This is a genomic window from Umezawaea endophytica, assembly GCF_025061645.1.
In the GTDB taxonomy this organism is placed as follows: domain Bacteria; phylum Actinomycetota; class Actinomycetes; order Mycobacteriales; family Pseudonocardiaceae; genus Umezawaea; species Umezawaea endophytica.
This window is the reverse complement of the sequence record NZ_JANYMP010000010.1, coordinates 1-57,085: the sequence shown is the minus strand read 5'-3', so window position 1 is coordinate 57,085 and position 57,085 is coordinate 1. Positions and strand designations below refer to the sequence as shown.

Below are 57,085 nucleotides of genomic sequence, written 5' to 3'. Positions count from 1 at the left end.
CGTGTCGCTGACCGTGGGGCTGGTGGCCGCGCTGGTGTCGTCCGCCGTCGGCACGGCGGTCGGCGCGCTCGCGGGCTCGGTCGGCGGCTGGGTGGACCGGCTGCTCATGCGGCTGGTCGACGCGGTCGCGTCCGTGCCGCACCTGCTGCTGGGCATCGTGATCGTCGCGATCCTGCGGCCCAGCCTGACCGCCGTCATCATCTCCATCGGGCTCACGCACTGGCTGACGTCCGCCCGGATCGTGCGGTCGGAGGTGCTCTCGCTGCGGAGCCGCCCGTTCGTGGACGCCGCGATCGTCGGCGGCTCGTCGCGCGGGCGGATCCTCGTGCGGCACCTGCTGCCGAACGTGACGCCGCAGGTGCTGCTGTCCACCACGCTGATGATCCCGCACGCCGTGTGGCACGAGACCGCGCTGTCGTTCCTCGGTCTCGGCCTGCCGCCGCACGAGGCCAGCGTCGGCAACATGATCAACGACGCCCAGCGGTCGCTGCTCACCGGCGGCTGGTGGATGTCCCTCGCGCCCGGTCTGGCGCTGATCGTCGTCACACTGGCCATCTCCGGACTCAGCGGCGTCTGGCGAGACCGGCTCAACCCCCGACGCCGCTCGGAGCTGACGTGGTGACCGAACTGGCCGTCGACCACGTGTCGGTGCGCTTCGACCTGCCCGGCGCCACGGTCGCGGCGGTCGCCGACGTGTCGCTGCGGCTGCGGCCCGGCCAGTGCCTGGCGCTGGTCGGCGAGAGCGGCTGCGGCAAGACCGTGCTGGCCAGCGCGCTGCTCGGGTTCCTGCCGGGCAACGCCCAGGTGTCCGGCAGCGCCACCCTGAGCGACGACCGCGGCCCGACGCTCGACCTGCTCAGCGCGACCGACCAGCAGCTCGCGACGAGCGTGCGGGGGCGGCGGATCGGTCTCATCCCGCAGAGTCCGGCCTCCCACCTCACCCCGGTCCGCACGGCCCGCGCGCAGCTCGAGGAGGTCGTCCGCGCGCACCACCCCGCCGAGCCGGACCCGCGGGGGCGCGCGAACGGCGTGGCCGCCCGTGCCGGCCTGAGCCCTGCGGACCTCGACCACTACCCGCACGAGCTGTCCGGCGGGATGGCCCAGCGCGTCGCCACCGCGCTCGCGCTGGTCGGGGACCCGTGGCTGCTCATCGCCGACGAGCCGACGACCGGCCTGGACCACCACCTCGTGGAGGGGCTGCTGGAGGAGTTCCGCAGGCTCGTCGCCGACGGGCACGCCGTCCTGCTGATCACCCACGACCTGGCGGCCGCGCAGCGCGTCGCCGACCGGATCGCCGTCATGTACGCCGGGAGGCTGATCGAGATCGGGCCGCCGAGCACCGTGCTCGACGCGCCCGGCCACCCGTACACCCGCGGCCTCGGCGACGCGCTGCCGGACCGCGCGTTCACCGCCGTGCCGGGGATGCCGCCGCTGCTCACCGACCTGCCGCCGGGGTGCTCGTTCGCGCCGCGCTGCGACCGGGTCGGGCCCGAGTGCGCCGAACTCCCGACGCTGGCCGCCGACGCCGAGCACGCCGTCGCGTGCCACCGCCCGTGCTGACCGGGCTGCGCGCGGAGGCGGTCGTCGCGGGCTACGACCCCCGCCGCCCGGTGCTCGACCGGGTCGACCTGACCGTGCCGCCGGGGCGGACCGTCGGGCTGGCCGGGCCGAGCGGCAGCGGGAAGTCGACGCTGGCGCGGGTGCTCGGGCTGCTGCACGCGCCCTTCTCGGGAACGGTCCACCTGGACGGCGAGCCCGTGACCGGGTACCGGCACCGGACGCCGCACGCGCAGCGCGTCCGGATCGGGGTGCTGTTCCAGCAGCCGAGGCTGTCCGTCGACCCGCGGCTGACGCTGCGCGCGGCGATCACCGAACCGCTGCTCGCCACCCGCGCGCCCCGGCAGGCCGAGCGCGTGGCCGAGCTGGCCGACCTGGTGATGCTCACGCCGGACCTGCTCTCCCGGCGCGCGCACGAGGTCAGCGACGGCCAGCTCCAGCGCGCCTGCCTGGCGAGGACCCTCGCGCTGAGCCCGGACTACCTGGTCTGCGACGAGATGACGACCATGCTGGACGCGTCCACCACGGCCGCGCTCGTCGGCCTCATCCGCGACTACCAGGGCCGCACCGGCGCGGGCGTGCTGGCCATCTCCCACGACGCGGTCCTGCTGCGCCGCTGGGCGGACGACACGGTCCACCTCACCCCGGACGGGGTCCTAGCCTGACGGCGGTCACCGCGACGGCGGTGTAGGCCATGGTGAAACCGCCGCCCGCGGCGTCGACGGCCTCACCGATGCCCGCGAGGATCTTCGCCAGCGCGTCGGGCGGGAAGCGGGTGTGGGCCCCGGTCGTGGGGAGTTCGTCGAGCCACTCGTCCCTGGTGTACGCGCGTTCCCAGGCGTAGCTCGTCAGCTCGGGTTCGGCGAAGGCTCCCGAGTCGCGCAGCGCTTCGGTCGCCTTGGCGCTCAGGATCGAGTACCCGCCGGGGTCGGTGCTCGCCCAGCGGGCGGCCAGCGAGTCGGGCACCACGCGGCGGTACACCTCGGCGAAGGCCGCGCCCAGCTCCGGCGGCGGTTGGCCCACGTTCCAGAACACGGCCAGCAGGCCGCCGGGGCGCAGCACCTCGGCCGCCTTCGCGGCCCCGGCGACCGGGTCGATCCAGTGCCAGGTCTGGCCGGACACCACGGCGTCGAAGGTGCGGCCCGCCGCGTTCCAGGTCTCGAACGCCGACACGTCCACGTCGAGGTGCCGTCGGGCGAACTCGGCCATCCGGGGGTCCACCTCCACCCCGGACACGGTGCACCCCGCGGCCTGGAACTGGCGGGCCGCGATGCCGGTGCCGGTGCCGACGTCCAGCACGTCGGGGCCGGGCGCGGCGGCCACGACCGCGTGGACGAGAGCCTCGGGGTAACGGGGGCGGGCGCGGTCGTAGCGCTCGGGGTCGATGCCGAACGACTCGGCGACCTCACGGGCCTGGTGGGCCTCTCGGCGATCTTCGGGCGGTAGAGTGGGCATGTGCCCAGTAATAGTGGGCAAGCGCCCACTCGTCAACAGGGCGCAGTGAGGAGCGAAGCACCGTGCCGACCGGGGTGGCCCTGCGCGACGTGCGCGAGCAGCTCTTCGACGCCGCCGACCGCGTCCTGCTCCGGGACGGGCCCGCGGCGCTGACCAGCCGCGCGGTCACGGCGGAGGCGGGGGTCTCGAAGGGGGTCGTGCACCGGCACTTCCCGGACTTCGACGCGTTCCTCGCCGAGTTCGTGCTGGACCGGGTCGACCGGATGGACGCGCGGGCCGCCGCGCTGCGCGAGTCGGCGGGGACGGGCACGGTCGTCGACAACCTGACCGACGCGCTGACCGCCGTGTTCGGCTCGGTGGCCGTGGCGGTCGTCGCCCTGATCACCTTCCGCGACGACCTGCGCGCCCGGTTGCGCGAGACGTGGCCCGTCGGCGTCCCGGTGCTGACCGACGCCGCCTCGATGATCGCCACCTACCTCGCCGCGGAGCGCGACCTGGGCAGGCTCACCGCGGACGCCGTCGTCGAAGGGCTGGCGCCCACGCTGATCGGGACCGGGCACCTGCTGTTCGCCGACCGGACGGGCCCGCCGCCGGATCGCGACGCCGTCCGGCGGATGGTCGACTCGGTGGTCGCGGGCTCCCTCCCCCGCTGACCTCAGCGACCTGATCCCGGCCGCACCACACCGCGTTCGTAGGCGAGCACGACCGCCTGCACGCGGTCCCGGCAGCCGAGCTTCGCCAGCAAGTTGCCGACGTGCGTCTTGACCGTGGACGGGCTCAGCACGAGCGCTGCGGCGATCTCGGTGTTGGACAGCCCGCGGGCGACCAGCAGCCACGCCTCGCGCTCGCGCTCGGTGAGGTCCGGCAGCGGGCCGGTCGGACGCGGCGCGGACGTGCGGGCGAACTCGGCGATCAGTCGCCGCGTCACGCCGGGCGCGACCAGGCCGTCCCCCGCCGCCACGACCCGCACCGCCGCGACCAGCTCGTCGGGTTCGACGTCCTTGAGCACGAACCCGCTCGCCCCCGCTCGCAGCGCGGCGAACACGTACTCGTCCAGGTCGAACGTCGTCACCACCAGCACCGCCACCGGATCGGCGACACCGGGCGCGGCCAACCGCGCGGTGGCGGCGATCCCGTCCACGCGGGGCATCCGCACGTCCATCAGCACCACGTCCGGGCGGGTGCGGCGGGCCACGGCCACCGCCTCCTCACCGTCGGCCGCCTCGCCCACGACCTCGATGTCCGGCTCGGACCCCAGCACCACCCGGAACCCGGCCCGCACCACCGCTTGGTCGTCCACCACGACGACCCGGATCGTCACGACGCCCCGGCCGTCACGTCGCTGCCCCGCGGGAAGCGGGCGTCGACCAGCCACCCGCCGTCGGGGGTGGGGCCGACGGTGAGGTCACCCCCGGTGTGCCGGACCCGTTCGCCCATGCCGAGCACCCCGTGCCCGCCGCCCGGACCCGGCCCCGGACGGCCCGCGCCGTTGCGCACCGCCACCCGCACGTGCGCGGCCCGGTACTCGACGTCCACCACGACCGGCGCGCCCCGGGCGTGCTGCCGGGCGTTGGTCAGCGCCTCCTGGACGAGCCGGTAGGCGGCCACACCGGTCGCGGGCGCCACGGTCCGGTCGTCACCCTCCACGGTCAGCGAGACGTCCATGCCGGTGTCGCGGGCGGAGTCGACGAGGTCGGTCACGCGGGCCAGCACGGGCCTGTCCTCCGCGGCCCGCATGATCCCCACCAGCCCGCGCAACGCGATGAGCGTCCGCCTCCCCTGCTCCCGGATGCCGAGCAGCGCCGCCCGCGCGGCCACCGGATCGCGCTCCACCAGGCGATCCGCCGCGCCCGCCTGCACGACGATCGCGGACAGGTCGTGCGCCGCGATGTCGTGCAGCTCGCGGGCGATCCGGACGCGCTCCTCGGCCGCCGCGGCTTCCGCGCGCAGCTCGCGCTCGACCTCCAGGTGCCGCACCTTGGCCGCCAGCTCGGCGGTGTACGCGCGAGTGGTCCGCACGTACAGCCCGACCAGTCCCGGCACGGCGAAGGACCCGACCGAGGCCAGCACGAGGTCCACCGGGTCACTGCCGTCGTTGGCCCAGAACGTGACCACGGTGTGGACCGTGCCGCCCAGCGCCACCGACGCGATCCCGCCCGCCGCGTGCGCGAAAGCCCCGGCCGACAAGGTGATCAGCGTGGTTCGACGCGGCAGCAGGGTGGCGGCGGTGTACGCGCACACCGGCACGCCGATGCCCGTCGGCAGGAACGCGGCGGGCAGCGCCGTCGCCGCCAGCACCACCGCGGTGGCCAGCGCGAGCGCGGTGCGCGGGGCCCTGCGGCGCAGGGCCAGCGTGGCGACGTCCGCCGTGGAGGCCGCGGTCGCGCAGGCGATCACCCACCCCGGCTGCGGGAACACCCCGTCGTTGAGGAGCAGCGCCAACGGCAGCCTCAGCAGTCCCAGCACGGCGAGCACCGCGGCCACGACCGCGTCGCGGCCGGTCTGGGTGAACCTCACCGCCGAACGTCCTCTCAGGAGTGCGTGACCGCGGGCCGTCGGAGCGGGATCGACCGCCAGTAGGTGATCGTGCGCCACACCCACTCCAGCGGACCATAGCCGAACCGGCGCAGCCACCAGTGGCTCCACAACGCCTGCGCCACCAGGATTCCGGCGCCGAGCAGGGCCGCGGTGGCCCAGTCGGCCGAGCCCTCCAGCCCGAGCGCGCGGCCCAGCGGGACGAACAGCAGCGTGGCCGTGAGGTAGTTCGTCAACGCCATCCGCCCCAGCGGCGCGAGCACCGTCGACAGCGCCGGACCGACCGGGGTCCGCAGCAGCGCCAGGAACACCGCGGCGTACGCGCCCGCCACGGACATCGAGAACAGCAGGCCGAACCACCGGTCGACCAGCTCGCCCAGCCCCGCGACCGCCAGCAGGTACGCGACGCCCGCCGTCACCGCGAACCCGACCGCCGCCACCACGAGCGCCCTCGTGCGGTGTTCCAGCGCCCCGACCCGCGCGAGCGCGAACCCGAGCACGAACAACCCCGGCAGCACCCCGAACCCGCCGACCCCGATCAGCACCCCCACCACCGTGAGTACCACCCCCACCACGAGGTTCACCCGTGCGGGCACGAAGCTCAGCGGCAGCAGCACCAGCAGCCCGGTCACCGCGAACGGCAGCAGCACCTCCCCCGGCTGGAGCAGGTGGTGCAGCGCCCCGAACACCGCCAGCGCCAGCAGCCTCCGCACCATCGGCACCCGCCGCGCCGCCGACCGCAGGAACAACCCGAAGCCCACGCCGAACAGCAGGTAGAAGATCGGGTAGAACTTCCCGAGCACGAACAGCCGCAGCCCGTCCGGCACCGCGGACAGGTCGGTGGTCATGGACATCGTCTGTGGGATGTTGATGAACACGATGCCGCACAGGGCGAACCCGCGCAGCGCGTCCAGCGCCTCGATGCGGGAACGGGTGGGGGTGGGTTCCTCGGTCGCCGCCATGCCGCCCATCGTGACCGCGGCCCACCACCGGGCACCTCCCCCGCGATACCCGAATCCGCCTCCTCCTCAGGTACCGGTCTCAGCGGCAGCGCAGGTCGTCCGGCGGCTCCGCGTCCACGAGGGCGCGCCACTCGGTCGGGGTGAGGTCACGTCCTGCCGTCCGGCACGCCGCGAGCACCATCGCCTCGGCGGACAGCGTGCGGGACACCGCCGACCCGAGGTCGAGGCCGTCGCCCTCGGTCACGGTGACCAGGTGGTCCCCGTCGGCCGAGAACCCGACGCCCACGCGGCGGCCGGGCGGGCCCGCGGCGAGGGACGCGACCGGCGTGCCGGTCTCCAGGTCCACCAGCACGACGGTGCCGTCGGCCCGAACGCGCGCGACGAGCGTGCCGTCGGCGTTCGCCACCGGTGGTCGGACGAAGCCGGGGTCACCCGCGATCACCTGGCGGCGCTCGGTGAGCCGGTCGTCCCAGACCTCCAGCTCGCCGGACGTCCGCTGCACCAGCAGCCTGCCGGGGGCGAACTCCAGGAAGCCGACGTCGGTGGCCGCGAGCCGCCCGACCTCCTGGCCCGTCAACGCTTCCCGGACCACGACCGCGTCACCGGCGACCACGGCGACGAGGTCCGGCCCCGCGGCGGCGACCGCGACGTCGGGCGGTTTGGGCGCGGTCGGCGGCTCGGTGACGGCTTGAACGGTGCCCGTGGCCAGGTCGACCACATCGATCCCGCCGTCCTGCTGCACGGCGACCACGTGGGCACCGTCGGAACTCAGCGCGGCGTCCAGCACCTCGGACGAGCGCTCACCGGCAGACACAGCGCGCACGAAGTCCGGCAGGCCCGCGGGCACGGGCGCCGTCGTGCCCCCGGCCGGTGGCACGACCAGGACCGTCACCCGGCGTCCGTCCCGGTCCCACACCGCCGGACCGTAGCGCCCGGAGAAGGTGAGCGCGGGCAGTCTCCCCACGGCGTCCAGCGGGCCGGCGACCCCGGCGACCCCCGCGCCGTCGAACGCCACGAGCCGCGCGCCGTCCGGGGATACGGCGAGCGTCGGCGGACCGCACCCGGAGCACCCGGCCGACACCGGGACCGGTGCGGCGCGCCCGATCCGGTCGGTCTGGTCGAGGTCCCACAGCACGACCCGGCTGCCGGCAGCCGACACGAGCTTCTGTCCACCGGTGCCGAGGAACCGCAGGCCGTCGGTGTTCACGTGGTCGGCGCCGGTGAGCCGAACGGGGTCCTCGGGCACGGCACCGGCCTCCCGCACCCGTGACACGAAGATCGTGGCGTCCTCCGCGACGGCGAGCCGGGTGGCGTCGGCGTTCAGCGTGATGGCCAGGGGCTCGGCGATCGGGGCCCGCGCGGTCCGCGGCGGGGTGTCGTGGTCGGACGGTCGGTCGGCGCCCCAGACGGGGATCGTGCCGGAACCGTTGGTGTAGGTGAGGAATCCGCCGTCCGCCGACACCGCGTGGCCGTGGTTCGAGACGCCGAAACCGATCCGCGACCCGGCGAGCAGCGACCAGTCGGCCACGCTCCTGCGCTCCCACTCGCCGTGCGCGCCGTCCAGGAGGAGCACGTGGTCGTCCGTGGTGACCACGGTGTCCGCCCGCTCGGACAGGCCCCCGTGGTCCGTCCTCGTCAGGTCCTCGGTGAAGAGGCTGGTGAACCGCCGCTCCACCAGTTCGTCGTCGGACCCGGTGATCACGGTGGTGCGACCGGACGGCGACACCGCCACGGCGTCGACGTGGCCCCCGTCCGGCGGGGACACCGACGCCGGTTCCCGCCCGGCGCGGGCGATCAGCGTGGTGGCGCGGTCGGAGGCGGCGACGAGGTCGCCCCGGTCGCTCACCGAGAGGCTCACCGCCGGTGAGGGCAGGCGGAACACCTCCTCCGGCGCGGGGGCCGCGAGCCGCCACCGGAGGACCCGGCCGTCCTGGAGGCCGACCACGACGGCGGTCCCGTCCCCGCTCCCGGCGAGCCGCACGACCGTCGCGTCGAACGGCAGGTAGCGCACCAGCGGTCCGCTCGCGGTGACCGCGCGGAACAGCGCGGCACGGGTCTGCGGGTTCCGGTCGGTGCGGAAGGCCCGCACCGCCACCAGGTTCGCCACGTCGACGTTCGTGGCGAGCTGCTCGTCGGAGGCGGCGGCGAGTTCGCGGGACAGCGCGATCGTCGCCTGTGCCGTGGCCTCGCCACCCCGGACCACGGCCAGCACACCCGCCACGACCGCGATCACGGCGAGCAGGGCCAGTGCGGCGATCCCGCCCCGGCGGGTGCGCCGGGCGCGGCGCAGCTCCCGCTCGTCCTCGCCGTCCAGCGTGCTCTTCGGGACGTCGTACAGCCTGGCGGCGATGGTGCGGGCAACGTCCCGGAACCGGTCCTCGCGGTCCCGGCGGCGGTCGCCCGGCCGGGCCGCGACGGACCCCCAGTTCGGCACGTCCGGGAACCGACCGGCCAGCACCCTGGGCAGCGCGGTCGTGCGGTCCCAGCGGAAGTCGTGCCCGACCTCGTCCCACTCGATGTCGCCCGCGGTGTGCACAATGATCATCGTGTCCGGCCCGTGGTGCTCCAGCCAGTGCTCGACCTCGCGCCGCACCCACGGCGACGCGGCGGCACCGGGCGAGGCCAGCAGGATGAAGTGGTGCGAGCGGCGCAGCGCGTCCTCGATCGTGCCCCACAGGCTGGCGGACATGAGCAGGTCGGTGCGGTCGCGGAAGATCAGCAGCGAACCGCGCCGGTACCACGGGCGGCCGACCCGTCGGATCAGCCGTTGCAGCTTCGGCGCGGAGTCCTCCTCGTCGGCGCTGTGGCTGTAGGACAGGAAGGCGTCGAAGTTCCGCTCGTCTCCCACCGGCACCCGGATCCGTTCTCGGCGTCTGCTGGTTCCGTCGTCCCGGACCGTGATCGCGTTACGCCGTAACGAAGTCGTGGGACGGCCCGACTCCCGGTAGCAGGGAGGCCGTCGTGGTCCGAGCGTCGATCGTGCTGGTGGTGGGAGCGCTGCTGATCGGCTGCACCACCGGTACCGGCCCCTCCCCCGCGCCCACGGCGGACCGTCCCACGGCGGTGCGGCTGCCGGAGGGCGCGTTCCCCCGGTTCCTCACGGTGTCCGCGGACGGCGTGGTGTGGTGCGTCGAGAACTCCGGCGAGTCGATCGCCCGCCTCGACCGGAACGGCGACCTCGACCACTTCCGCGTCCCCGGTGAGTCCAACGGCCTGGCGGACGTGACCACCGATCCCGGCGGGGCGGCGTGGTTCACCGGTCTGCTGCTGGTCGGCCGGATCTCCCCCGACGGCGACCTCGGCGGCTGGCGCGACGAGAAGGGCGGACCTCGGGTCGGACTGCCCAACGCGCTGACCGCGGGCCCCGACGGAGCGATCTGGTACACCAACGAGAAAACCCCTCCCGCGATCAGCCGGATCACCGCGGCGGGCACGATCACCGACCACGAGATCCCGACCACCGACGGACTCCTGGACCTGCCCGGCATCACCGCCGGCCCGGATCACGCCCTCTGGTTCACCGAGAACTCCACGGCCCCCGGAGCGGCGCAGGCCGTCGGCCGCATGGCGGTCGACGGCGCGTACACGCGGTTTCCCCTGTCCGGCAGTGGTTCCGGGCCCCACCGCATCACGACCGGGCCGGACGGCGCCCTCTGGTTCACCCTGCTCTCCGGCGCGATCGGCCGGATCGCCGTCGACGGCGCGCTCTCGGAGTTCCCGCTGCCCGGCGGCGGCAGGCCGTTCGACATCACCGCCGGGTACGACGGCGCGCTGTGGTTCTCCACCGACCGGCCCGCCATCGGCCGGATCACGACGAACGGCGAGATCACCCTGCACCCGGTCGAGGGCGCGAAGCGCCTCACCGGCATCGGCGCGGCGCCCGACGGCGCGCTCTGGGTCGCCGACGGCGAAGCCGACGCGCTCTGGCGCTACACCCCCGCGAGGTAGCAGGCCTTGACGACACCGGGGATCGGGTCGGTGCCGAACGCGGCGTTGGTGCAGCTCACCGGCCCTGTCACCCACCTCGTGACGAACGCGCCCCTCGCGCCGTAGGCGACGGTCCTGGCAGACGCGGGCGCGCAGGTGCCGTTCTCCGGCGCGCACGCCGTCCAGCCCGGCGGACCGCCCTCCGGGGCCCGGTGGCACGCCTTGACGACGCCGAAGGCCGGGTCGCCGCCGAACGCGGCGTTGGTGCACGCCGTCCGCCCGTCGCGCACCAGCCTGTGCGCGAACAAGCCGCCCGCGCCGTAGGCGACGACCGCGGGCCCGTCGACCGCGCAGGTCCCGTCCTCGGCGGCGCAGAACGTGGAGCCCGCCGGACCGCCCGCCGGGGCGACGTGGCACGACTTGAGCGTCCCGACCAGCGGGTCGCCGCCGAACGCCGCGATCCGGCAGTCGACGCCGTCGGTCGCGACGACGGAGCGGTAGGACGTGCCCGCGCCGTAGTGGACGACGCGGGTCCCGGCGAACGAGCACCGCTCGCCCTCGCCCGCGCACCGGGTGGAGCCTGCCGGCGGACCGGGTGGTGTGAAGAGCGGGATCGCGCTGACGTCGGTGGTGAACTTGAGGTCCCGCCCCGGTTCGGCGGTGAACGTCCGGCCGCCGTCGGTGCTGTAGGACTCGACCCCGGACGGGTAGGGGTCGGCGTCGCCGTACTCCCAGCCGTAGCAGCCGGTGGTCGTCGTGGAGCGCAGCCGCAGCAGGTACTGGTGGCCCGCGACCACGGCGATCCCCGGCCGCGCGGTCAGGGCGTTCGGCGCCCAGGGCACGGCGCCGACGGGGAACTCGTTGCGGCTCAACGTGGTCCCGGTGGCCGTGTCGACGACCTCCAGCACGACGGGCGCGTTCGGGGTGCCGTTCCGGAAGGTGGTGATCGAGGCGGCGCTGAGCGTCCCGGTGCGCGAGGGCGTGAAACCCTGCTGCCGCACCACGGTCCCGGCGACGTCGCAGTGGTGCCGGAACCCGTCGAAGCCGCTGCGCTGGTCCAGGTCGGGTGGACTCCGGTAGGCGCCGGGGCTTCCGGGCAGGGACAGGGTGAAGCGGGGGACGCACTCGATGGTTCGCAGCGTCCCGGCGGCGTCGAACGACAGCGGGCCGAGGAAGAAGTTGGCCAGGGACTCGTTGGGAGCGCGGTCGTTCCAGCGGTCGGACAGGAAGTAGTAGCCGGTCGACCCGTCGGCGGCGACGAGCGGGAACGCCGCCAGCGGCTGCCCGCCGCAGTTGTCGGCGTTGACGATCCTGGCCCGCCACCGCGGTTCCGGGCGTCCGCTCTGGTGCACGCCGTTCGGGTCGTACCAGGCGCCCGACCACGGGCCGAGCATCGAGGTCGCGGTCATCTCCCCGGTGGCGCCGGAGCAGTACGCGCACGACGGGTCCGACATCAGCGCGTGGTAGACGCCGCCGCGCTTGACGACGGTGAACGCCTCCACGTCGCCGAGGCCGAGGCGGACGTGCTGCCCGGTGGTGGAGAGGTAGTCGGGGGTGAGCCGCTCCACCACCATGTCGGCGGTCAGCCCCGCCTCGACCTGCGTGGTGTTGTGGATCAGGTAGCCGGTGCCGTCGTCGTCGACGAACAGCGACTCGTCGACCGCGCCGCCGACCGCGAGCGCCGGATCCGGCGCGGGGGTGAAGATCCCGGTGGGCGTGGGGCTGGTGGCGACCAGGTAGCGCCCGCCCGCGTCGGCCCACATCACGTACCGGCCGGTGGCGGCGTTGTGGATCACGTGCGGCCGGAAGCAGTACCCGCAGGCGCCGGGCGCGGTGACGTAGCCGCGGTCAGTCCAGTGCACCAGGTCCGGCGAGCTGTAGACCTTGAACCCGCAGAAGTCGCCGTTCTCCCGGTAGCGGTACCCGCAGGCGTAGCTGGTGCCGTACAGGTAGAACACGTCGCCGACCTGGAGCAGGGAGCCGTCGTGCGCGTCGAGCGCGTTGCCGTCGACGTCGAACCGGCTGATCTGGCCACCGGACGCGTCGGAGTTGACGATGGTCGACGTCGTGGCGGCCCGCGAGACGGGGCTGACCACGGCGCACAGGAGCAGCACGAGGATGGGCACCAGGCGTTTCACCGATGGCCTCCTCGCCTCAGCATGAAACGTTTCAGAAACGTAGGACCGGACCACCTCCGCCGTCAACGCCGCCATTCGGACCATGAGTCCAGGTCCTCTGGCCGAACTTGGCCAGTTGCCCCGCTGGCCCCTTGCCTACCGGCGAGGACGGAGGTAAAAACCACGTTTAATTCTTGAAACGTTTCACAGCCTCGGGAGACCTCCATGGACCGGTTCCGAAGCACAGCCCGGCTGGCACGCCGGATCACGCTGATCGCCGTGGCGCTCGTCGCGGCGACGGTCCCGGCCCCGGCGTCGGCCGACTCCCGAGGTGGCGCGTTGGCGCCGACCTCGTTGCGCGCCAACGGCCAGGCGGCGGACGTCCTGGTCGGCGGCGCCCCACTGGCGCTGGCCTGGGCGGTCAACGACTCCGGCCGGTCGGAGGCCCAGACGGCGTACGAGATCGCCGTCGACGGTCCGCGCGGCCACTGGAGTTCCGGCCGGGTGCCGTCGTCGAACTCCGTCGACGTCGCCTACACCGGTCCCCCGCTCGTGAGCGACCGCACCTACACGTGGTCCGTGCGCACCTGGAACAGCCGGGGCTCGCGGTCCCCGTGGTCGGCGCCCGCGCGGTTCGACACCGGCCTGCTCGCCCCGTCCGACTGGTCGGCGTGGTGGACGCAGGTCGAGGACGGTTCCCTGGTGCGGGGCGACTTCGACGTGACCAAGCAGGTCGCCAGGGCCCGCCTGTACTTCGGCGCGCAGGGCATCGTCGAACCCCACCTGAACGGCGTCCGCGTCGAGCCGGACCAGGTGCTCGACTCGTCCGTCACGGACTACGCGGCCCGCGTGCTCTACCGCGAGCTGGACGTGACGAGCCTGGTGAGAACGGGCCGCAACACGCTGGCGTTCCTGGCGGACCGCGGCCAGTTCGCGAGCAGGCCGGTGTTCGTCGCCCAGCTCACGACGACCTACACCGACGGCTCGACGGCGACCTTCGGCACCAACCCGGACTGGAAGACCCACGCGGGACCGGTGGTGGGCACCGACTTCTACTACGGCGAGACCTACGACGCCCGCCAGGAGGTCGCGGGCTGGGACGCGGTCGGCCTCGACTCGAGCACCTGGTCGGCGGTCCGCACCGTGGCCCCGGCGTCGCACCGGCAGAGCCTCGCGCAGGGCAAGCCCGTCACCGCGCTGGACACGATCACCTGCTGCGGCTGGTCCCCCGCCGCCGCGACCGACGGCGTCGACGGGTCGTCCGACACGTCCGAGGGCTACCACTCGGCCCTCGACCCGAACCCGGACACCACCAAGTGGGTCCAGGCGGACCTGGGCTCCTCCCAGCGGATCCGCTCCGTGTCGCTGTTCCCCGCGCGGCCGACCAACGACACGGCGGGCGACATCGTCGGGGCCGGGTTCCCGGTGCGCTACCGGGTCCAGGTCGGCGACGACCCGTCGTTCGCCACCTCCACCACGGTCGCCGACCGGACCGGCGCCGACCAGCCCAACCCCGGCACCGGGCACGTCGACCTGCCCGCCGACGTCACCGGCCGGTACGTCCGGGTGACCGCCACGAAGCTCTCCTGCACCGGCGCGGGCTGTTCGCTGCGGCTGGCCGAGATCGGCGTCCACGGCGAGAAGCCCACGATCGTCCACAGCGGACTCACGAGGCTGGAGGCCGACTCCACCCCACCGGTCCGGGTCGTCGGCACGACGGCACCCGTTCGGGAGACCCGTCCCGCACCGGGGGTCCGGGTGTACGACTTCGGCCAGAACCGCACCGGCCAGGTGACGCTGACCGCGTCGCAGCCGGCGGGCACGACGGCTGCGGTGAAGAAGGGCGAGATCCTCGACCCGGACGGCCGCGTCACCACCGCGAACATCAGCTTCGGGCCGGGTGAGCCGCCCCGGCAGACCGACCGCTACACGTTCAAGGGCACCGGTTCCGAGACCTACGCGCCGCACTTCAACTACGCCGGGTTCCGCTACGCCGAGCTGACCGGCCTGCCGGACGACGCCTCGGTGTCCGTGACCGCGCAGGAGATCCACAACGACGTGCCGACCACCGGCTCGTTCAGCACGTCCGACCCGCTGCTGAACCGGATCCAGGGCGCGGTGGCGCAGACCCAGCTCAACAACCTCGTGTCGATGCCGCTCGACTGCCCCACCAGGGAGAAGCACGGCTGGCTCGGTGACGCGGGCGACACCGACCAGGAGGCGATGAGCAACTTCGACATGCAGTCCTTCTACGCCAAGTGGCTCGGTGACGTCGCCACGAGCGCCTACGCCGACGGCAGCATCCCCTCGGTGGCGCCGATCAACGGCGACAACGGGTGGCGGCCCGACCCCGCGTGGGCGACGGCGTACCCGCAGATCATCTGGAACTCCTACACCCAGTACGGGAACAAGGAGGTCCTCACCACCCACTACGCGAAGGTCAAGGCGTGGGTGGACTACCTGGCCACGATCAGCGACGCCGACCACGTGGTCGTCAACGCGCCGATGACGTGGGGCGACGACTGGGTCTCGATCGTCAGCACGCCGCACCAGTACTTCCACACCGGTTTCTACTACCTCGACGCGACGCTGCTGGCGAAGATGGCCGCGGCCACGGGGAACACCGCCGACGCCCAGCGGTACGGCGCGCTCGCGAAGGAGGTCCTGGCGGGCTTCACCAAGCGCTTCCTCGACACGGGCACCGGGGTGTACGCGACCGGCACGCAGCTCTCGTACGCCCTGCCGCTCGCGTTCGACATGGTCCCGCAGGACCGGGTGAAGTCCACTCTGGACAAGCTCGTGGCGGACATCGCGGCTCGGGGCGACCACCTCACGACCGGCTTCGTCGGTACCGAACTGGTGTTCCAGGCCCTCGGCAAGCACGACCGGAGCGACGTCGCGCTGGCCGTCGCGCAGCGCACCGACTACCCCAGCTTCGGCTACATGCTGGAGAACGGGCCGGGAACCATCTGGGAGAAGTGGGACAACTCGTCCGCGCCGGACGGCACCTCGTCGAAGGACCACATCGGGATGGGCGGCGCGGTGGGCCAGTGGTTCTACCAACACCTCGCGGGCATCCAGCCGTCCGACGGCGCCGCGTACAGCTCCTTCACGCTCGCGCCCAGCGTCGTCGGGAACCTGACCCGCGCGTCCGCCGAGCAGAAGACGGTGCGCGGCACCATCAAGAGCTCGTGGGAGCGCACCGGCAGCACGCTCACCTACCGCGCCACGGTTCCCGTCGGCAGCAAGGCGACCATCCGCCTGCCGCTGCTGGGCGGCCGGAAGTCGACGGTCCGCGAGGGCAACCGCACCATCTTCACCGCGGGCCACCCGGTGCAGCGCGTGCCCGGCCTGCGCACCGGGGCCGTCGACGACGAGGCGCTCACCCTGACCGCGGGCTCCGGCGAATACACCTTCACCGTCACCCCGCCGCGCACGCCGTTCACCACCACGTCCGTCACCGCGGGTGGCACGAACCCCATCACCTCCGGTGGCGCGGGCGACGTCCCGGTCGCCGTCCGGGGTCGGTCCACTGTGGACGGCAAGGTCGCCGTGACCGCCGAGGTGCCCGCGGGCTGGACCGCGACCACGGCGAACGTCGCCCTCACCCCGGCCACGTCGTCCACCACCACCGCTGTCCGGGTCACCGTGCCCGCCGGGGCCAAGAGCGGCCTCTACCCGGTCACCGTGACGGCCAAGGCCCCGAACTCCCCGCCGACGCGGACCACCGTCACCCTCGCGGTGTTCGGGTCGTGGCAGGCGGGCGTCACGGCGGCGGGCTCCACCGAGCACGCGCCCAACACCGTCAACGGCGCCGTGCGCACCTACGTGGCGGCGAACGCCGTCGACCGCGACCCGGCGACGTTCTGGAACGACGACACGGCCGACGCCTACCCCGACTCGCTGACCGTCACGGCCCCCGCGCCGACCCCCCTCACCGGTACCGGGCTCGTGTCGCACCAGGACGGTGTCGTCACCGACTTCACCGTCGAGACCTGGGACGGCGCGAACTGGGCAGTGCGGGCGGAGGTCAGGGGCAACACCGAGGTGAACCGCTGGATCCCGTTCGCCTCGCCGGTGACGACCACGCGGGTGCGCGTGACCGTCACCGGCGCCCGCAACGCCCACAGCCGGATCGCGGAGCTGACGCCGTGAGCCCGGATCAGTCCGGGTGCGGCTCGGTCGTCCGGCGGGCGGTGAACAGCAGCATGCCCGCCGGGGTGCGCAGGTCGACCAGTTCCAGCCCGGCGGACGCCAGCCAGGTGACCAGTTCGGTCGTGCGGAAGGCCCGCACGTTGAACGTCCGCTCGTGCCTGCTCTGGAAGTACCGGTAGGCGGGGCGGTCGGCGCGGCGGAACGTGAACGCGGTGAAGAGGCCGCCGGGCCGCAGGCAGCGCCCGGCCTCGCGCAGCACGGAACGCGGGTCGGGCAGCAGTTGCAGCGCGTTCGAGCAGTTGACGGCGCCGAGCGAGCGGTCGGCGAACGGCAGCCGCAGCGCGGTCCCCCGCACCACGCACAGGTCGGGCAGGGAGGCGCGGATCAGGTCGATCATCGGGACGCTGAGGTCGAGGCCGACGACCCTGGCGCCGCCGAGGTGCTCCACCAGCGTGCGGGTCCACCGGCCGGACCCGCACGCGAGGTCGAGCACGAGCCCGTCGGCCGCGTCGAGCGCGGTCCGCAGGTAGTCGTCCTCGCGGTCCGGGGTGAGGTCGCGGTCCCAGTTCTCGCCCATGATCTCCAGGAACGCGTCGCGGGTGGCGCGCTCGTACCTGGTGACGTGCAGGGGGTCCTGGAGGTAGAACGGGCCGAGCCCCGGCTTCATGGTGATCGCGGGCGCGAAGTCGACGTACCCGGCGGCGGACGGGTAGTCGGCGGCGCACGCCGGGCAGCGCAGGCCGTCCGCCCCGGTCGTCAGCGCGCCGTGGCAGAACGGACAGGCGAAGGTTTCGAGCAGGTCAAGCACGGTCGCTCCCGGTCACGGCGTTCTCGGCCCGCGCGCCGAGGTAGGCGAGCAGGGCGGTCGTCTCGGATTCCCACAGGGTCAGGGTCTCGGCGTCGTCGAGCCGCAGCGTCGCCCGCCACGCCCGGTCGACCTCGCGCTCGGCGGCGTCCAGCTCCCAGACCGTCGGCGTCGGCCACACGCGGCCGATCCGCGCGGCGTCCGGCGCGGCCAGGCAGCGCAGCAGGCGCCCCAGGTCCGCGTCGGACAGCCCGAGCGGGTCGACGGCCGCGCGGACGGCGTCGGCGTGCTCGGGGAAGTGCGCCAGGAAGTAGGTGAACGCGAGGACCACGGCGCGGGGCGCGTCGGGCCGGAGCAGCCCGAGCAGGTCCGGCACCGCCTCGTGCACCCGCCGGTCCGCCGGGTCGCCGCGCTCGACGAGGATGCCGAGCAGGATCAGCGCCCTGGCGTGGGCGGGGTTCGCCCCCACCAGCCCGGCGGCTTCGAGCAGCGGGCCGACGAGCGTGTCGAGGGGTGCGGGCACCGGGCCCGCCACGGCGTCCTCGACGGCCCGGTACGCGCGGGCCACCTCGACCGGGTCGTCCGACGCGGTCACGGTCCGGGCGGCGGCGACCACCGGTTCCGCGCCGCGGAACACGGTCGTCCCCCGGTCGGCGGCGGCGGTGGTCATCAACGCCGGGTCGGTGTGCGGGTGGTCGTCGGGACCGGGCAGGCCCGCCGCCGTCGCGGGCGGGCTGACCTCCTGGAAGAACTCCTCGAACCCGCCCGGCGTGATGATCACCAGGAAGTGCGCCTCGGCGGAGACCACCCGGAAGTTGTGGGCCAGGCCCCTCGGCAGGAAGACCGCCTCGCCCGCCGTGGCGATGCCGGGCCTCCCGTCGACGGAGTACTCCAACTCCCCCTCGATGACGAACAGCGTCTCGTCCTCGCGGCCGTGCACGTGCGCGGGCGTGGCGTACCCGCGCAGGGCCCGCTCCTCGACCACGCCGATCGAGCCGTTGCTGTCCGCTCCGGCCATCCTGATCGTGAGCAGGCCACCGAGGTGCCAGCGCGCCCGTTCGGACAGCTCCTCGGTGCCGGAACCCGCCGGGTACAAGGACATTCGGACCCCCTCAGGTCAGAACCGGGAACACGCCGGTCGACGCGCGCCCCGTGGCCAATGCGATGAACTCGGCGGGCGGCGTGAGGTCCGCCAGCACGTCGACCGTGCGCCGCAGGGCGGGCTCCGGGACCTCGGCGGCGCCGGGAACGGCGGCGACGAGGTCGAGCAGGTGCACGGTCGCCTCCAGGACGCGCGTCAGCACGTAGTCGCTGAGCCGCATGGCTCCCGCGATCGTCTTGACCGCACCGGTCCCGGTGGCGCGGGCGGCGGCCAGGGTCGCCGCGGCGGGCTCGCCGAAGTCGGCGACGAGCGTGTCCAGGTCCCGTGCGTCGGACCAGTCGCGCGCGGCCGTGGCGACCTGTTCGGCGCCCTTGCCGCCGAGGGCCCGCAGCGCGAGGAAGTAAGCGGCGGCGTCCGGCAGGTCGGGTTCCGCCTCCACCGGCACGAGCTGGGCCGTCGTCGCCACCCCTCGGACGACGTGCGCGTACAGCTCGCGCACCGTCCAGTCGCCGAGACCCGACGGCGCGGCCCACTGCTCGGGCGTGAGCGCGAGGCCCGCCCCGTGCCAGGTCCGCCACAGCAGGTCGAGCAGGTCTACGTCGTCCGCGCGCCCCACCGAGCGCGCCCCCCGAATGTCCGGCACCCGACCAGGTTACGCGCGATCCACCGAACTTGATCAACCCTGGACCGGGCGTTCGGGTGGTACACCCCGCCTTCGGCGGCCGGACCGGCGCGGAACGGGGCCGACCGGGGGTCCGTGCTCCCCATCCGCGCGGCCCGGCCCCGATTTGAGTAGTAGTACCGAAGTTCCACCACCTCGTGGTCCAAGAAACTCCGGTCATGGAGCGAGAAGAGTGGCGCTACGTCTGGATCACGGCGGTGGGGGCGGCCCTGGGGTTCGGCTGGTGGTCCGCCTTCCAGGCGGCCACGAGCGGGTGCGATGGGACTCTCCCCTTCTGCGACCTCGGCTGGATCCTCGTGCTGCCCCTGGTGCCGGTGGTGAGCTGGCTGCTGCCGTGGCCGGTGCTGCTCTGGCTCGGCGTCGAGAAGCCGGGCGTCGCCGCCGGGATCGGGAGCGTCGTGTTCTCGTTGACCGGCTGGATCGTCCTCATGGTGAGCGGGTTGGTCATACCCGTCCCGCTCCCGCTGTGGCTGACCACGACGCTGCTCGGCGGCCTGTCGTACCTGATCGCCGCGCGGTACACCGCCTGATGGCACGTCCTCGCCATTGCCCGATCCCCGGCCGCCCGCTAGTTTGAACGAATGTTCAGAACGAGCGTTCAACGACGGGCGCCGCTGGACGGGCGCGAGTACGACGTCGCGGTCGTCGGCGGTGGGCTGGCGGGACTGGCGACGGCGCTGCGGCTGCAAGCGCGCGGCCTGTCGACCGTCGTGCTGGAGGCGCACGGCCACGCGGGCGGGTGCGCGGGCTACTACCGCCGTCGCGGGTTCAGCTTCGACGTCGGCGCGACCACCCTGGTCGACTTCGAGCCGGGCGGCGTCGGGGCCGAGCTCTTCGAGACCGTCGGCATGCCACCGCTGGACGGCGAGAGCCTGCCCGGCTACGTCGCCTGGCTGCCCGACCGCACGGTCGTGCTGCACCGCGACCAGCGGGACTGGCACGCCGAGCGGCTGCGGGCGTTCGGCGACACCGAGCGCCACCGCGCGTTCTGGGCGCTGCTCGACCGGCTGGCGGGCACGTTCTGGCAGGCCAGCCGCGCGGGCGTGCGGATGCCGATGCGCACCCTCGGCGACGTCCTGCACAACGCCCGCGCCCTGCGCCCGCTGGACCTGCCGCTGGCCCGGCACGTCGGCGAGACGCTCGGCGGCGCTCTGCGCAGGCACGGCCTGCGGGACGACGACGCGCTGGTCGGCCTGCTGTCGATGCTCGTCGAGGACACCGTGCACAGCACCGTCGACCGGGCCCCGCTGGTGAACGCCGCGCTGGGCATCACCATCAGGGGCGCCGGGCTCACCAGGGCGACGGGCGGGATGCACGGCTTCTGGAAGGCCGTCGTCGCGCACTACCGGTCACTCGGCGGCGACCTGCGCGCCGGGTGGCGGGTCGAGCGGATCACCGGCTCCCGCGACGACTTCGTCGTCCACAGTGGACGGGGGACCGTGCGCGCGGGCCAGGTCGTCAGTGCCCTGCCAGCCTCCACGACGGCGGACCTCAGCGACGTGGCCGGGGTCCGGGCCGCGCTGCACCCGTTCCTGCGCCGCGACGCGGGCGACCTCGGTGGCGCCGTGGTCGTCTGCCTCGGCGTGCCGGAGTCCGAGGTCGCCGACCAGACCCTGACCCACCACCAACTCCTGCGGTCGTACCGGACCGGGCTGGGCGACGGGAACAACATGTTCGTGTCCGTGTCGGCGCCCGGCGACACCGCCAGCGCGCCAGCGGGGTTCCGGACGGTCATGCTGTCGACCCACACCGAACTGGCGGACTGGGAAGGCCTCGACGACGTCGAGCACGCCCGCCGCCGCGACGCGCTCGGCGACCTGCTGGTCGCCGAGGCCCGGCGCGCGTACCCGCGCCTCGCGGAAGCCGCCGTGGTGCGCGAGGTCGGCACGCCCCGCACGTACGAGAGGTTCACCTCCCGGCCGCGCGGCGCGGTCGGCGGTGTCCGCCAGTCCCCCGCCAACAGCAACCAGCACGCTGTTCCGCACGACCTGGGCGTCCCCGGCTTCTGGCTGGTCGGCGACTCGACGTGGCCGGGACTCGGCACCGTGGCCTGCGTGCTGGGCAGTCGAATCGTCGCCGACGGGGTCGCGCGGACCGCCCGCCGGTCGAAGGTGAGGTCGTCGTGAAACCGTCCCTGACCGAGCTGGGCCCGGACCTGCTCGTCACGAACCGGCGCAGGCGGGTGCTGGCGCTGGCCCGACCGCCGGTCGGCGTCGCGCTCTTCGCGCTCACGGCGTGGTGGGCGCACTCGTCGCCGTGGGTGTGGTGGCTGACCCCGGTCGTCATGTTCGGCATCTTCGTCGCGGTGGTGACCGTGACCCACGACGTCGTGCACCGGTCGATCGGCCTCGGCCCGAGGGGCACCGAGTGGGCGCTGTTCCTCTGCGGGCTGGTGCTGCTGGAGAGCGGCCACGCCTACCGCGCGACGCACGTGCAGCACCACCGGATCTTCCCGCACGAGGACGACCCGGAGGGCTACCCGGCGCACCTGTCGTTCCTGGGCGCCGTGTTCTACGGGCCGGTGTTCCTGGTCGGCCTGTGGCGCTGGGCATTCCGCCGGGCGGCGGGCGACCGCGCCCAGCGCGCCTGGCTCGTCGTCGAGGCGAGCGGTCCGGTCCTCACGCTGGCGGCGGGCGTGGCGCTCTGGGAGACGACGCCCGCGGTGCTGGTCTACGCGGCGATGGCGATCGTCGGGAGCTGGGTGTACCCGCTGCTGACGGTGTACCTGCCGCACCACGACTTCGGCGACACCCCGCTCACCCAGACGCGCACCCTGCGCGGCCGGATCATCCCGGCGGTGTTCCTCGAGCTGACCTACCACCTCGAACACCACCTGTACCCGGCGGTTCCCAGCCACCACCTCGCGGAGCTGGGCCGCAGGCTCGACCCGTTACTGGCCAGTGAGGGAGTCCGGCCCCGCAGGGTGCCGTGAGGCCCCTTAAGGTTGGCGGCAATGACCCGCAAAGCCGAGGCGCGCGACCGCATCCTGCGCGCCGTCATCGACACCCTGGCCGCACAGGGCTTCCCCGCCACCACCGCGCGCGCCATCGCCACGACGGGCGGCTTCGCGCCGGGCGTCATCTACTACCACTTCGACGACCTGGACGACCTGTTCCTCGCCGCGATGCGGCACAGCAGCGACCTCCGCATGGCGCGCTACCTCGAACGCACCGACCACCTCGACCAGGCGGCGGAGATGTTGCAGACGCTGCGCGAGCTGTACGAGGAGGACATCGCCACCGGGCACATAGCCGCGGTGCAGCAGCTCGTCGCGGGCGCGGCGCGGTCGAGCGGTCTGGCGGAGGGCGTGCGCGCGGAGATCGACCGGTGGGAGGAGTTCACCGAGCAGCTCATCGGCCGGTTCCTCGACGGCACCCCGCTGGCGCTGTTCATCCCCAAGCGGGAGGTGGCCATGACCATCCTCGCCTTCTACCTCGGCCTGGAGATGCTGGCGCACCTGGACGGCGACCGGTCGAAGGGCGCCGCGATCTTCGACTCGGCCAAGCGCGCGGCGGCCATGATCGACGCGTTCCTCCCTCCAGCCGACCGCGACTGACCGTCCGAAGTGGACATCACCGGCGCAGGCGCCCCACCGGTGAGGACTAACGAATCGGTGATCTCCGACGACCTATCGGGTTGACGCGGGGCGCTCCGCGCTCCCCCGACCCGTTGGAGGACGTCGATGCCCGAGCGAAACCCGACCGCTCCCCCGGTGCCGCTGCCGAGCGAGGCGGTGGACGTGGCGCGCGCGGTGGTGCGGCAGCACTTCGACTCCGAGTCCGAGGCGTTCGACGACATCCTGCTCGACTACGAGGCCGACCCGGACGGCACGGTGCGCGGCGTCCGGTTGGACGCGCCGGTGGGCATCGGGATCGAGCTGGCGGCGATCACCCCGTACGTGCTGACGGCCGCGGGTGTGGTCGCCGGGGTGGTGGTGGAGAAGGCGGCCGACAGCGCGGTCGACTCCGTGCAGCGGTGGCTGAAACAGGCGTGGGCCCGCCGTCGCGGCGGCGAGGACCCGGTGAGCGCGGCCGACCCCGAGGGCGAGCGGGTCGTCACGACGATCACCGTCAACCTCGTCGTCCTGGGCGCCGACGAGCAGACCGCCCGGACGGTGGCCCGGCACGTGGTGGCGGAACTGGCCGAGGGCGGCCACCGGGAGATCGGCCGACCGGAGTGAACGACCCCGCGTTACCCCGCGCGGTGGGGTCGACCCGCGCGCGCTACGCGCTGCTGATCGGGGTGCCGGTCATGGCCGCGGTCTACGCCGGGACCCAGCTCTACTTCCAGGTCGACGACGGGTGGTTCACGGCCGCGCGGGCCTGCCGGTCCGAGGTGGCGGACGCCCAGCGCCTCGACCTCTGCATGGCGCCCGCCGAGCGGCTGCGGATCGGTTGGTCGGCGGGTGTCGGCCTGGTCGCGGTGCTCGTCGGGGCGGTGCTGCTGCGCGTGCTGCCCGCGCGGCTGCACGGCCGGGTCGGTCGGGTCCGCCGTGCGGGTGACCACTGGCAGCGCGCGGCGGCCGACGCGGTGCGGTCCATGGGTGGCCGGGACGTGCCGCTGGTCGAGTTCGCCTCGGCGACCCGCGAGGCGTTCACCGTGCGGGTCCGCGGCCGGACCAGGGTCGTGCTGCCCAACGGGGTGCTGGCGCTCCCGGCGGCCGAGGCGAACGCGCTGCTGCGCCACGAGTGCGCCCACGTGGTCGCCGGTGACGTCGGCCGGGTCTGGCTCACCAGGGGCGTGTGGTGGGCGACCCCGGTGATCCTCGTCCTGCCGCTGGTGGTCGACCTGGCGCTGGGCCTGACGGCACGGGACCCCGGTGCCGACCACTACCTGTGGAGCGCGGCCAACCGCGACTACGTGATCCGGTCCGTGCTGCTGATGGCGTTGGTGTGGTTCGTGTCCCGCGACGTGTTGCGGTCCCGCGAGCACGAAGCGGACCTGCTCTCGACCCGCCAGGGCGGTGACCGCGCCGCGCTCGCCGCGCTCCTGGGGCGCGGACGTGACGCGGCGGTGTCGCGGGTGCGCGGGCTGACGGCCCTGCACCCCACCTCCGCGCGGCGGCTCACCGCGCTGGACGAGGACGGGCGCGGCGGGCACGCCCGCGGCGTCGAGGGCCTCGCCTTCGGGGCGTTGGCGGGCAACGTCCTGCTGGTCGGGGTGTACTTCGTCGCGCCGCTGTTCACCGCGGTCCCCGATCCCGTCCTGGCCGTCCACCTGGCCGACGTGGCGGTCGCGCTGGTGCCTGGCGCGCTGCTCGGCTACGCCTGGGGCACAACGGTCTGGCAGGCGGCCGGGGTGGGCGACGACCGCCCGTGGCGCTCCCGCCTGGTGGCCGCGCTCGGGTTGCCGCTGGGGGCGCTGCTGGGCCTCGCCCTCGCACTGACCGGGGGCGGCGTCCCGTGGGAGGGCGTCTCAGCCGCCTCGTGGTGGCTCATCCTCCCGGTCGCGCTCGTCGGCACGGCGGGCCTGTGCGCGGGCGCGTCCGCCGCGCACGGGCGGCACCGCGGCGGACCGGCACCCCGGTGGACGGGGCCGCTGGTCGCGGTCCTGTTCATCGGCGCCATCACCCCGCTCCAGAGGTACGTGGCGCTCCTCGGCGTCGCGGGCTGGGACGTCGTCCTGGAGTACGTGCTGCTGGTGCCCTCCTGGGTGCTCCTGGCAGGCCAGTTCGCCGTCGCCGCCGGGATCTGGTGGTGGAGCGGGGGTGTCCGACTGCGCCTGCTCGCCGTGACCGCCGCGGCCGTCGCGCTGGTGGCGGGGCCGCGGCTGTGGCTCGTGGGGCCCGCCACCCTCGACACCGTCGTCGCCCAGCAGCGGGTCGACGTGCTGCTGGCCACGGCGGCCGGGCTGGCGGTGGCCCTGCTCCTGGTCCTCGTCCGGGGTCGGGTCGGGCTCGGCCTGGGGATCGCGGCGTCGTGGGTGACGACGGCGGCGGTCGCCGCGGTCCTCCCGTTGAGGTTCGACCACCCTGGGGAAGTCCTGTACCACTACCTCGTGCCGTCGCTGAGCTTCCTGGCGGTGGGCCTGTTCGTGCTGGCGGCGACCACCGTCCTGGTGCGGGACCGCGCCGGGTAGCACCCGCGCGGGCGTCCAGTCGACGTCCAGTGCCTGTTCAACCCGGCTCCCTAACGTTCTCCGGGTACACCGAGAACACCTTCCCGAAGGAGCGGTCGTGGCGAACCCCAAGGACAGGATGATCGCTGTGCTGACGGCCTCGGCGCCCGTGGTCCCCGAGCAGGCCGGAGCGGGTGCGACCCGGACGGCGACCCGGTCCATCCCGACGGGTTCCGCGTCGCGGTGGAAGTCGACCGGCCCCACGGTCTCGCGGGTCGGAGCCGGGGTCGCACGCGGCTCCGGCCCGCGTCCCACCAGCGATGTGAGGAGAGGCAGCACATGAGACGGACGATCGCGGCACTGGCGGTGCTCGCGGCGACGGCGCCCGCGGCGCAGGCGGCGGGCGACACCGCCGACGCGCGAGCGAAGTGCTGGACGACGTCGGCGCGGGTCACCGCGGGCCAGCACCCGTGGACCTACCTCCACACGGTGTCCTGGTGCGGTGACGGGACGACCGTCACCTCCCTGACGCAGCGGGCCGAGGGCACCGCCCTGGACGGCACGTGCACGTGGCAGGGCGCGCAGGAGACCCGGACGCCTCGCGGCGACGGCTCGTGGGAGACCTTCAGCATGGGCGACTTCGCCTGCCGCGCCAAGGAGGTCGAGGTCCGCCACGTGAACCCGTGGGCGGTGGTCGTCGTTCACCCGAACGGCGACCACGAGGTGGACAGCGGCACGGTGGGGATCGAGCCGTAGTGCCACCCGGCCCCGGTCCCCCACCGCCGGATCGGGGCCGACAGCTCAGCGGTGACCGGCCGGTCCACCGCTGCGACCCGAGATGCCGGAGGTCGACCACCGCGGTCGGCCCCTCACCCGAAAGCTCACCGAATCCCGGCCCACCTCTTCACCGGGTAGCGCGGACGCGATCCGTCCGCTGATCGGCGAGCAGGTCGCGGACTTCCTCGACCTCCGGCATCCCGGCGCTGTCGAAGACGGCGAGCGCCTCACCCCACGCCGTCCGAACCCCGGTGCCCGCCGTCGCCCGCAGGGCGCGGCCGAGCACCACCTGAGCGCGGGCCTCGCTCACGCGGTGGCCCGTCCCACGCTGCACGGTGATGGCGGCGCGCGCTTGTTCCACGGCGGCGCCGGGATCTCCTCTCGTCAGCAGGAGATCCGCGATGGTGGTCAGCGCCCTGCCCACGATCGCCCGGTAGCGCGCCTGCTCGGCCAGCGCGAGCACCTCCCGTGCGGTGGTCAGGTCCGCACCGGCGACCGCTAAGCCGAGCAGGGCGTCCAACTGGGGGTAGCGGTCGCCGGTGCGGCGGACCAGTTCCAGCGCGCGGCGGTGGTGGCGAACGGCTTCGGCGCGGTCGCCGAGCCGGTGGCGGATGTCGCCGAGCGTGATCAGGGCCTCGGCTTCGGCGCGGGGGTCCCTGATGGCGTAGGCGCAGTCGAGTGCCGTCCGGGCGTGGTCGAGTGCTTCCCCGTCGTGGCCGGTGTCGCTCAGGACGGCGGCGAGGTGGTTGTGCGACTCGGTCTCGCCGTACCGCGCGCTCGCCTCGCTGTGCATGGCCAGTGCCGAGCGCAGCAGGCTCACCGCCTCCGCCGTCCGACCCTGGGCGTGGCGGACCTGGCCCAGGTTGCCGAGGTTGATCGACTCGCCGTAGCGGGACCCGATCCGGCGGTACAGGTCGAGCGCCCTGGAGTAGTGGTCCGCCGCCCGCTCCAGCCTCCCCCACTGCCAGTGCACCAGGCCGAGGTTGCCGACGGCGACGGCCTGGCCCGCCTGCTGACCGGCCGTCCGGCTGAGCTCCAGCGCGCGGTCCAGGTGCACGACGGCCTTCGGCAGCAGCCCGTACTGCCAGTACACGCACCCGAGGTTGCCGAGCACGGCGGCGTGGCCCTCGCTCCACCCCGTCCGCCTGGCCAGCACCAGCGCTCGGGTGTAGTGCTCGACGGCGGACCGGTAGTGGCTGAGCCGGAAGTCCAGGTCGGCGAGGCTCAGCAGCGCCGCGGCCTCCGCGCGGGCCTCGCCGTCCGCGTGGGCGGCCTTGAGGGCGGCACCGCCGGTGGCGGCCCAGTCCACGCTGTGCTGCGACTGCCAGAAGTAGCCGCGCAGCGAGTCGGCGAGCAGCCACGCGGTCCGCCGCGGCCCGTGGTCGGCCGCGTGCCGGATGGCCGCCACGAGGTTGCCGCGCTCCACGTCCAGCCACTTCCTCGCGTTCGCCGCCGTGTCCAGTTCGGCCACGGCGCCGACGTGCTCGCCCGGCAGCCGGAGCATGTGCGGGTAGAGCACGCGGGCCGCCGCGTCCACCTCGCGCAGGTACCAGTCGTGCAGCCGCCCCACCGCCAGGTCGCGGTCGGCCGGGTCGTCCCGCAGGAGGCCCAGTTCGACCGCGTAGTGCCGCAGCAGGTCGTGGAACCGGTAGCGGCCGGGCAGGTGCTCCTCGACGAGGTGCGCCCTGGTGAGGAAGTCCAGCCACGGCGCGGCCTCGTGGCCGTCGACGCCGAGGAGCGCCGCGACCGCCGCGCCGCTGACGTCCGCGCCCGGCACCAGGCCCAGCGAGCGGAACAGCCCCTGCGCCCGCTCGGGCAGCGCCGCGTAGGAGAGGTGGAACGCGGTGCGCACGGCGGCCTGCTCGTCGCCCGGCACCTCCAGCGCGGCCAAGGGGTCGCCCGCCCGCAGTTCGGCGACGTGGTCGGCGATGGCGCGGCGCGGGTGGTCGGCGAGCTTGGCGGCCGCGATCCGCAGCGCGAGCGGGAGGTGCGCGCACAGCCGGACGAACTCCGCGGCGGCGGCCTGTTCGGCCTCGACCCGCTCCCGCCCCAGCAGGGTGGCCACCAGCCGGAGGGAGTCCTCGGGCGGCAGCACGTCGAGTGGCACCTGCTGGGCGCCGTTCGTGGCGACCAGGCCCACCATGCGGTCCCGGCTGGTCACGACCACCAGGCAGCCGTCCGCGCCGGGCAGCAGCGGGCGGACCTGGTCCGCGCTCGCCGCGTTGTCCAGCACCAGCAGCACCTCGCGGTCGGCCAGTTCCGTCCGGAACAGCGCCGCGGCGGACTCCGGGTCGACCGGCACCTGGTCGGCGGACGTGCCGAGCGACACCAGGAAGTGGGCGAGGACGGTGATGGGCCGCACGGGCGGTTCGGTGCTGTGGCCGCGCAGGTTCGCGTAGAGCACGCCGTCCGGGAAGCGGTCGCGCACGCGGTGCGCCCACCGCAGCGCCAGCGCGGTCTTGCCGACGCCCGCCGTCCCGGAGATCACCACCGCGGGAGAGCCCGGCGCGGTCGGCAGACCGTCCAACCTGGACAGCTCGGTGGTCCTCCCGGTGAAGCCGACCACGTCGGCGGGCAGTTGCGACGGGGCGGACCGGCGCGCCTGCGCGCGGTCGGGATCAGGCGGGTCGTCGTCCTTCAGCAGTTCCAGGTGGGCGACGGTCAGCTCCGGGTCCGGCTCCACCCCCAGTTCCTCGACGAGCCGTTCGCGGATGCGGCGGTGGACCTCGAACGCCGTCGCCCGGCGTCCGGCCGCGCGGTGGGCGCGGATCAGCCACGCGTGCAGGTGCTCGTCCAGCGGGTGTTCTGCGGCGGCACGGGTGAGCACCGGCAGCGCCTCCTCCGCCCGCCCGACCGCGATGACCGCCTCGGCGTACCTGACGACGGCCGTCCGCCGTTCCTGGGCCAGCGCCACCACGCCGGGGTGCTCGGCGAGGATGGTGAGGTCGGCCAGCGGCGGCCCCTGCCAGAGGGACAGGGCTTCGCCCAGCAGCGCGGCCACGCTCGCGGGATCGTCCGCCCGGTCAGCCTCCGCCGCCTCGCCGACGAGCCTCCGGAAGCCGTCGAGGTCGACGTCGACGGCGTCCACCCGCACCGCGTAGCCGCCGTTCACGTAGGGCAGGACCTCACTGCGGCCGCGCGCCTCGCGGTCCGGCTCCAGCAGCCGCCGCAGGTGCTTGACGTGCGTCTGGAGCACGTTCGTCGCGCTCGCGGGCGGGTGGTCGCCCCACAGCGCGGCCGTGAGGTCGGCCCTGGACACCTGCCCGCCCGAGGCGAGCACCAGCAGCCCGAGCACCGCCCGTCGACCGGGCGGTCCCAGGTCGAGTTCGAGTCCGTTCCGCCAGACCCGCAGCGGGCCCAGCAGGTGAATCCGCACTCCCACCTCCGACGGGACCGTGTGCCAGGGAACCGCCGCACGGCGCCCGTGACAAGGAGGAGGGGGCAAGTCCGGCGGAAGTACGGATCCGGGCGGACCGACGGGACCGATCCGCCGTTTCACCCGGTCGCCGGGCTCCAGCGCTTGCCGGGGTGTCGTGGATCACCTACGGTCCGAATAACATGAATCTGCTTCACGTACCTCGGGGAGTGAGTTGTGCGAGCCACGCGGCGTTCAGCCGTTCTGACGGTGATGACCACGATCGCGGGGCTGCTGGTGCTCGCCGGTCAGCCCGCCGCGCAGGCGGGTCCGGAGCCCTACCTCGTCGGCCGGGGCATCTCCGACGTGACCGGCCCGGCCGCCGAGAACGGCATGATGGGGTACTCGGACTTCGACCAGAAGACGACCGGCATCCACCAGCGCCAGCGCTCCCGCGCCTACGTCGTGGTGGACCGGGCCAACGGCAAGCGGGTCGCGTACGTCAACGCCGACCTGGCGATGATCTTCCGCGCCGTGCAGGAGGGCGTGCTGGGCAAGCTCCAGGCGCGCTACGGCGACCTGTACACGCGGGAGAACCTGCTGCTGTCCGCGACGCACACCCACGCGGGCCCCGGCGGCTACTCGCACAACCTCGCCTACAACCTGTCGATCCTCGGCATGCAGCCGCAGACGCTGGAGGCGATCACCAGCGGCATCGTCGAGTCGATCGTCGAGGCCCACGACGACCTCAAGCCCGGATCGCTGTCGCTCGGGCGAGGTGAGCTGACGAACGCGAGCGTCAACCGTTCGCGGGTGGCGTTCGAGCGGAACCCCGCGGCGGACAAAGCGTTCTTCCCCGCCGCGATCGACCCCGCGATGACCGTGCTGAAGTTCAGGCAGGGCACCGCCGACGTCGGCGCGGTGAGCTGGTTCGCGACCCACAACACGTCCATGGTCGGCGAGAACACGCTGATCAGCCCGGACAACAAGGGTTACGCGTCCTACCAGTGGGAGCACGACGACTCCGGCGTGCGCTACCTGGACGAGGGCTCCGGCTTCGTCGCCGCGTTCCCGAACACCAACGCGGGCGACATGTCGCCGAACCTGAACCTGCGCCCCGGTTCCGGCCCGACCGAGGACTACGTCGAGAACACCCGGATCATCGGCGAACGGCAGAACCGCAAGGCGCAGCAGATCTTCTCCGGCCCGCAGACCGAGGTGACCGGCGGCGTCGACTCCCGCACGCGCTTCGTCGACATGGGCGCGGTCGCGGTCGACGGCCGCTTCACCACCGACGGGCAGCCCGGCACCACGTGCTCCGGCGTCGTCGGCGCGTCCACGCTCGCGGGCAGCGTCGAGGACGGCCCGGCGCTCCCCGGCTTCACCGAGGGCATGCAGAGCCCGATCAAGACCCTGCTGGAACCGTTGAACATCCCGGTCCCGCAGTGGCTCAAGGACTGCCAGTACCCGAAGGCGTCCCTGGTCCCGACCGGTCTCGTGCAGGCGACGCCGAACGTCGTGCCGCTCCAGATCGTCCGCATCGGCCAGCTCCACCTGGTGGCCGTGCCGGGCGAGGTGACGATCACGGCGGGCCTGCGGATCCGTCGTACCGTCGCCGCCGAGCTGGGCGTACCCCTGGACGCCGTCCTCATCCAGGGGTACGCCAACGACTACAGCCAGTACGTCACCACGCCGGAGGAGTACGACCTCCAGCAGTACGAGGGCGGCTCGACCCTGTTCGGCCGCAACACGACCCCCGCGTACCAGCAGGAGTTCGCCGCGCTCGCCGCGTCGATGCGCGCGGGCACCCCGGCGGCGGCAGGCCCGACGCCGACGAAGCCGCCGTTCACCGACCTGAACCTGCAAACCGGCGTGGTGTTCGACGACACGGCACCGGGCCAGACCTTCGGCCAGGTCCTCACCCAGCCCGCCGCGTCGTACACGAGCGGGCAGACGGTCACGTCGGTGTTCGTGACCGGCCACCCGAAGAACAACCTGCGGCGCAACGGGACCTTCCTGGAGGTGCAGCGCCAGGTGAACGGCCAGTGGACCCGGCACGCCGACGACGGCGACTGGTCGACGCGCTACCAGTGGCGCCGCTCCGGCGTGGCCAACTCGGAGGCCACGATCACGTGGACGATCCCGGTGGGGACCCCGGCGGGGACGTACCGGATCGTGCACAACGGCGACTGGAAGAGCGGCTGGACCGGCCGGATCACCGCGTTCACCGGCACCACGACCACGTTCACCGTCGGCTGACCCGCTGAGCCGGGCGACCGATCACGCGCCGCCCGGCTCACCCCGGCGGTTGGGCTTGGGGGGCTCGGCGGTCACCGGGCCAAGCGGCTGAACGCCCGCCACCCGGCCCCCACACCACCGGAGTTTCGGCGGCCACGGCGAGCACTTCCCCCGCCACGGCTCGCGAGTTCACCAAGCCGGTCCTCAAGCCGCCGGGGTTTCGGCGGTCGCGGTGAGGGTGGCTCGGGCCAGGATGTGAGTGGTCATGGTGAATCCGAGCAGTGCGGGCGTGCTGTCGGTCGGGATGCCGATGTCCTCGACGTCGAGGGCGTGGACGGTGATGACGTAGCGGTGCTCGCCGTGCCCTGCCGGCGGGGCCGCGCCGATGAAGCGGGGGGCGCGGGCGTCGTTGGGGAGTTGGAACGCCGGGGTCGGCAGGCCCGAGCCGGTGTCGTCGCCCGCTCCTTCCGGCAGGGACGTGGCGGTCGCCGGGATGTTGGCGACCGCCCAGTGCCAGAAGCCGGACATGGTGGGCGCGTCCGGGTCGTAGACGGTGACGGCGTAGCCCTTCGTGCCGTCCGGGGCGCCGGACCAGGACAGTTGCGGGCTCGCGTCCTGACCGCCCGGAACGCCGAACAAGCCCGAGAGCTGCGCGGGCAGCAGCGGCTTCCCGTCCTCCACGCTGGTGCTGGTCACGGTGAAGCTCGGCACCTCCGGCAGGCGCGCGAACGGATCGTTGATCGTCATCTGATGACTCCTCGATGGTGGCGGTTTCATCGATTACGGTAGCGATAATCGATTATCGGCGCTAGTATCGACTTTATGCGAGAACGAGGGGATGACGCCGGGCCGTCGGCGCGGGCTTACGAGGCGCTGCGGGCGGAGGTTCTCCGGGGCCGGTTCCGCCCTGGGCAGGCGTTGAAGCCGCAGGAGATCGCCAACGAGCAGGTGGTGAGCCTCGCGGTGATCCGGGAGTGCCTGCTGCGTCTGGTCGGCGAGGGGCTGGCCGAGCGGTTGCCGAACCGGGGCTTCGTGGTCCCCGCCGCGGGCGACGCGCGGTGGCAGGTGATCGCCGAGGCGCGGGCGGCGGTCGAGCCGACCATGCTGCGCATGGCGATCGGCCGCGGCGACCTGGAGTGGGAGACGCGCGTCCGCGCCGCCCACCACCGGCTCGCGGGCACACCGCCATACGAGCACGACGACGTCCACTACTCGGACGCGTGGGCCGCCGCCCACCACGAGTTCCACCGGGCACTGCTCGAAGCGTGCGGCAACGACGTCCTGCTGGACGTTTTCGAACGGATGTGGACCGCCAGCGAACTCTCCCGCCGCTGGTCAGCCGCCAAAACCCCCACCCGCGACGCCGACGCCGAACACCTGCGGCTCGAACAACTGGCACTGAGCCGCCAAGGCGACGCTGCCGCCGCCGCGCTAGCCGAACACCTGGGCACCACAGCCGCCGCCCTCACCTCACCCGGCAGGCCAACGCCACCACACCCAACTACCACCTAGCACGCCACCCGAACACCTCAGCGCCACCACCGCCGCCCCGCTCACCCCCGCACCACGGCGGCTGATCGCCATGCGAGCCAAAATCCCCACCCCACCGCCCCCTCACCAGAGCAAACTGATCAGGTGAACGCCGTCCGCGCCGCCCGTGACCTCGTCGTCGCCCGGTTCCCCGACGCGCGCGCCGCCGTGCTCGGCGGCAGTGCGTGGACCGAGCGTCGGACCCCGCTGTCGGACCTCGACATCGTCGTCATCCTCAACGGCCCGACCACGACCTTCCGCGAGACGACCGAGCACGACGGCTGGGTCGTGGAGTTGTTCTGCAACACCGTCGAGTCGTTCGCGGCGACCGTCGACCGCGAGACCGCGGCCCGTCGTTCCCCGCTGCTGCACATGGTCGGCGAGAGCGTGCTGCTGGTCGACCGGGACGGTGTCGGGCGCAAGCTTCAGGAGGAGTCGTTGGCGCGGTTCCGGGCCGGGCCGCCGCCGTTGTCCGCGGTCGAGTCGGAGGATCGGCGCTACGTCGTCACCGACCTGCTCGACGACCTCGAAGGCTCGTCCGACCCCGACGAGTCACTCTTCATCGCCACCCGCCTGCTGACGGCGGTCGGCGAACTGGACCTCGCCCTGAGGCAGCGTTGGCAGGGCCACGGCAAGTGGCTGGCCCGCCACCTCCGCGACGCCGACCCCCAGACCTGCGAAGACCTGGTCAGCGGCTACCGGCGACTGGTGACCGAGGGGGACGCGACGCCGCTGCGCCAAGCCGCCACCGCGGTCCTCGACCGCGCCGGGGGCCGGATGCTCACGGGCTACCGGCGAGAACGAGAGCGAGAGGCGCCGGGACGCCCCTGACACCGGTCAGTCCCGCAACACGCCCGCGAGCAGCAGGTCGGTCAGCTTCCGCACGGCCGGCGCCGGGAGCGAGCGGGCGGACGCGATGGCCGCCAACGCGACGCGCGCGTCCGCGACCGTCAGGTCCCCGCGCAGCACACCGTCGTCGTGCGCCCGCCGCACCAGGTGGGCGAACGCCTCGGCGTGCGCCCGGCGCTCCTCGGCGAACGCCGTGCGCGGCCCGCGCAGCGCCTCGACGAGGCCGCGGTCGCGCACCTGCGACTCGCCGAAGAAGCGCACGGCGGTGCTCAGCGCCCGCCGGGAGTCCGGGTCGGCGAGGGCGGCCCGGAGGTCCGCCGCGCACCGGGCCACCTGGTCCTCCAGGACGGCGGTCACGAGGTCCTGCCGTGACGGGAAGTGCCGGTACACCGTGGCGACCGCGACGCCCGCGCGCCGCGCCACCTCCCGCACCGGCAGGTCGAGCCCTTCGGCGCCGAACGCCACCCGCGCGACGTCCACGACGTGCTGCCGGTTGTTCTCGGCGTCAGCCCGGCGTTTCCGGGTCAACTCGACCTCCGCGCTTCTCACTTCGAGGGGTCCGGTGTGGACCGTTCCTACGGTAGACCGCGTTCCCGTCGTCCAGGAGGTGGTCGTGTTCGCGATCCGGTTCACCAGGTTCGGTCCCCCCGAGGTGCTGTCCGTCGGTTCGTCGCCCGAGCCGCACGCGGGACCGGGGCAGGTGCGCGTGCGGGTCAGGGCCGCCGGGGTGTCCCCGGTGGACGTCCTGGTCCGCTCGGGGCGGTCGTCGTTCGGCGAGCGGATCGTCCTGCCGCACGTTCCGGGGGTCGACGCCGCCGGGGTCGTCGACGAGGTCGGCGCCGACGTGTCGGGGGTCGCGGTCGGCGACGAGGTGTTCGGCGCCGTCGACGTCGCGCTGCTCGGCGGGGCGAGCGCCGAGTTCGCCGTCCTCGCGTTCTGGGCGGCCAGGCCGGGGTCGCTGTCGTGGGAGGAGGCGGGCGGTGCCGGGACCGGCGTCGAGACGGCGACCCGCGCGCTCGACCTGCTGGACGTGCGGGACGGCGCGACGCTCCTGATCGACGGCGCCGCGGGTGGTGTCGGTTCCCTCGTCGTGCCGTTGGCCATCGCGCGAGGCGCCCGCGTGGTCGGGACGGGCAGCCCGGAGAACCACGACTTCATCGCCGGGCTGGGTGCGGTCCCGGCCGCCTACGGCGAGCACGTCCGGGGAGTCGACCTCGTGCTCGACGTCGCGGGCCGGGGTTCGCTGCCCGACCTCGTCTCGCTCACCGGGTCGGCGGCGTCGGTCGTGACGCTCTCCGACTTCACCGGCCCGACGTCCGGCGTCCGGCTCTCGACCGGCGCGCTCGGCGGCGAGCCGGACGGACGCCACGGCCTCGCGGTCGCGGCCACCCTCGCCGAGGAGGGCCGCTTCCACGTCCCGCTGCGCGAGGTGTTCCCGCTCGCCCGAGCGGATCGCGCTCACGCGCTCGTCGAGCACGGGCCTCGACGGGGCAAGGTCGTGCTCACCGTTCCCGGCTGACGGCCGCCTACTCCGGTTCCCAGGCCACGAGCTGGTCGAGGACGCGCACGTCGCCCTCGACCTCCAGGCGGTCCGCAGGCACACGCCCGTAGAACGCCAGGACCAGGTCGCTGGCCGAGGCTCGGGCGGACATGTCGACGGCGCCGGGGTCCTCGTCCGCGGCGGGGAGGCGGACGACCCGCGCGCCGTCGGCGGACAGCCGCAGCCGCCAGGAGCGGCCCTCGGTGACGTGGTAGTCGACGACGGCGGGGTCGTGCGGCCAGGCGCTCGTCGTCGCGCAGCAGGTGAACTGGAACTCCTCGACGCCGTCGACCGCCACCTCCTCCGGCAACGGCCGCGGCGCTCCCGCGGCGAGTTGGGCGTCGTAGGTGTGCACGGCGATCTCCTGCACCTGGTGCCGGGCGACGGCGCCGCAGGTCGCGGGCGACTGCGAGTCACCCCACCCCACCCAGCAGCCGCGGTCCGGGCCCGCCTCCCTCAGCGCGTCCAGCAGTTCCCGCGTGGACGCGGCCATCCACTCCAGTAGCGCTTCACGCTCCCGAGGCGCGGGCGGGACGTCCACCGCCATGGTCCTGCTCACCACCCCCGGTCCCGCCGCGACGGTGGCGGCCCAGTTGCGGCGCCCCTCGCCAAGGTGCCGCACCAGGTCGAACACCGTCCACCCCGGACAGGTCGGCACCGGCACGTCGAGATCGGGCGCCGAGGCGACCGCCGCGCGGAAGGCGGTGGACCGCTCGTCGATCAGCCGCAGCAGGTCGGAGAACTCCGGGGTCTTGTGCACCGCGGCTGTCTACCACCCCGGTTCCGGCGACGGGTACCGATTATCCCGGCCGACTATGGTGGGCCGATGGCGTCGGTCAAGCAGTTCCAGGTCACCTTCGACTGCGCGGATCCCGAGCGCGTCGCCCGCTTCTGGTGCGAGGTGCTCGGGTACGTCGTGCCCCCACCACCGCCGGGGTTCGACTCCTGGACCGACTTCGACCGCGCGCTGCCGCCCGACCGCCAGGGTTCGGCCTTCGCCTGCGTCGACCCGTCCGGCGTTGGCCCGCGCCTGTTCTTCCAACGCGTCCCCGAGGGCAAGGTCGTCAAGAACCGGGTGCACCTCGACGTGCGAGCGGGCACGGGTCTCGTGGGCGAGGAGCGCCTCGCCACCTTGGAGGCCGAGTGCGCACGGCTGATCGCGCTCGGCGCGGTCCGCGTACAACTGCTGAGCGCCGACGGCTTCAACGAGTCGTGCATCGTCATGCAGGACGTCGAGGGCAACGAGTTCTGCCTCGACTGAGGCCTCTATCGGGTCCGGGCGACCACGGCCTCCAACGGGGTCGCGGGGTGGCCGGTGAGGTGTTCGACGGCGTCGCCGACACCGTCGAGTTCGCCCGCCGCGATGGCGGTGTAGGTCGACACCCAGGCGTCCACCTGCCAGTCGGGCGCGCCGTAGGACGCGCGGGAGCGGTACGCCTCGTCGACGGTCTCCGGTCGGTACGCGACCGGCCTGCCCTCGGCCTCCGCGAGGACGGCCGCGATCTCGGCCAGCGTCAGCGACCGGGGGCCGGTGAGGTCGTAGGTGGCGCCCGCGTGGTCGGGGGCGGTGGTGAGGACGGCGGTGGCCGCGTCGGCGATGTCGTCCTGCGCCACGACGGCCGCGCGGCCCTCGCCCGCCGGTCCGCGGATGACGCCGTCGGCGCCGACCAGGCCGGGGGTGAAGTCGGCGTAGAGGTTGTCGCGCAGGAACGTGAAGGCGAGACCGCTGGCGCGGACGTGCTCCTCGGTGGCCCAGTGGTCGCGGGCCAGGGTGAACGTCGCGTTCGGCGCCGCGCCGAAGAACGAGATGTACACCAGGTGCTCGACCCCGGCGTCCACCGCGGCGTCCACGAAGGACCTGTGCAGCGCGATCCGGTCCGGCGTCTCGGACGCCGACACCATCAGCACGCGGTCGATCCCGCGCAGCGCGCCGCGGACGGCGTCGTGGTCGCCGAACCCGCCGGTCGCCACGGTGGCGCCGGGCAGAGCCGGTGCTCGGGACGGGTCGCGGACCAGCAGCGTCTGCGCGAGGCCCGCGGCGGCCAGCCGTCCGGCGACCCTCCCGCCGAGCCGTCCGGTGGAGCCGGTGATCGCGATCGTGGGCGTCATGGCGCCTTCCTGGGGTCTCGGGTGAACACGTGCCGGGCGTCGGCCGCGATCGACAGCGCCCGTCCGGCCAGTTCGGCGGGCACAGCCGACTGGTCGCGGTTGATCCGCACCAGGCGGGCGCCGGGGCGGCGGTGGACGAGGTGTTCGGCGGGCAGGCGGATCACGCCCGGCGTGTTGAAGCCCGCGCCCACCTCGACGACGAGCAGCCGCGCCTCGGCGGGGGTGGCCTCCAGCCAGCGCGCCAGCGCCCGACCGGTGGGCAGGTGGGGGTCCTGGACGAACTCGGGCCCCTTGCGGACGTTGAGGAACACCTCGCCGCCGCAGTTCGGGCACGCGGGCACGGCGCTCGGGTCGGTCACCTCGCCGGTCACCGGGTCGTACGCGGCGAGCGCGGCCCGTACGACCGGTTCGCTGGGCCACGTGTCCAGGGTGCACGGTGTCTCGCACTGGTAGCGACCGTAGTCACCCTGCGGGGTGAACACCCGGTCCTCGGCGAAGCCGTTGCGGGCGAACAGGGCGTCCACGTTGGACGTCATGACGAAGTGGTCCCTGTCCCCCACCAGGTCGCGCAGCCGCCGGTAGACGGGGTTGGGCCGGGGGTCGAACCGGATGTCGGCGACGTGGGTGGCCCAGTAGCCCCACAGCAGCGCGGGCGGCAGGGGCAGGCCGATGAGCTGGTAGCGGGCCCGGAGCCCACGGGCGCGCAGGGCGGGGAACAGTTCGGCGAACCGCCGGGTGTCGGTGTAGTCGTAGCCCGCGGCGGCGGACAGGCCCGCGCCCGCGGCGATGAGCACCCGGTCGGACTCGTCAAGCCAGTCGTGGAACGTGCGGCGGCTCATGACGTGGTGCTCCTGGCGGCGAAGGCGTGGCGGTACGCGTCGTGGTCGTCGGCCGCGAACGCGACGAACACGACCCGGTCGAACCGGTCGGGGTGCTCGTGGAGCCAGCGGGTGGTCGTGGTGAGCGCGACGCGGGCGGCCGGGGCCTTCGGGTAGCCGAACACGCCGGTGCTGACGCCGCAGAACGCGATCGTGCGGATCGACTCGACCTCGGCGGCCAGGTCGAGGCACGAGCGGTAGGCGGCGGCGAGCGCCCGCTCGTGGTCCGGGCGGACGGGGCCGTCGACCACCGGGCCGACCGTGTGCACGACGTGACGAGCGGGCAGGTGGTAGCCACGGGTGATCTTGGCGGTCCCGGTCGGCTCCGGCGTTCCCTGTGCGACGGCGATGGTGTGGCAGTCGTCGCGCAAGCGAGGACCCGCCGCGCTGTGGATGGCGTTGTCGACGCACGGGTGGTCCGGGCGGAAGCAGCCGAGCAGCGCGCTGTTGGCGGCGTTGACGATCGCGTCGGCGGCCAGTTCGGTGATGTCGCCGCGCCACGACGACAGCCGCGGAGCGGCTTCGGGCAGCCCGTGCGGGTCGACGGAGGGCCGGGCCCGGCGCTCGCCGTCCAGCAGCGCGTCCACGGCCGCCGCCGTCTCCTCGGGCAGGGCTCCGGGGTCCCGCACGGTCAGCACCGCGCGCAGCAGCCAGCGGACGCGGTGGGCGTCCAGCCGCTCGGCGTGCTCCGGGCGCACACCGAGCCGAACCGCCGCCGGGTCGCCGCTGAGCAGCCGCAGCGCGGTGCGGGCCTGCGGTTCCAGCCCGTCGGTTGGCACGGGCGCACCCGGCAGGCGAAACGGCTGGTCCAGGTGGACCGCGTCGCGGTAGGCGCTCAACGGCAGCGCGCCGACCGGATTGACGATCATGTCGCTCCCCTGTTCGTTTTCTTCCCCACACGGAGAACGCTAAGCCGAAAACCAGGGGGGAACCGGGTATCGTCCGGACCGATGATGGTCAAAAACCGACATGCGACGCCGCAGGAGATCGCGTTCACGGCCCCGCCGGGCACGCCGTCCGGGGTGGAGGTGCTCTCGCTCGCCGACCTGCGCTCACGCGTACCGCTCGACGCGCTCACCGTGCCCCTGCGGCCGACGTTCCACCACCTGCTCACGCTCACCCGCGGCTCGCTCCGGCACACGGTCGACTTCACCGAGCACACCCTCCGGCCGGGCTCGTGGGCGTGGACGCGGCCGGGCCAGGTGCAGCAGTGGAGCGATCCCGGCCGGGTGGACGGCACGCTGGTCCTCTTCGAGCAGGACTTCCTCGACCCGGCCACCGCGACCGCCGCCCGCCTGGACGACCCCCACGCGCCCGTCCTGCACACCCCGGAGGGCGAGGACCACGACGCGCTGCGCGCCGCCGTCGACCACCTGGGCCGCGAGTTCCACGCGTTCGGGCGGCTGCCGCTGGCCGTGCACACCCTGGCGCTGCGCCACCTGCTGTCCGTCCTGGTCCTCCACCTCACCCACCTCGGCGCGCCCACCGGCAGGCCCGCGCCCCCGCCGGGCGAGGCGTTCCTGCGGTTCCGCGACGCGGTCGAGGAGGGCTTCGGCCGGACCAGGAGGGTGGAGGACTACGCGCGGCGGCTGGGCTACTCGCCGCGCACCCTGTCGAGGGCGGCGGAGGCCGCGGCGGGCGTCGGGGCGAAGGAGTTCATCGACCGCCGCGTCGTCCTGGAGGCCAAGCGGCTGCTCGCCCACGGCGACGAACCCGCCGCCCGCGTCGCCTCCCGGCTCGGCTTCTCCAGCGCCACGAACTTCAGCAAGTACTTCCTCCAGCGCACCGGCCTGTCCCCCGTTGCGTTCCGCACCACCACCAGGGGCTAGCGGAACGTCCACAGGTGGTCAGCGGTGCCGTTGTCGTCCCACAGCACGACCTGCGCGCCCTCAGCGGTGGACATCGACGTCACGCCCAGCACCCGGCCGCTCGCGGGGTTCTGCACGCGGAAGCCGCCGCTGCCGCCGTACCGGAGCCGCCACAGGGTGCCGCCGGTGCCGTCGTCGGCCCGCTGCGCGATCCGCGCGCCGTTGGCCGTCCCGGCGTTCTCGACGCCGAGCACCTTCCCGCTGTGCTGGTTGCGCAGCACCAGGTGCCCGCCGGACCTCACCTCGGCCGTCCACAGGTGGTCCGCGGTGCCGTTGTCCCCCCACTGGACGACGAGCGCCCCGTCCGCGGTGGACATGCCGGTCACGCCGAGCACCAGACCGCTGTGGACGTTCCGCACCCTCCGCGCCGCGACGGGGACCAGGCGCCAGCGGTTGTCGGCGCTGCCGTTGTCGGAGTCCTGGACGGCCACGGCTCCCTGGGCCGTGGACCCGTCGAGGATGCCCAGCAGCTTGCCGCTGTGGCCGTTGCGGATCCCGTGCGTCCCGTCACCGTTGTCGACCGGCGTCCACAGGTGGTCCGCAGTGCCCGTGTCGCTCCACTGGACGACCCGCGCACCGTCCGAAGTGGACATGTCCCGCACGCCGAGCACCTTGCGGCTGTTGCCGTTGCGGAGCTTGAGCGCGGAACCGGAGACGACGAGTTCCCAGCCGTGGTCGGGGGTGCCGGTGTCCGCCCACTGGAGCGCGTCGGCCCCGTCGGCGGTGGACATGTCCCGCACGCCCAGCACCAGGCCGCTGCCCGCGTTGAGCAGCTTGAAGGTCGCCGTGTCGACGGCGCGCCCGTCGGCGTTCCAGTAGACGGTGTAGTTCTGGAGGTGGTTGTCGTGGAACGGGATCAGCGACACCTGGGCGCCGTCGGCGGTGGCGGTGAACCGCAGCCCGCTGCCGCGCGTGATCGACGCGGTGGCCAGCACGGGCAGCCCGGCGAGGCTCGTGCCACCGTAGGCGCCGCTGAGCACGACGGGGCCGTAGGTGACGGCCTGCACGCCGGGGTCGTCCGGGGTCGGCCTGAGCACCACGCGCATCGGCAGCCGGACCACCACCGTGTCGCCGGAGGCCCAGGTGCGGTCCAGCACCGCGTACGTGCCCGGTGTCGTGGCGATGTCCTGCGCGACCCCGTTCACCTGGACGGTCGCGCCGCTGGTCCAGCTCGGGACGCGGATGTTCATCGTCCACCGGCCCGGCGTGCCGGTGACCCGCAGCGTGGTGGTGTCGCCCTCGGGGAACGTGGTGGTCTGCTCGACCGTCACGCCGAGCGCGCTCCAGGTCAGCGTCGAGGCGATGAACAGGGTCACGTACAGCGCGCGGTCGGCGGAGAAGTAGATCGAGTCCGCGAGCTTGGTCTGGGTCTCCAGGCCGGTGCCCTGGCAGCAGGTGAACGTGTCGTAGTCGTTGCTGTAGGTGCGGCGCCCGCCGGGGTTGAGCGGGGTGAAGTAGCAGACGTGCCCGTGCGCGTCGTTCGGGTTCTGCTGCGCCAGCAACTGGTTCAGCAGCGCGGTCTCGTAGTAGTCGACGAGGTCGACCCTCGTCGGGTCGAGCAGGAACAGCTCCCGCGTCAGCTTGAGCATGTTGTAGGTGTTGCAGCTCTCGCACGTCACGTCGGTCAGGAACCGGGCGATGGCGCCGGGTTCCCGGAAGAACTCTCCGACGCTGTTACCGCCGATCACGTAGGTGTGGGCACCGGTGACGATCGACCAGAAGTTCTTCGCGACGTCCAGGTACCGCTGGGTTCCCGTCGCCTTGTACTCCCGCGCGGCGCCGACGATCTTGGGGATCTGCGTGTTGGCGTGCAGTCCGCTGAGCTGGTCCCGGTTCGCGGCCAGCGGGTCGATGACGGCCGCGTGGTCGAACCGCTGCGCGACGCGCAGCCAGCGGGCGTCCCCCGTCTGCTGGTACAGGTCGGTGAGCACGGCGTTCATCCCGCCGAACTCGATCCGCATGGTCGTCTGCATCTGCTCGTACGTCAGCCGCCCGGTCCGCCAGTCCACCCACCCGGCGAGCGCCAGCAACACGTCGCGGGCCTGCGTGTTGCCCAACAGCCGCCACACGTCCAGCAGACCGGCCAACGTCTTGTGCACGCAGTAGTACGGGACTCCCTTGCGGGTGCCCGTTTCCACGGTGTCGAAGTCGGATTCGGGGAACCCGGACAGGTAGCCCGCGGTGAACCCGGCCGCGCTCGCCTGGCACTTCGCCAGTTCCGCGACCAGGTACGCGGCCTTGTCGCGGAACGCGCTCTCCCCCGTGACGACCCACGCCTGCGCCCACGCCGACAGGAAGTGCCCCTGGCTGTGGGTGCGGAACTCGAAGGTGGGTGATTCCCAGCCACCGCAGGGCTGGGCGCCGCGGGTGTCCAGCCGGTGGTTGGCGCGGAACGCGTACAGCAGCCGGTCGACGTCGATGAAGCGCAGGTACGCCAGCGTCCGGTCCAGGTTGTCGCGCCAGCGGCCGGGCGCCAGCCGCACCTGGTCCAGGCCGAACGCGAACGCGCGAGCGCCGATGTCCGCTCGAACGGGCGGCAGCGCACTGGCGGAAGCGCCTGCCGCACCGGGGGTGCCGAGCGCGGCCAGGACGGCCGTGCCACCGGCCGCGGTGAACAGGCGCCGACGGCTGAAGTCGTGCGGGGACATGGGGGACTCCTGAGGTCGGCGGACTCGGCACTTCCCTCGGAACAACCTTGACGTCCACTGTGGCAGGCCCCACCACCCGCGTCAACGCTCGGATGTGAACGCTAACTAGAGCCGCTGACTCCCTCTCTAGTCGCACTTTCAACTAGAACCGGACGTCCTGTTTGTGAGCGTGAACATGCCTCCCGCCGATCGGTGCCGCGACGTGCGGCATACCGAGCAGCCTGGAATCCGCTGTTCTGCGTAGACCCCTGTGAGCACCGGTAGCACGCTCGACGCGCTGTCGGGGTCGACGAGGTACCGGGGGAACGGCACGTGCCCGCAGGATTCTTCACGGACAAGAGCGGCAAGGTCCGACCGCTCAGCGGCAAGAAGAAAAAGAAGAAGGGCGGAGGGGGCACCGTCGTGGTGGCGGGTGTCCTGGCGCTCGGGATGGTGGGCTACGGCGGCGGCGGGGCGCTGATGGGCTCCGGCGGAGGGGGCGGCGGTGCGGGCGGCGGGGCGAGCCCGGCCGTCGACCTGCGCGTCCGCAAGGCCGAGGGGCAGAAGTCCGCGCGCAAGGGCGATTCCGCCGACGCGTGGCGGCGCATGGGCGTGCGGGAACTACGCCGGGAGGGGCGTCGGCAGGTCGAGTGCCTGACCGCGTCGCACGGCCGGGTGCGGGAGTTCCTGGCCCGCGTCCCGTGCGCCTCGCTGGACCGGATCATCGTGGCCGTCGGCGACGACGTGGGCACCAGCGCGGTCGTGTCCGTCGCCTGGGTCGGGTTCCGCCGAGCCGCCGACGTGCGCGACTTCAAGTCGGTCATCGACGTCGACGGCAGCGGTGACGTCCGCCCGCTCGGCTCGGCGCTGCTCGGCCTGGCGGACATCGCGTTCACCGGCCGCTACTACGGTTCCGACGTCCAGGGGACCTCGCTCACCGTCGCCGAGGCGGAGAACGCCACCGGCGCGTTCGACCCCGAGGCGCTCGACGCGCTCGCCGAGGTCGCCGCCTACCTCCCCCGCCCGTGACCGGGTGCCCCGGCGAGGTCGTCGACCCAGGCCTGCCAGGCGGCGGAACGGGACTCCCGATCCACCTGCACGCCGTAGAAGTACTGGATCGTGTTCACCATGTGGTGCGCGTCGTCGACCATGAACCGGTAGAAGCCCTGCTCGGTCCGGACGCCCAGCAGCACCGACCCGATGTGCAGGTCCACCACGCCCTCGACGGGTTCGAGGCCCTCCGGGGTGAGGCGCACCCGGTCGCCGAGCGCCGGGTCCGCGCCGAGCCGCGCGACCAGGTCGGCCCACACCTCGGCACCGGGCCTGGTCGTGGAGGCGGTGGCGACCACGTTCGCCACCGGCCGCCCGGAGAAGTGCCGGAAGTACTCGGCCAGGTTGTGCAGGAACATGTCCCAGCCCTTGCCGAAGCCGTCGTACTCGGCCTCCCAGTCGTCGCCGCCGAAGAACCCGCTCTGGACGAGGCGGAGCACGGTGGTGCCGTCGCCCCTGCCCTCGACCAGGAACTCCAGCGTCATCGGCGGTTCACCGTCCGGGCCGGGCGCCCCGTAGACGACCCGCTCGCCCGGCTCCCACGCCAGCACCTGGCCCGCCTGCGTGTTGCCGCCCCCGAAGTCGGCCTCGACCTCGCCGTCCACCCGCTCGTGCGGCACGAACCAGACCGACATGCCCTCCGGGGTGGAGATCGCCTCCCACACCTCGTCCGGGGTGGCGGCGAGTTCGACCTCCTTGGCCAGGCGCCTGCGCTCGTCCACCGCGGTCAGGCCTGCTGGGTGAGGACGATGAGGTTGCCGCAGGTGTCGTCGAACACCGCCATCGAGCCGAAGTCGGTCTTCGTCGGCTCCTGGGTGAACCTGACCCCGAGCCCCTTCATCCGCGCGTAGTCGGCGTCCAGGTCCTTGCTGCCGAGCATGGTGTACGGCACGCCCGCGTCGTAGAGCACCTTCTTGTACACCTGCGCGGCGGGCTTGTCGTCGATCCGGATGCCGGGGTTGCCGTCCGGTTCGAGCAGCAGCTCGACGCCCTCCGGCGCGTCGGGCGAGACGACGGTCAGCCACTTGGCGTCGCCCACCGGGATGTCGGTCTTCTTCACGAAACCCAGCACGTCCGTGTAGAACGCCAGGGCCTTGTCCTGGTCGTCGACCGGGATGCTCGTCACCGGGATGAACATGGTCAGCTCTCTTCTCCTCGTCGGACCTTGGGGTGCACGGCGACCACGATCCGGTGCGCTCGCCCGCCTGCCGCGGACCCGTCGTGGTACTTCGACACCAACGACGTCACGGCGACCGCCAGCTCCTCCGCGAACGCGGCGCGGTCGGCCGCCGACGCGAACCGGACCTCGCCGTCGACCGCGAACGTCGCGAGCCGCTTGCGCGCCCCGGCCGCGCCGGTGACCAGGTCGCCGACGTCGCGCACCAGTCGCGCGGCCACCGCGAGCAGCCAGCTCGCGGACTTCCGGTCGGGTGACCGGTCCGGATCGGGTTCGACCCCGGCGAGTGCGCTCGGCGAGATCACGTACGACGCCGCGGTCGCCCGCAGCACCCGCTCCGTCCAGTTCCCCTTGCGCCGTTCCTCGACCAGCTCGACCAGCCCGTGCCGCTCCAGCGCGCGCAGGTGGTAGTTGACCTTCTGCCTGGTCAGCCCGACCTGCCGCGCCAGCGTGGTCGCCGAGCCGGGCTCGGACAGCTCGGCGAGCAGCCTGGACCGAACCGGGGCCAGAGCGGCCTCGGCCGCCGCCGGGTCGTCGATCACCGCCACCTCGTGCACGGCCCCACCCTCTCCTTGACAACTTTTTTTGTCAAGCGGAAGAACCTGTCCGGGGCGAGCGGTCCGGCAGCGGCGTCTGCTGGAATCCAAGGGTGACCCCACCGCTGCCGCAACTCGGCGAACGCGACCTGCTCGACCTCGTGCCCGTCCACGCCGCGATCTCCGCGTTGCGCGACGCGCTCCTGGGCGACGCCTGGGACGCGGCCGGGCCGCCCCGCTCGGCCGTCCCCCTGACCCACGGCGAACTGCTGGTCATGCCGGGTGAGGGTGGCGGCGTCGTGGGCGTCAAGGTCGTCGGGGTCGCCCCCGGCAACCCGGCACTGGGCCTGCCCCGCGTCACCGGCACCTACCTGCTCCACGACGCCATGACGCTGCGCCCGGTCGCCCTGCTCGACGGCGCCGCGCTCACCCTGCTCAGGACGTCGGCGCTGTCCGCGCTCGCCGTCGACGTCCTCGCACCCGCGAGCACCCCGCGCCTGCTCGTGCACGGCACCGGCCCGCAGGCGGCCGCGCACGTCCGGGCCATCTCGGCCGTCCGCCGGATCGAGCGGGTGGAGGTCGCGGGCCGGACCCCGGAGGCCGCCGCGGCCTTCTGCGCGAACCACACGTTCGACGTGCCGGTGTCCCCCGCCGGCCCGGACGCCGTCGACCACGCCGACCTCGTGGTCTGCTGCACGTCGTCGAGCACGCCCCTGTTCGACGGGGCCCGGCTCGCCCCGCACGCCGTGGTGGTCGCGATGGGCTCGCACACGCTGGACGCGCGCGAACTGGACGACACCACCGTGCGGCGGTCGTCCGTGGTCGTGGAGCACGTCGACACCGCGCTCCGCGAAGCGGGTGACGTGGCCGCCGCCGTCCGCGCGGGCACCCTCTCCCGCTCGGACCTGCGGACGCTCGCCGACGTGGTGCGGGGAGAACCGGTCACGGACGTGGGACCGCGGCTCTTCCGCTCGGTCGGGATGGCGTGGGAGGACCTCGCCGTCGCCGCCGAGGCCCTGCGAGCCTCGACGGCGGCCCGGTGACCCCGCTGTCGGTCAGCGCCAGCCGAGGCCGGGCGCGACGTGGGTGAGGACGTTGTCGATCACGTGCGCGTTGTAGTCGACGCCGAGCTGGTTGGGCACGGTCAGCAGCAGCGTGTCGGCTTCGGCGATGGCCTCGTCCTCCGCGAGCTGCTCGACCAGCACGTCCGGTTCGGCGGTGTAGCTGCGGCCGAAGATGGCCTTGGTGCTCGCGTCGATGTAGCCGATGTGGTCGGCGCTCGCGCGGTCGTGGCCGAAGTAGGCGCGGTCGAGGTCGGAGGTCAGCGCGAAGACGCTGCGCGAGACCGAGACGCGCGGCTGATGCTGCCACCCGGCTTCCGACCACGCCTTGCGGAACGCCCGGATCTGCTCGGCCTGCTGGACGTGGAACGGCGCCCCGCCCTCGTCGTTCTTCAGCGTCGAGCTCATCAGGTGCATGCCCTGCTCAGCCGCCCAGACCGCGGTGGCGTTCGAGCTGGCGCCCCACCAGATCCGGTCCCTCAACCCGGCCGAGTGCGGTTCGACGCGCAGCAGCCCCGGCGGGTTCTCGAACATCGGCCGCGGGTTGGGCCGGGCGAAGCCCTCGCCGCGCAGCACGGTCAGCAGCACCTCGGCGTGCTTGCGGGCCATGTCGGCCTCGGTGTCGCCCTCGCCGGGCTCGTAGCCGAAGTACCGCCAGCCGTCGATCACCTGCTCGGGCGACCCCCGCGAGATGCCGAGCTGGAGCCTGCCGCCGGAGATGAGGTCCGCGGCACCCGCGTCCTCCACCATGTACATCGGGTTCTCGTACCGCATGTCGATCACGCCGGTACCGATCTCGATGCGCTGGGTCTTGGCGCCGATCGCGGCCAGCAGCGGGAACGGCGACGCCAGTTGCCGCGCGAAGTGGTGCACCCGGAAGTACGCGCCGTCCGCGCCGAGCTCCTCCGCGGCCACCGCGAGGTCGATGGCTTGCAGGAGCGCGTCCGACGCCGTCCGCGTGCGCGAGTGCGGGCCGTCCGACCAGTGCCCGAAGGACAGGAAGCCGATTTTCTTCACGTCCGGGCAACGCGCCGCCGAGCTGATTGATTCCTCAACCACCGGCCGTCGGCCCGTCCACGACCAGTTCGTACCCGGTCACCATCTCCGGCACGATCCGGATCACGTGGTCCATGGTCCCGCGCACCCACGGCTTCAGCACCTCGTCGAGGCGCGCCACCTCGTCGGGGTCGTCGACCCGCTTCGCGACGCCGACCACGATCACGCTCCACCCCTGGCGCGTCACGGGGTCGATCGAATCGGCCTCGTAGGCCACCACCATGCCGACGGACGACAGCACCGCGGCGCCCAGGTGGGCGCGGATGACGATCGAGCCGCGGTCGACGACGTGGTTGACCGGCCGGATCGCGGGCAGCGCGTCCCGCGAGAACACCACCCGCCCGAAGGGGACGCCCGCCAGCAGCCGCAACGACGTCGCCTCCGGCAGCTCCAGGAGTTCGCCCGGCTCCTCCTCCAGCGCACTGCTCATCGCTCACCGCCCGGTGGCACGCCTCCCGGCACGGCGAGCGCCGCTCGACGTGCCCCCTCCCCCTCGCCAACGGTCCCCAGGTCCGCCTCGCGCTCGGTCAACTCGACTCCCCGTGGTCTTCCCCGCGTCCCGCGCGCGGAGAAGACCATTGTCGGTCGACCTATTCCGGCCCAGCAGGGCACAAAGTCACTGGCGGTCGAGGCCCTGTGCTCTGGCACGGCGACGGGGATCCGCCCACGACGGCTGTCACCCGTGGCCGAAGGCGCTCCGCCGCCCGGCGTCCGCCCGTTCCCCGGCGCGGGCGTCGGCCTCGGCCAGTTCCGCCGCCGTGACCACGTGCGCGTCGGGTCCGGGGTACACCAGCGCCTCGTGGTCGCTGTCGACCCAGTGCACCACGTAGGGCGGACCGCCGTCGGCCCCGCGCACGCCGACGATCCTCCCCCGCCGAGCAGACCTGTCCACACTGGACTGTTCGACCAGCAGCCAGTCACCTGTTTCCGCGCGCATCGCCGTCTCCTCGGATCTCCGGAAGTCCTGCCCGCTCAGTCGACCTCGACGGTCCAGTCGACCGCCAGCGCCGCCACCGCGCCCGCCGCCGCGACCAGGGGCGTCACCACCGCGGCGAGCACGCCGGGCGGCATCGACACCTCGACGACCGGGTAGCCGTCGTGGTCCTTGACCACCACGTGGTGGACGTCGTGCTCCACCGGACCGCCGACGGTGCTCTCGCGTGTCGCCATGACGCACGGCCTCCTCGGGTCGGGGCTGTCGACGAGTTCCCCCTCAGCCTCGACCACGCGGGCCGCCGGGCGAAGTGGCCAAAGTCCGTCCGTCAGGGGCGAAAGTCCCGTGCGGCGCGGCATCCGGCGGAGCGCGACGGGACCGTCGGCGACGGGACCGTCGGCGATGGGCCCGGCCGGATCGGGTCGTTCGCCCCTCGTCCGGACGCCGCGCGCCCAAGACCATCGGGGGGACGACCAACGAGGAGTGGATCACCATGGAGACGGCCCAGCGGATCATCGTCGGCATCGACGGATCACCCGCGAGCACGGCGGCCCTGCGCTGGGCGGTGCGGCAGGCGAGGCTCACCGGGCGGTCGGTGCTGGCCGTGTCGGTGCGCGGGCTCGACGCCAAACCGCCGTCCAGCACGCCGATGCCGATCACCCGGCCGACGGGCGCCGACCCGGTCCGCGAGCGGCACGTCCACCACCTGCGGACGGCGGTGCAGGCCGTCGACCAGGAGGCCGAGGGGGTCGTGGTCGACCAGTTCGTGCCCACCGGCGAACCCGGCAGGGTGCTCGCGGAGCTGTCGGCCGACGCCGACGCGCTCGTCCTGGGCGGACACGGGTACCGCAGGACGGGCCTCGCGGTGGTCGGCTCGGTGGCGGCGCACTGCCTCCGGCACGCGCGGTGCCCGGTCACGGTGATCCCGTTCGCGGCGGTCGAGGCGGCGGGAGCGGTGACGCCCGGATCGGCGCGGGAGTCCCGCTGACCACGAGGCGCCGCAACGGTTCCCGGCAGAGTCCTTGGACCCTGTTCGACCGCGGCCGGGACCGGCACCGTCTCCACCAACGGAGTACCGTGCGCCGGCCCGATCGCGTGACGGCGGGTTCCGGCTTGCTTCTTGGAGGTGGTGGGGGTGCCCACGAGGATCTTCCTGGTGGACGACCACGAGATCGTGCGCAGGGGCGTGGCGGAACTGCTCGGTGAGGAGGGTGACCTGGAGGTCATCGGCGAGGCCTCGTCGGTGACCGAGGCGCTCACCAGGGTCCCGCCCAGCGGCGCCGACGTGGCCGTGCTGGACATCCGGCTGCCGGACGGCAACGGGATCGAGCTGTGCCGCGACCTGCGCTCCCAACTGCCCGACCTGAAGGTGCTCATGCTGACGTCGTTCGCCGACGACGAGGCGCTGTTCGACGCGATCATGGCCGGGGCGTCGGGTTTCGTGCTCAAGCAGATCCTCGGCGGCGACCTGGTGAACGCGGTGCGCACGGTCGGCGGGGGCCAGTCGCTGCTCGACGCGAGGACGACGTCGGCGCTGCTGAACCGGATCCGCCGCGAGCGCGACACCGGCGACCCGCTGCGGACGCTGACCGAGCAGGAGCGCACGGTGCTCGACCTCATCGGCGAGGGCCTGACCAACCGGCAGATCGCCGACCGGATGTTCCTGGCCGAGAAGACCATCAAGAACTACGTGTCGCACCTGCTCGCGAAGCTGGGCATGCAACGCCGCACCCAGGCCGCGATCCTCGCCAGCCAACTGCGGAAACCGGGGCAGGGCACCACCGAGGACTGACCTCAGCCCAGTGGGACCCGCCACGTCACGCGGGAGCCCCCGCCCGTCCCCGACGTGACCGACAGCGAGCCGCCGAACCGCTGCGCCCGGTGCTCCAGGTTGAGCAGCCCGCTGCGCGCGATGTCCTGCGGCACGCCGACCCCGTCGTCGACGATGGAGATGATCAGCTCGTCCCCCGCCTCCACCGTGACCGTGAGCGCCGAGGCCCGCGCGTGCCGGACGACGTTGCTCACGGCCTCGCGGACGACGGCCTCGACGTGCTCGGCCAGCTCGTCGGACACGGAGTTGTCCACCGTCCCGGACATCCGCACGGCCGGGGACAGCTCGGTCGACTCGGTCAGCTCGGCGATGACGTCCAGCAGGCGCCTGCGCAGGCTCACGCCGTCGTCACCCGCGCTCTGCAGGTCGAAGATCGACGTCCTGATCTCCCGCACGGTCTGGTCGAGCTGCTCCACGGCGGTCATCACCCGGCCGCGCACCTCGGTGCTGGTGATGCGGCGCAGCGTGCCCTGGAGGCTCATGCCCGTCACGAACAACCGCTGGATCACGTGGTCGTGCAGGTCCCGCGCGATCCGGTCGCGGTCCTCTAGGACGTCCAGCAGGCGCAGGGAACGCTGCTTCTCCGCGAGTTGCAGCGCCAGCGCGGCCTGGTCGGCGAACGACGCCAGCACGGGCACCTGGTCGGCCACGAACGGCAGTTCCCCCTTGCGCCGCACGGCGACCAGCACGCCGGTGACGACCGCGCCCGCCCGCATCGGCACCGCGATGCCGGGCCCGAACTCGACCGACCCCTCCCCGAGTCCCGCGCCGAGGCTCTCGATCACCTTGGGGACGCCGGTGCGCAGCACCTCCTCGATGGGCGACTCGCGCTTGGACAGGTCCGACCCGATCAGCTCCTCGACCTGCGGCCCCGCCCCGGCGGTCACGAACAGCCTGCCCTCGCCGCCCAGCACGATCAGCGAGGAGTGCGCGCCGGACAGCTCCACCGTGCGCTGGGCGATGAGCTGGAGGGCGTCCTGCGCGGACGCGCCGCCGAGGAGTTCGGAGTTGATCTCCGCGGTGGCCTCCATCCACCGCTCCCGCATCCGCGACCGCTCGAACAGGCGCGCGTTCTCGATCGCCACGCCCGCGGCGGCGGCCAGCGCCTGGAGCACCACCTCGTCATCGGTGGTGAACTCGGCCATCCCCTTCTTCTCGGTCATGTACAGGTTGCCGAAGATCTCGTCGCGCAACCGGATCGGCACACCGAGGAAGCTGTGCATCGGCGGGTGGTTGGGCGGGAAGCCGACGGACGCGGCGTGCGTGCAGAGGTCGCGCAGCCGGATCGCGCGCGGGTCCTTGATGAGCAGCCCCAGCAGCCCCTTGCCCTCCGGCAGGTGCCCCATGTGCGACCGGGTCTCCGCGTCGATTCCCTCGTAGACGAACTCCGACAGGTCGTCCCTGGTGCCCAGCACGCCGAGGGCGCCGTACCTGGCCCCCACGAGGTCGACGGCGACCTGCACGATCCGCTGGAGGGTGGAGTCCAGCTCCAGGCCGGAGCCGACGGCCAGCACGGCGTCGAGCAGGCTCTGCGTCCGGTCGCGCGACTCGGCGATCTCGGCGAGCCGCTCCCGCACCTCACCGAGCAGTTCGTCCAGGCGCAACCCGCCGAGGCTCATCTTCGGTCCGCCCCCGCCGGGATCGGGCTCCCCAACCATCTCGGCATCTCCTCCCCCGCCGCTCACGGCCCGCCGCACCAGCTTGGCACGTGATCACCCGCTGAACCAGGTCGGCGTCGGCCCGCGGCGGACGTCCCTGCCGTCCGAGGACTTTCGATGGTGTGCGCGGCGATCGGGACGAACGACAGTGGGAGGAGTCCGGAGCGATCACGGTTCGACGAGGTGAGATGTGATGAGCGCGGTGGTACCGGCCTTGGGTCTGGCCGAGGACGACGTCAGCGGCGTGCTCGAGGCCGCCTCGCTGGCCCCTTCCCTGCACAACAGCCAACCGTGGCGGTTCGCGCTGCGCCCGGACCGGGTCGAACTGCACTTCGACCCGGCCAGGCGGCTGTTCGCCACCGACCCGGAGTCCCGTGAGCTGAGGCTGTCCTGCGGCGCCGCGCTGCTGAACACGCGGCTCGCCCTCCAAGGGCTCGGCATCAAGCCCCTCGTCACGCTGCTGCCCGGCCGGGGAGCAGGCGGCCCGCTCGCGGTCGTCCGGCGCGGTGGGCGGTTCACGCCGACCGAGGAGTCCCGTTCCCTGCTGGCCGCGGTGGAACACCGCAGGACCAACCGCCACCCGTTCTTCGACAGCCCGGTGCCCGCCGCGCACCGGCAGCGCCTGGTGCGGGCCGCGGAACTGGAGCGGTCGTGGCTGCACGTCGTCGGCACCCGCGAGGAGAAAGCGCGGCTGCGGGACCTGCTCGTCAAGGCGCACCACGAACAACTCGCGGATCCCGGCGTGCGGGCGGAACTGGTGGACTGGACGGGAAGTCGGGCGCACCGGGGGCGCGGCGTGCCGTCGGACTCGGCCGGTCCCACGCCCGCGCCACAGGACGAATGGGCCCTGCGCGACTTCTCGCCGGGGGAACCGGTGACCCGGCAGGCGGGCAAGGACTACGAGCCGGACCCGTTCGTCGTCGTGCTCTGCTCGTTCTACGACGGCGCGCTGGCCGAACTCCAAGCGGGACAGGCGTTGCAGCGCGTCCTGCTGGTGGCGACCACGCTCGGCCTGTCCGCCTCGTTCCTGTCGCAGGTGGTCGAGGTCCGCGGGGCGCGGGAGAACCTGCGCCGGGTGCTCGGCGGTTCCCTGTTCCCGCAAACGGTGCTGCGGGTCGGTTTCGGCACCCCCGTCCCGCCGACACCGCGCGTTCCGGTGGAGGAACTGGTCCTGGAGTCGTGCTCCGCCGACTCGGGCGCGTGAGGTCCGATCCCGGGTGGCATGGGACTTTCGTCCCTCCGGCCGGGGTCCCGTGTGCACTGCCGCCGCGCGCTCGACCACGCGACCGTGGTGGGTGTCGGGGGTCGGACCAACACGGGAGCGCTCATGAACCAGGTGCCGCGTCATCCAAGCCGTTCCGAGGCGACGGGCCGGTCGCCGCTCCCGGTGGTCGTCGGCAACGACGGATCGCTCTGGGGCCAGGCGGCGCTGCGGTGGGCCGCCGAGCACGCGTGGCGCACGGGAGCGGTGCTCGACGTCTGGCTGTGGGACCGGATGTCCGACGTGCCGGACACCGTGCCCCGCAACGGCGGGTTGAACTACGTGACCAGCAGCCTCCCCATGCTGCGGGTGCGGGTGCACGAGTCCGGCCCCGACCCCGTGCGGGACCTGGAGACCGCCGGACGCGCGTCCGGCCTGGTCGTGGTCGGCTACCGGGGCCACTCGGCGAGCTCCTTCACCCTCGGCGGCAACGTGCTGCCGCTGGTCCGCCGCGCGACGTGCGACACCGTCGTCGTCCGCGGCAGGCCATCCGCGGTGCGCGGGGACAACCGGCGGGTCACGGCGCTGATCAGCGGTGGCGAGGACGACGACCTGGTGGTCGTGAGGGCCGCCGCCATGGCGCTCGACCACCGCGCCGCCCTGCGCGTGGTGCACGCGCTCCCGCTGCCGATGAACAGGGACGCGCTGGCCGCCGACCACCAGTTCGTGCTCGACCGCGCGGCCCGGCTGCTGGAGAAGCTCGACCGGCGGCCGATCCACACCGTCGTCCTGCTGCACGGTCAACCGCACGAGGCCGTCGCCCGCTGCACCGACAGCGACCTGCTCGTGGTCGGCGCGGGCGAGCAGGCGCCCCGGACCGGCCGCTGCGGGGCGATCACCAGGACCGCGCTGCACCAGGCGCCGTGCCCGGTCCTCGTCGTCCACCGGCCGCACGTGCCCGAACCGCGGCAGGAAACGGCGGGCCGCGTCGAACGTCCCGGCGCGACGGTCCTCGGCCCGGCACCCCGGACACCCGTCGACGCCTCGCGCTGAGGTCCCTCGCCGCCCCCCGACGGTGGAGTCCCGCGCCCACGACCGGTGTGCCGGGCCTTCGCCGTTCAGCGGGGCGTCTCGTCGTCGACGTCGAAGCCGACCTCGCAGCGCACGTCGACCACACCGGCCAGCAGCCGCACCAGCGCGACCACCCGCTCGACCTGGCTCCGCCGCTCCAGCCACCCCGCGAGCCGCACGCGCCCCGCGTCGACCTCGACCGCCACCCGGTCCGGGTCGAGGGACAACTCCTCGCGCAGCACCAGGTCCCGGATGTCGCCGAGGATGTCGCCGTCCGCGCGCAGGTAGGTCCTGAGCAGGTCCCGGCGGGCCAGGACGCCGACCAGCACGCCGTCGCCGTCGACGACGAAGAGCCGCCGCACGGTCGACTGGCCGAGGAGCCCCATCGCCTCGCCGAGCGGCGCGCCGGGGTCGATCACGATCGCCGGGCTGGTCATCACGTGGCTCGCCGTGGTGCCCGTCGCCTTCCGCCACCGGTCCCGGTCCGCGTGCGCGGACGGCACGGGAGCGCTGCCGCCGCGGTACTCCTGGTTGGCCAGCAGGTCCACTTCGGACACCACCCCGGCGACCCGGCCGCCGTCCAGCACCGGGACGGCGCTGATCCCGTGCTCCGCCAGCAGCGCCACCACCTCCTTGAAGGGGGTGTGCAGCTCCACGGTGACGACGCCCCGCGTCATCACCGACGCCACGGTGGGTTCGCGCACGGCTGCCTCCCTCGGGTCACACCGCCAACCCGGCCCGCTCGACCTGGTGGGCGATCTCGACGTCCTCCCCCGCGGCGACGAGCAGCACGCGGGTCCGCGCGGTCTCCGGGCTGACCACCCGGTCCCCCGTGCCCGCCAGCGCGGCGGGGGCGACCGCGATCCCCAGGTGCGCCAGGCCGTCGAGGAGTTCGGCCACCAACGCGGGCTCGTGCTCGGCGACCCCTCCGGTGAGCACCAGGGCGTCGAGGCGGTCCAGCGACACGCGGGCGGCGCCGATCTCGCGGCGCAGCCGGTGCAGGTACACGCGGATGGCCAGGTCCGCGTGCTCGTCGCCCGCCGCGCGGGCCGCCAGCACCCGCCGCACGTCACCGCTGGTGCCGGACAGGCCCGCGAGCCCGGAGTGGTGGGTCAGCGCCGACTCCACCTCGCCCGCCGACAACCCGCCGGTGCGCTGGACGTGCAGCAGGAGACCGGGGTCCAGGCCGCCCGAGCGGGTCGCCATCGCGACGCCGTCCAGCGGCGTCAGCCCCATCGACGTGTCCACGCTTCGGCCGTCCAGCACCGCCGTCACCGACACACCGGAGCCGACGTGGCAGCAGAGCAGGCTCAGCCCGGCCGGGTCGCGGCCCAGCGCCCCGGCCGCCGCCCGCACCGCGTAGGCGCACGACAGCCCGTGGAAACCGTAGCGGCGCAACCGGAACCGCTCGGTCCACTCCCGCGGCACCGGGTACGTCGTGGCGTGCGCGGGCATCCCGGCGTGGAACGACGTGTCGAAGCACCCGAACACCCGGACGTCCGGCAGCACCTCGACGACCACCCGCGCCAGCGCCAGCGACCTGGGCTGGTGCAGCGGGGCCAGCGGGACGAACTCCTCCAGCGCGCGCAGCTCCCCCTCGTCCAGCAGGCGCGGACCGTCCCGGTCGCCGCCGTGCGCGATCCGCACGCCGACCGCGTCCACCGGGCCCGAGGCCGCCAGGACGTCGAGGATCGGCCACCGGGCCGGGACGCCGCCCCAGCCGTCCAGCGTCCTCGACGCCACCTGGACCCCACCGTCCACGACGGACAGCTTCAGGCTGGACGAACCGGGGTTGACCACCAGGGTCCGCATCACCCGCCCCAGACCCAGTCGCGGACCTCCGGCAGGTCCTCGCCGGCGCGGCGGATGTGGTTGTGGTGCGCGACGCGCCGGTCCCGCAGGTGCTGCCGCAGGTGCCCGATCCGGCCCGCGACCCTCGGCACCCGTTCCAGCGCGGCCAGCGCGAGCGCGTAGCGGTCGACCTCGTTGAGCACGCACATGTCGAACGGCGTGGTCGTCGTGCCGTTCTCGTGGAAACCGTGCACGTGCATCCGGTCGTGGCCGGGACGGCGGTAGGTCAGGCGGTGGATCAGCCACGGGTAGCCGTGGTAGGCGAAGACCACCGGGGCCGTAGCGGTGAAGATCTCCTCGTAGTCCTTGTCGGGGACGCCGTGCGGGTGCAGCTCGGCGGGCGCCAACCGGGCCAGGTCGACCACGTTCACCACCCGGACGCGCAGATCGGGCACGAGACCGAGCAGGACTTCCACAGTGGCCAGGGTTTCCTGCGTCGGCACGTCGCCCGCGCAGGCCAGCACGACATCCGTGTCGCCCTCGGTGTCGGTGCTCGCCCAGCTCCACACGCCGAGCCCCTGCTCGCAGTGCGCC

At 73.5% G+C, this 57,085-nt stretch carries 53 protein-coding genes (1 of these 53 cut by a window edge); 25 read left to right on the top strand and 28 right to left on the bottom strand.

The features are described 5' to 3' along the window. The 3 genes in view from NZH93_RS21300 to NZH93_RS21290 are tightly spaced (each overlapping or abutting the next) and all read left to right on the top strand, a layout consistent with a single transcriptional unit that may run on beyond the window. Positions 1-622, top strand: partial view of an ABC transporter permease gene (locus NZH93_RS21300; RefSeq protein ID WP_259624914.1) — the 3' portion only. Its footprint begins 266 nt before the window's first position; 622 of the gene's 888 nt are visible here — the last part of the coding sequence; its start codon lies off the left edge, out of view; its stop codon occupies positions 620-622. Then, on the top strand, positions 616-1,560 hold the full coding sequence (locus NZH93_RS21295) for an ABC transporter ATP-binding protein (RefSeq protein ID WP_259624913.1): 945 nt from the start codon (positions 616-618) through the stop codon (positions 1,558-1,560). Before NZH93_RS21300 ends, NZH93_RS21295 begins: the two co-directional genes overlap by 7 nt. After that, entirely contained in the window at positions 1,542-2,222 is a 681-nt protein-coding gene (locus NZH93_RS21290) for an ABC transporter ATP-binding protein (RefSeq protein ID WP_259624912.1), read from the top strand. Before NZH93_RS21295 ends, NZH93_RS21290 begins: the two co-directional genes overlap by 19 nt. On the opposite strand, the gene NZH93_RS21285 is transcribed toward NZH93_RS21290, so the two are convergent. Continuing rightward, positions 2,197-3,012, bottom strand: coding sequence for a class I SAM-dependent methyltransferase (locus NZH93_RS21285; protein ID WP_259624911.1), 816 nt, complete (start codon positions 3,010-3,012; stop codon positions 2,197-2,199). The two genes, NZH93_RS21290 and NZH93_RS21285, sit on opposite strands and share 26 nt — an antisense overlap. A 62-nt stretch (positions 3,013-3,074) precedes the next feature. On the opposite strand from NZH93_RS21285, the gene NZH93_RS21280 reads away from it, so the two are divergent. Beyond that, positions 3,075-3,665 carry a TetR family transcriptional regulator gene (locus tag NZH93_RS21280; RefSeq protein ID WP_259624910.1) on the top strand — a complete coding sequence of 197 codons (591 nt, stop codon included), beginning with the start codon at positions 3,075-3,077 and terminating at the stop codon, positions 3,663-3,665. 2 nt (positions 3,666-3,667) lie between these two features. Here NZH93_RS21280 and NZH93_RS21275 read toward each other — a convergent pair whose 3' ends face one another. From NZH93_RS21275 to NZH93_RS21260, 4 genes are all read right to left on the bottom strand, one after another. Further along, entirely contained in the window at positions 3,668-4,333 is a 666-nt protein-coding gene (locus NZH93_RS21275; RefSeq protein ID WP_259624909.1) for a response regulator, read from the bottom strand. Further along, a complete protein-coding gene (locus NZH93_RS21270) occupies positions 4,330-5,529 on the bottom strand; it encodes a sensor histidine kinase (RefSeq protein WP_259624908.1) in 1,200 nt (399 codons plus the stop codon). The genes NZH93_RS21275 and NZH93_RS21270 overlap by 4 nt, the downstream gene beginning before the upstream one ends. A gap of 14 nt (positions 5,530-5,543) precedes the next feature. Next, positions 5,544-6,509 (bottom strand): DUF418 domain-containing protein, encoded by a 966-nt coding sequence (locus NZH93_RS21265; protein ID WP_259624907.1) that lies wholly within the window; start codon positions 6,507-6,509, stop codon positions 5,544-5,546. A 79-nt stretch (positions 6,510-6,588) separates the two neighbouring features. Next, complete coding sequence (locus NZH93_RS21260) at positions 6,589-9,363, bottom strand: TIR domain-containing protein (RefSeq protein WP_308214221.1); 2,775 nt, start codon at positions 9,361-9,363, stop codon at positions 6,589-6,591. A 107-nt stretch (positions 9,364-9,470) separates the two neighbouring features. Here NZH93_RS21260 and NZH93_RS21250 point away from each other — a divergent pair, with 107 nt between their 5' ends. Further along, a complete protein-coding gene (locus NZH93_RS21250; RefSeq protein WP_259624905.1) occupies positions 9,471-10,457 on the top strand; it encodes a Vgb family protein in 987 nt (328 codons plus the stop codon). Here NZH93_RS21250 and NZH93_RS21245 read toward each other — a convergent pair. After that, positions 10,439-12,574 carry a family 43 glycosylhydrolase gene (locus tag NZH93_RS21245; RefSeq protein WP_259624904.1) on the bottom strand — a complete coding sequence of 712 codons (2,136 nt, stop codon included), beginning with the start codon at positions 12,572-12,574 and terminating at the stop codon, positions 10,439-10,441. The two genes, NZH93_RS21250 and NZH93_RS21245, sit on opposite strands and share 19 nt — an antisense overlap. A gap of 204 nt (positions 12,575-12,778) precedes the next feature. Between NZH93_RS21245 and NZH93_RS21240 the strand changes: the two genes are divergently transcribed. Further along, positions 12,779-16,708, top strand: a complete 3,930-nt coding sequence (locus NZH93_RS21240) for a family 78 glycoside hydrolase catalytic domain (protein WP_259624903.1) — start codon at positions 12,779-12,781, stop codon at positions 16,706-16,708. Between the two features lie 7 nt (positions 16,709-16,715). Here the strand turns inward: NZH93_RS21240 and NZH93_RS21235 are convergent, their stop codons facing one another. Genes NZH93_RS21235 through NZH93_RS21225 form a run of 3 tightly spaced genes read right to left on the bottom strand, consistent with a single transcriptional unit; the run spans position 16,716 to position 19,258 of the window. Then, positions 16,716-17,516 (bottom strand): class I SAM-dependent methyltransferase, encoded by an 801-nt coding sequence (locus NZH93_RS21235; RefSeq protein WP_259624902.1) that lies wholly within the window; start codon positions 17,514-17,516, stop codon positions 16,716-16,718. Beyond that, complete coding sequence (locus tag NZH93_RS21230) at positions 17,509-18,615, bottom strand: cupin domain-containing protein (protein WP_259624901.1); 1,107 nt, start codon at positions 18,613-18,615, stop codon at positions 17,509-17,511. The genes NZH93_RS21235 and NZH93_RS21230 overlap by 8 nt, the downstream gene beginning before the upstream one ends. A 10-nt stretch (positions 18,616-18,625) precedes the next feature. Beyond that, positions 18,626-19,258: a maleylpyruvate isomerase family mycothiol-dependent enzyme gene (locus NZH93_RS21225; RefSeq protein ID WP_259624900.1), complete on the bottom strand. Its 633-nt coding sequence runs from the start codon at positions 19,256-19,258 to the stop codon at positions 18,626-18,628. A gap of 197 nt (positions 19,259-19,455) precedes the next feature. Here NZH93_RS21225 and NZH93_RS21220 point away from each other — a divergent pair, with 197 nt between their 5' ends. From NZH93_RS21220 to NZH93_RS21190, 7 genes are all read left to right on the top strand, one after another. Then, on the top strand, positions 19,456-19,827 hold the full coding sequence (locus NZH93_RS21220; RefSeq protein WP_259624899.1) for a hypothetical protein: 372 nt from the start codon (positions 19,456-19,458) through the stop codon (positions 19,825-19,827). Between the two features lie 51 nt (positions 19,828-19,878). Continuing rightward, positions 19,879-21,423, top strand: a complete 1,545-nt coding sequence (locus NZH93_RS21215; protein ID WP_259624898.1) for a phytoene desaturase family protein — start codon at positions 19,879-19,881, stop codon at positions 21,421-21,423. Next, on the top strand, positions 21,420-22,229 hold the full coding sequence (locus tag NZH93_RS21210) for a fatty acid desaturase (RefSeq protein ID WP_259624897.1): 810 nt from the start codon (positions 21,420-21,422) through the stop codon (positions 22,227-22,229). Before NZH93_RS21215 ends, NZH93_RS21210 begins: the two co-directional genes overlap by 4 nt. A gap of 21 nt (positions 22,230-22,250) precedes the next feature. After that, positions 22,251-22,853 (top strand): TetR/AcrR family transcriptional regulator, encoded by a 603-nt coding sequence (locus NZH93_RS21205; protein WP_259624896.1) that lies wholly within the window; start codon positions 22,251-22,253, stop codon positions 22,851-22,853. 126 nt (positions 22,854-22,979) lie between these two features. Further along, a complete protein-coding gene (locus NZH93_RS21200) occupies positions 22,980-23,477 on the top strand; it encodes a hypothetical protein (RefSeq protein WP_259624895.1) in 498 nt (165 codons plus the stop codon). Beyond that, complete coding sequence (locus tag NZH93_RS21195; protein WP_259624894.1) at positions 23,474-25,375, top strand: M48 family metalloprotease; 1,902 nt, start codon at positions 23,474-23,476, stop codon at positions 25,373-25,375. Before NZH93_RS21200 ends, NZH93_RS21195 begins: the two co-directional genes overlap by 4 nt. A gap of 318 nt (positions 25,376-25,693) precedes the next feature. After that, entirely contained in the window at positions 25,694-26,110 is a 417-nt protein-coding gene (locus NZH93_RS21190; RefSeq protein WP_259624893.1) for a hypothetical protein, read from the top strand. 148 nt (positions 26,111-26,258) lie between these two features. On the opposite strand, the gene NZH93_RS21185 is transcribed toward NZH93_RS21190, so the two are convergent. After that, positions 26,259-29,507, bottom strand: a complete 3,249-nt coding sequence (locus NZH93_RS21185) for an AfsR/SARP family transcriptional regulator (RefSeq protein ID WP_259624892.1) — start codon at positions 29,505-29,507, stop codon at positions 26,259-26,261. A gap of 252 nt (positions 29,508-29,759) precedes the next feature. Here NZH93_RS21185 and NZH93_RS21180 point away from each other — a divergent pair, with 252 nt between their 5' ends. Then, positions 29,760-31,745, top strand: a complete 1,986-nt coding sequence (locus NZH93_RS21180; RefSeq protein WP_259624891.1) for a neutral/alkaline ceramidase — start codon at positions 29,760-29,762, stop codon at positions 31,743-31,745. Between the two features lie 183 nt (positions 31,746-31,928). On the opposite strand, the gene NZH93_RS21175 is transcribed toward NZH93_RS21180, so the two are convergent. Continuing rightward, complete coding sequence (locus tag NZH93_RS21175) at positions 31,929-32,471, bottom strand: YbhB/YbcL family Raf kinase inhibitor-like protein (protein ID WP_259624890.1); 543 nt, start codon at positions 32,469-32,471, stop codon at positions 31,929-31,931. 75 nt (positions 32,472-32,546) lie between these two features. On the opposite strand from NZH93_RS21175, the gene NZH93_RS21170 reads away from it, so the two are divergent. Both NZH93_RS21170 and NZH93_RS21165 read left to right on the top strand, forming a co-directional pair. Next, positions 32,547-33,236, top strand: coding sequence for a GntR family transcriptional regulator (locus tag NZH93_RS21170; RefSeq protein ID WP_259624889.1), 690 nt, complete (start codon positions 32,547-32,549; stop codon positions 33,234-33,236). 123 nt (positions 33,237-33,359) lie between these two features. After that, positions 33,360-34,085 (top strand): nucleotidyltransferase domain-containing protein, encoded by a 726-nt coding sequence (locus NZH93_RS21165; RefSeq protein WP_259624888.1) that lies wholly within the window; start codon positions 33,360-33,362, stop codon positions 34,083-34,085. Between the two features lie 6 nt (positions 34,086-34,091). Here NZH93_RS21165 and NZH93_RS21160 read toward each other — a convergent pair whose 3' ends face one another. After that, the gene (locus NZH93_RS21160; protein ID WP_259624887.1) at positions 34,092-34,631 is read right to left on the bottom strand and encodes a TetR/AcrR family transcriptional regulator; all 540 of its coding nucleotides are present in this window, start codon (positions 34,629-34,631) and stop codon (positions 34,092-34,094) included. Between the two features lie 85 nt (positions 34,632-34,716). Here NZH93_RS21160 and NZH93_RS21155 point away from each other — a divergent pair, with 85 nt between their 5' ends. Further along, positions 34,717-35,622 (top strand): NADP-dependent oxidoreductase, encoded by a 906-nt coding sequence (locus NZH93_RS21155; RefSeq protein WP_259624886.1) that lies wholly within the window; start codon positions 34,717-34,719, stop codon positions 35,620-35,622. A 7-nt stretch (positions 35,623-35,629) separates the two neighbouring features. On the opposite strand, the gene NZH93_RS21150 is transcribed toward NZH93_RS21155, so the two are convergent. Beyond that, positions 35,630-36,403, bottom strand: coding sequence for a maleylpyruvate isomerase family mycothiol-dependent enzyme (locus tag NZH93_RS21150; RefSeq protein ID WP_259624885.1), 774 nt, complete (start codon positions 36,401-36,403; stop codon positions 35,630-35,632). 66 nt (positions 36,404-36,469) lie between these two features. On the opposite strand from NZH93_RS21150, the gene NZH93_RS21145 reads away from it, so the two are divergent. After that, on the top strand, positions 36,470-36,904 hold the full coding sequence (locus NZH93_RS21145; RefSeq protein WP_259624884.1) for a VOC family protein: 435 nt from the start codon (positions 36,470-36,472) through the stop codon (positions 36,902-36,904). A 5-nt stretch (positions 36,905-36,909) separates the two neighbouring features. On the opposite strand, the gene NZH93_RS21140 is transcribed toward NZH93_RS21145, so the two are convergent. Genes NZH93_RS21140 through NZH93_RS21130 form a run of 3 tightly spaced genes read right to left on the bottom strand, consistent with a single transcriptional unit; the run spans position 36,910 to position 39,499 of the window. Beyond that, on the bottom strand, positions 36,910-37,752 hold the full coding sequence (locus NZH93_RS21140) for an SDR family oxidoreductase (protein WP_259624883.1): 843 nt from the start codon (positions 37,750-37,752) through the stop codon (positions 36,910-36,912). Continuing rightward, positions 37,749-38,591: an SIR2 family NAD-dependent protein deacylase gene (locus NZH93_RS21135; RefSeq protein WP_259624882.1), complete on the bottom strand. Its 843-nt coding sequence runs from the start codon at positions 38,589-38,591 to the stop codon at positions 37,749-37,751. Before NZH93_RS21135 ends, NZH93_RS21140 begins: the two co-directional genes overlap by 4 nt. Then, the gene (locus NZH93_RS21130; RefSeq protein ID WP_259624881.1) at positions 38,588-39,499 is read right to left on the bottom strand and encodes a protein-ADP-ribose hydrolase; all 912 of its coding nucleotides are present in this window, start codon (positions 39,497-39,499) and stop codon (positions 38,588-38,590) included. The genes NZH93_RS21135 and NZH93_RS21130 overlap by 4 nt, the downstream gene beginning before the upstream one ends. 81 nt (positions 39,500-39,580) lie before the next feature. Between NZH93_RS21130 and NZH93_RS21125 the strand changes: the two genes are divergently transcribed. Beyond that, a complete protein-coding gene (locus NZH93_RS21125; RefSeq protein WP_259624880.1) occupies positions 39,581-40,459 on the top strand; it encodes a helix-turn-helix domain-containing protein in 879 nt (292 codons plus the stop codon). On the opposite strand, the gene NZH93_RS21120 is transcribed toward NZH93_RS21125, so the two are convergent. Continuing rightward, positions 40,456-43,146 (bottom strand): beta-L-arabinofuranosidase domain-containing protein, encoded by a 2,691-nt coding sequence (locus tag NZH93_RS21120; protein ID WP_259624879.1) that lies wholly within the window; start codon positions 43,144-43,146, stop codon positions 40,456-40,458. The two genes, NZH93_RS21125 and NZH93_RS21120, sit on opposite strands and share 4 nt — an antisense overlap. Before the next feature lie 312 nt (positions 43,147-43,458). Here NZH93_RS21120 and NZH93_RS21115 point away from each other — a divergent pair, with 312 nt between their 5' ends. Next, entirely contained in the window at positions 43,459-44,154 is a 696-nt protein-coding gene (locus tag NZH93_RS21115; protein WP_259624878.1) for a hypothetical protein, read from the top strand. On the opposite strand, the gene NZH93_RS21110 is transcribed toward NZH93_RS21115, so the two are convergent. From NZH93_RS21110 to NZH93_RS21100, 3 genes are read right to left on the bottom strand one after another with little or no spacing between them, the layout of a single operon-like run. Continuing rightward, on the bottom strand, positions 44,136-44,897 hold the full coding sequence (locus NZH93_RS21110) for an SRPBCC family protein (RefSeq protein ID WP_259624877.1): 762 nt from the start codon (positions 44,895-44,897) through the stop codon (positions 44,136-44,138). The two genes, NZH93_RS21115 and NZH93_RS21110, sit on opposite strands and share 19 nt — an antisense overlap. A gap of 5 nt (positions 44,898-44,902) precedes the next feature. Next, positions 44,903-45,313, bottom strand: coding sequence for a VOC family protein (locus NZH93_RS21105; RefSeq protein ID WP_259624876.1), 411 nt, complete (start codon positions 45,311-45,313; stop codon positions 44,903-44,905). Between the two features lie 2 nt (positions 45,314-45,315). After that, positions 45,316-45,909 (bottom strand): ArsR/SmtB family transcription factor, encoded by a 594-nt coding sequence (locus NZH93_RS21100; RefSeq protein ID WP_259624875.1) that lies wholly within the window; start codon positions 45,907-45,909, stop codon positions 45,316-45,318. Positions 45,910-46,001: 92 nt separating this feature from the next. Between NZH93_RS21100 and NZH93_RS21095 the strand changes: the two genes are divergently transcribed. After that, positions 46,002-46,931, top strand: coding sequence for an ornithine cyclodeaminase family protein (locus tag NZH93_RS21095; RefSeq protein ID WP_259624874.1), 930 nt, complete (start codon positions 46,002-46,004; stop codon positions 46,929-46,931). Positions 46,932-46,943: 12 nt separating this feature from the next. On the opposite strand, the gene NZH93_RS21090 is transcribed toward NZH93_RS21095, so the two are convergent. The 4 genes from NZH93_RS21090 to NZH93_RS21075 form a co-directional block, all read right to left on the bottom strand. Then, positions 46,944-47,966: an LLM class flavin-dependent oxidoreductase gene (locus tag NZH93_RS21090; RefSeq protein WP_259624873.1), complete on the bottom strand. Its 1,023-nt coding sequence runs from the start codon at positions 47,964-47,966 to the stop codon at positions 46,944-46,946. Between the two features lie 34 nt (positions 47,967-48,000). Beyond that, a complete protein-coding gene (locus tag NZH93_RS21085; protein ID WP_259624872.1) occupies positions 48,001-48,435 on the bottom strand; it encodes a pyridoxamine 5'-phosphate oxidase family protein in 435 nt (144 codons plus the stop codon). Between the two features lie 246 nt (positions 48,436-48,681). Next, positions 48,682-48,942, bottom strand: a complete 261-nt coding sequence (locus NZH93_RS21080; protein ID WP_259624871.1) for a DUF1918 domain-containing protein — start codon at positions 48,940-48,942, stop codon at positions 48,682-48,684. A gap of 35 nt (positions 48,943-48,977) precedes the next feature. Next, a complete protein-coding gene (locus NZH93_RS21075) occupies positions 48,978-49,175 on the bottom strand; it encodes a DUF4342 domain-containing protein (protein ID WP_259624870.1) in 198 nt (65 codons plus the stop codon). A 257-nt stretch (positions 49,176-49,432) separates the two neighbouring features. On the opposite strand from NZH93_RS21075, the gene NZH93_RS21070 reads away from it, so the two are divergent. Together NZH93_RS21070 and NZH93_RS21065 are read left to right on the top strand one after the other, a co-directional pair. Continuing rightward, on the top strand, positions 49,433-49,927 hold the full coding sequence (locus tag NZH93_RS21070) for a universal stress protein (protein ID WP_259624869.1): 495 nt from the start codon (positions 49,433-49,435) through the stop codon (positions 49,925-49,927). A 147-nt stretch (positions 49,928-50,074) separates the two neighbouring features. Further along, a complete protein-coding gene (locus NZH93_RS21065) occupies positions 50,075-50,731 on the top strand; it encodes a response regulator (RefSeq protein WP_259624868.1) in 657 nt (218 codons plus the stop codon). A 2-nt stretch (positions 50,732-50,733) separates the two neighbouring features. Here NZH93_RS21065 and NZH93_RS21060 read toward each other — a convergent pair whose 3' ends face one another. Next, positions 50,734-52,428, bottom strand: coding sequence for a sensor histidine kinase (locus NZH93_RS21060; protein ID WP_259624867.1), 1,695 nt, complete (start codon positions 52,426-52,428; stop codon positions 50,734-50,736). Positions 52,429-52,621: 193 nt separating this feature from the next. On the opposite strand from NZH93_RS21060, the gene NZH93_RS21055 reads away from it, so the two are divergent. Next, entirely contained in the window at positions 52,622-53,632 is a 1,011-nt protein-coding gene (locus NZH93_RS21055) for an Acg family FMN-binding oxidoreductase (RefSeq protein ID WP_259624866.1), read from the top strand. Positions 53,633-53,755: 123 nt separating this feature from the next. Next, positions 53,756-54,682, top strand: a complete 927-nt coding sequence (locus NZH93_RS21050; RefSeq protein WP_259624865.1) for a universal stress protein — start codon at positions 53,756-53,758, stop codon at positions 54,680-54,682. A gap of 65 nt (positions 54,683-54,747) precedes the next feature. Here NZH93_RS21050 and NZH93_RS21045 read toward each other — a convergent pair whose 3' ends face one another. The 3 genes from NZH93_RS21045 to NZH93_RS21035 all read right to left on the bottom strand — a co-directional run. Next, positions 54,748-55,404, bottom strand: coding sequence for a CBS domain-containing protein (locus NZH93_RS21045; RefSeq protein ID WP_259624864.1), 657 nt, complete (start codon positions 55,402-55,404; stop codon positions 54,748-54,750). Positions 55,405-55,420: 16 nt separating this feature from the next. Continuing rightward, positions 55,421-56,512, bottom strand: coding sequence for an acetate/propionate family kinase (locus tag NZH93_RS21040; protein ID WP_259624863.1), 1,092 nt, complete (start codon positions 56,510-56,512; stop codon positions 55,421-55,423). After that, on the bottom strand, positions 56,512-57,085 hold a 574-nt coding region (locus tag NZH93_RS21035), incomplete at its 5' end, for a phosphoketolase family protein (RefSeq protein WP_505011379.1). The genes NZH93_RS21040 and NZH93_RS21035, both read right to left, overlap by 1 nt.

Bases quoted from the DNA above. Each gene is read 5' to 3' on its own strand.
- NZH93_RS21285 (WP_259624911.1), bottom strand. From the start codon at position 3,012: ATGCCCACTCTACCGCCCGAAGATCGCCGAGAGGCCCACCAGGCCCGT.
- NZH93_RS21265 (WP_259624907.1), bottom strand. From the start codon at position 6,509: ATGGCGGCGACCGAGGAACCCACCCCCACCCGTTCCCGCATCGAGGCG.
- NZH93_RS21240 (WP_259624903.1), top strand. From the start codon at position 12,779: ATGGACCGGTTCCGAAGCACAGCCCGGCTGGCACGCCGGATCACGCTG.
- NZH93_RS21230 (WP_259624901.1), bottom strand. From the start codon at position 18,615: ATGTCCTTGTACCCGGCGGGTTCCGGCACCGAGGAGCTGTCCGAACGG.
- NZH93_RS21220 (WP_259624899.1), top strand. From the start codon at position 19,456: ATGGAGCGAGAAGAGTGGCGCTACGTCTGGATCACGGCGGTGGGGGCG.
- NZH93_RS21215 (WP_259624898.1), top strand. From the start codon at position 19,879: ATGTTCAGAACGAGCGTTCAACGACGGGCGCCGCTGGACGGGCGCGAG.
- NZH93_RS21205 (WP_259624896.1), top strand. From the start codon at position 22,251: ATGACCCGCAAAGCCGAGGCGCGCGACCGCATCCTGCGCGCCGTCATC.
- NZH93_RS21200 (WP_259624895.1), top strand. From the start codon at position 22,980: ATGCCCGAGCGAAACCCGACCGCTCCCCCGGTGCCGCTGCCGAGCGAG.
- NZH93_RS21190 (WP_259624893.1), top strand. From the start codon at position 25,694: ATGAGACGGACGATCGCGGCACTGGCGGTGCTCGCGGCGACGGCGCCC.
- NZH93_RS21180 (WP_259624891.1), top strand. From the start codon at position 29,760: ATGACCACGATCGCGGGGCTGCTGGTGCTCGCCGGTCAGCCCGCCGCG.
- NZH93_RS21175 (WP_259624890.1), bottom strand. From the start codon at position 32,471: ATGACGATCAACGATCCGTTCGCGCGCCTGCCGGAGGTGCCGAGCTTC.
- NZH93_RS21170 (WP_259624889.1), top strand. From the start codon at position 32,547: ATGCGAGAACGAGGGGATGACGCCGGGCCGTCGGCGCGGGCTTACGAG.
- NZH93_RS21145 (WP_259624884.1), top strand. From the start codon at position 36,470: ATGGCGTCGGTCAAGCAGTTCCAGGTCACCTTCGACTGCGCGGATCCC.
- NZH93_RS21140 (WP_259624883.1), bottom strand. From the start codon at position 37,752: ATGACGCCCACGATCGCGATCACCGGCTCCACCGGACGGCTCGGCGGG.
- NZH93_RS21135 (WP_259624882.1), bottom strand. From the start codon at position 38,591: ATGAGCCGCCGCACGTTCCACGACTGGCTTGACGAGTCCGACCGGGTG.
- NZH93_RS21130 (WP_259624881.1), bottom strand. From the start codon at position 39,499: ATGATCGTCAATCCGGTCGGCGCGCTGCCGTTGAGCGCCTACCGCGAC.
- NZH93_RS21125 (WP_259624880.1), top strand. From the start codon at position 39,581: ATGATGGTCAAAAACCGACATGCGACGCCGCAGGAGATCGCGTTCACG.
- NZH93_RS21120 (WP_259624879.1), bottom strand. From the start codon at position 43,146: ATGTCCCCGCACGACTTCAGCCGTCGGCGCCTGTTCACCGCGGCCGGT.
- NZH93_RS21105 (WP_259624876.1), bottom strand. From the start codon at position 45,313: ATGTTCATCCCGGTGACGAGCATCCCGGTCGACGACCAGGACAAGGCC.
- NZH93_RS21085 (WP_259624872.1), bottom strand. From the start codon at position 48,435: ATGAGCAGTGCGCTGGAGGAGGAGCCGGGCGAACTCCTGGAGCTGCCG.
- NZH93_RS21080 (WP_259624871.1), bottom strand. From the start codon at position 48,942: ATGCGCGCGGAAACAGGTGACTGGCTGCTGGTCGAACAGTCCAGTGTG.
- NZH93_RS21075 (WP_259624870.1), bottom strand. From the start codon at position 49,175: ATGGCGACACGCGAGAGCACCGTCGGCGGTCCGGTGGAGCACGACGTC.
- NZH93_RS21070 (WP_259624869.1), top strand. From the start codon at position 49,433: ATGGAGACGGCCCAGCGGATCATCGTCGGCATCGACGGATCACCCGCG.
- NZH93_RS21060 (WP_259624867.1), bottom strand. From the start codon at position 52,428: ATGGTTGGGGAGCCCGATCCCGGCGGGGGCGGACCGAAGATGAGCCTC.
- NZH93_RS21055 (WP_259624866.1), top strand. From the start codon at position 52,622: ATGAGCGCGGTGGTACCGGCCTTGGGTCTGGCCGAGGACGACGTCAGC.
- NZH93_RS21050 (WP_259624865.1), top strand. From the start codon at position 53,756: ATGAACCAGGTGCCGCGTCATCCAAGCCGTTCCGAGGCGACGGGCCGG.
- NZH93_RS21040 (WP_259624863.1), bottom strand. From the start codon at position 56,512: ATGCGGACCCTGGTGGTCAACCCCGGTTCGTCCAGCCTGAAGCTGTCC.